This window comes from Streptomyces sp. NPDC030296, from assembly GCF_055572815.1.
Window position 1 is genome coordinate 1 of record NZ_JBVICQ010000002.1, and the last position, 53752, is coordinate 53752.

At 71.4% G+C, this 53752-nt stretch carries 55 protein-coding genes, 1 rRNA gene and 1 pseudogene (1 of these 57 cut by a window edge); 30 read left to right on the plus strand and 27 right to left on the minus strand.

Annotated elements, in window-relative coordinates; all coding sequences use genetic code 11:
• Together ACZ4Z3_RS03895 and ACZ4Z3_RS03900 are read right to left on the minus strand one after the other, a co-directional pair.
• Positions 1-83: ribosomal RNA gene (locus ACZ4Z3_RS03895) — 16S ribosomal RNA — on the minus strand; the annotation flags it as partial.
• A gap of 537 nt (positions 84-620) precedes the next feature.
• Entirely contained in the window at positions 621-1262 is a 642-nt protein-coding gene (locus ACZ4Z3_RS03900) for a DNA-3-methyladenine glycosylase (protein ID WP_468499542.1), read from the minus strand.
• Between the two features lie 199 nt (positions 1263-1461).
• Between ACZ4Z3_RS03900 and ACZ4Z3_RS03905 the strand changes: the two genes are divergently transcribed.
• The 3 genes from ACZ4Z3_RS03905 to ACZ4Z3_RS03915 all read left to right on the plus strand — a co-directional run bounded on the left by ACZ4Z3_RS03905 (position 1462) and on the right by ACZ4Z3_RS03915 (position 3484).
• Complete coding sequence (locus tag ACZ4Z3_RS03905; protein ID WP_055517937.1) at positions 1462-2244, plus strand: sporulation protein; 783 nt, start codon at positions 1462-1464, stop codon at positions 2242-2244.
• A 40-nt stretch (positions 2245-2284) separates the two neighbouring features.
• A complete protein-coding gene (locus tag ACZ4Z3_RS03910) occupies positions 2285-2824 on the plus strand; it encodes a YbhB/YbcL family Raf kinase inhibitor-like protein (protein ID WP_468499543.1) in 540 nt (179 codons plus the stop codon).
• Between the two features lie 153 nt (positions 2825-2977).
• Positions 2978-3484 carry an HNH endonuclease gene (locus ACZ4Z3_RS03915; protein ID WP_468499544.1) on the plus strand — a complete coding sequence of 169 codons (507 nt, stop codon included), beginning with the start codon at positions 2978-2980 and terminating at the stop codon, positions 3482-3484.
• 78 nt (positions 3485-3562) lie between these two features.
• On the opposite strand, the gene ACZ4Z3_RS03920 is transcribed toward ACZ4Z3_RS03915, so the two are convergent.
• From ACZ4Z3_RS03920 to ACZ4Z3_RS03930, 3 genes are all read right to left on the minus strand, one after another.
• Entirely contained in the window at positions 3563-4510 is a 948-nt protein-coding gene (locus tag ACZ4Z3_RS03920; protein WP_055538597.1) for an SPFH domain-containing protein, read from the minus strand.
• Between the two features lie 158 nt (positions 4511-4668).
• Entirely contained in the window at positions 4669-5100 is a 432-nt protein-coding gene (locus ACZ4Z3_RS03925) for an NfeD family protein (protein ID WP_468499545.1), read from the minus strand.
• Positions 5101-5245: 145 nt separating this feature from the next.
• The gene (locus tag ACZ4Z3_RS03930; protein ID WP_055538595.1) at positions 5246-6037 is read right to left on the minus strand and encodes an ABC transporter ATP-binding protein; all 792 of its coding nucleotides are present in this window, start codon (positions 6035-6037) and stop codon (positions 5246-5248) included.
• 150 nt (positions 6038-6187) lie between these two features.
• On the opposite strand from ACZ4Z3_RS03930, the gene ACZ4Z3_RS03935 reads away from it, so the two are divergent.
• Positions 6188-6970 (plus strand): hypothetical protein, encoded by a 783-nt coding sequence (locus ACZ4Z3_RS03935; protein WP_099968635.1) that lies wholly within the window; start codon positions 6188-6190, stop codon positions 6968-6970.
• Positions 6971-7086: 116 nt separating this feature from the next.
• Here ACZ4Z3_RS03935 and ACZ4Z3_RS03940 read toward each other — a convergent pair whose 3' ends face one another.
• A complete protein-coding gene (locus ACZ4Z3_RS03940) occupies positions 7087-7446 on the minus strand; it encodes a hypothetical protein (RefSeq protein ID WP_468499546.1) in 360 nt (119 codons plus the stop codon).
• Positions 7447-7507: 61 nt separating this feature from the next.
• On the opposite strand from ACZ4Z3_RS03940, the pseudogene ACZ4Z3_RS03945 reads away from it, so the two are divergent.
• Positions 7508-7812: pseudogene (locus ACZ4Z3_RS03945) on the plus strand (transposase family protein); the annotation flags it as partial.
• Positions 7813-7921: 109 nt separating this feature from the next.
• Here the strand turns inward: ACZ4Z3_RS03945 and chpE are convergent.
• From chpE to ACZ4Z3_RS03960, 3 genes are all read right to left on the minus strand, one after another.
• The gene (gene chpE / locus ACZ4Z3_RS03950) at positions 7922-8170 is read right to left on the minus strand and encodes a chaplin ChpE (protein WP_468499547.1); all 249 of its coding nucleotides are present in this window, start codon (positions 8168-8170) and stop codon (positions 7922-7924) included.
• A gap of 158 nt (positions 8171-8328) precedes the next feature.
• Positions 8329-8970: a response regulator gene (locus tag ACZ4Z3_RS03955; RefSeq protein WP_468499548.1), complete on the minus strand. Its 642-nt coding sequence runs from the start codon at positions 8968-8970 to the stop codon at positions 8329-8331.
• A complete protein-coding gene (locus tag ACZ4Z3_RS03960) occupies positions 8963-10108 on the minus strand; it encodes a GAF domain-containing sensor histidine kinase (protein WP_468499549.1) in 1146 nt (381 codons plus the stop codon). Before ACZ4Z3_RS03960 ends, ACZ4Z3_RS03955 begins: the two co-directional genes overlap by 8 nt.
• 252 nt (positions 10109-10360) lie before the next feature.
• On the opposite strand from ACZ4Z3_RS03960, the gene ACZ4Z3_RS03965 reads away from it, so the two are divergent.
• The 3 genes from ACZ4Z3_RS03965 (at position 10361) to ACZ4Z3_RS03975 (ending at position 13102) form a co-directional block, all read left to right on the plus strand.
• Complete coding sequence (locus ACZ4Z3_RS03965) at positions 10361-11053, plus strand: SDR family NAD(P)-dependent oxidoreductase (protein ID WP_468499550.1); 693 nt, start codon at positions 10361-10363, stop codon at positions 11051-11053.
• Positions 11053-12138 carry an S-adenosylmethionine:tRNA ribosyltransferase-isomerase gene (locus ACZ4Z3_RS03970; RefSeq protein WP_468499551.1) on the plus strand — a complete coding sequence of 362 codons (1086 nt, stop codon included), beginning with the start codon at positions 11053-11055 and terminating at the stop codon, positions 12136-12138. The genes ACZ4Z3_RS03965 and ACZ4Z3_RS03970 overlap by 1 nt, the downstream gene beginning before the upstream one ends.
• A gap of 298 nt (positions 12139-12436) precedes the next feature.
• Positions 12437-13102, plus strand: a complete 666-nt coding sequence (locus ACZ4Z3_RS03975) for a transglycosylase SLT domain-containing protein (RefSeq protein WP_468499552.1) — start codon at positions 12437-12439, stop codon at positions 13100-13102.
• 84 nt (positions 13103-13186) lie between these two features.
• Here ACZ4Z3_RS03975 and ACZ4Z3_RS03980 read toward each other — a convergent pair whose 3' ends face one another.
• The gene (locus tag ACZ4Z3_RS03980) at positions 13187-15691 is read right to left on the minus strand and encodes an ABC transporter ATP-binding protein/permease (RefSeq protein WP_468499553.1); all 2505 of its coding nucleotides are present in this window, start codon (positions 15689-15691) and stop codon (positions 13187-13189) included.
• 241 nt (positions 15692-15932) lie between these two features.
• Here ACZ4Z3_RS03980 and ACZ4Z3_RS03985 point away from each other — a divergent pair, with 241 nt between their 5' ends.
• Both ACZ4Z3_RS03985 and serB read left to right on the plus strand, forming a co-directional pair.
• Positions 15933-17999, plus strand: coding sequence for a streptophobe family protein (locus tag ACZ4Z3_RS03985; RefSeq protein ID WP_468499554.1), 2067 nt, complete (start codon positions 15933-15935; stop codon positions 17997-17999).
• A 218-nt stretch (positions 18000-18217) separates the two neighbouring features.
• Positions 18218-19429, plus strand: coding sequence for a phosphoserine phosphatase SerB (gene serB / locus ACZ4Z3_RS03990; protein ID WP_055524299.1), 1212 nt, complete (start codon positions 18218-18220; stop codon positions 19427-19429).
• A 74-nt stretch (positions 19430-19503) separates the two neighbouring features.
• Here the strand turns inward: serB and ACZ4Z3_RS03995 are convergent, their stop codons facing one another.
• From ACZ4Z3_RS03995 to ACZ4Z3_RS04010, 4 genes are all read right to left on the minus strand, one after another.
• Positions 19504-20022 (minus strand): SixA phosphatase family protein, encoded by a 519-nt coding sequence (locus ACZ4Z3_RS03995; protein ID WP_468499555.1) that lies wholly within the window; start codon positions 20020-20022, stop codon positions 19504-19506.
• A gap of 97 nt (positions 20023-20119) precedes the next feature.
• A complete protein-coding gene (locus ACZ4Z3_RS04000; RefSeq protein ID WP_468499556.1) occupies positions 20120-20344 on the minus strand; it encodes a hypothetical protein in 225 nt (74 codons plus the stop codon).
• A gap of 224 nt (positions 20345-20568) precedes the next feature.
• Positions 20569-20685, minus strand: a complete 117-nt coding sequence (locus tag ACZ4Z3_RS04005; protein ID WP_099968646.1) for an SGM_5486 family transporter-associated protein — start codon at positions 20683-20685, stop codon at positions 20569-20571.
• 261 nt (positions 20686-20946) lie between these two features.
• On the minus strand, positions 20947-22245 hold the full coding sequence (locus ACZ4Z3_RS04010; RefSeq protein WP_468500191.1) for a CynX/NimT family MFS transporter: 1299 nt from the start codon (positions 22243-22245) through the stop codon (positions 20947-20949).
• 235 nt (positions 22246-22480) lie between these two features.
• Between ACZ4Z3_RS04010 and ACZ4Z3_RS04015 the strand changes: the two genes are divergently transcribed.
• A complete protein-coding gene (locus ACZ4Z3_RS04015) occupies positions 22481-23146 on the plus strand; it encodes a FadR/GntR family transcriptional regulator (RefSeq protein ID WP_468499557.1) in 666 nt (221 codons plus the stop codon).
• Between the two features lie 62 nt (positions 23147-23208).
• Here the strand turns inward: ACZ4Z3_RS04015 and ACZ4Z3_RS04020 are convergent, their stop codons facing one another.
• The 3 genes from ACZ4Z3_RS04020 to fabG form a co-directional block, all read right to left on the minus strand.
• Positions 23209-23592, minus strand: a complete 384-nt coding sequence (locus ACZ4Z3_RS04020) for a hypothetical protein (RefSeq protein ID WP_468499558.1) — start codon at positions 23590-23592, stop codon at positions 23209-23211.
• A gap of 159 nt (positions 23593-23751) precedes the next feature.
• Positions 23752-24519 carry an enoyl-ACP reductase FabI gene (gene fabI / locus ACZ4Z3_RS04025; protein WP_159766574.1) on the minus strand — a complete coding sequence of 256 codons (768 nt, stop codon included), beginning with the start codon at positions 24517-24519 and terminating at the stop codon, positions 23752-23754.
• A 5-nt stretch (positions 24520-24524) separates the two neighbouring features.
• Positions 24525-25244, minus strand: coding sequence for a 3-oxoacyl-[acyl-carrier-protein] reductase (fabG, locus tag ACZ4Z3_RS04030; protein WP_055515528.1), 720 nt, complete (start codon positions 25242-25244; stop codon positions 24525-24527).
• Between the two features lie 240 nt (positions 25245-25484).
• Between fabG and ACZ4Z3_RS04035 the strand changes: the two genes are divergently transcribed.
• The 3 genes from ACZ4Z3_RS04035 to tyrS all read left to right on the plus strand — a co-directional run bounded on the left by ACZ4Z3_RS04035 (position 25485) and on the right by tyrS (position 29753).
• The gene (locus ACZ4Z3_RS04035; protein WP_468499559.1) at positions 25485-27008 is read left to right on the plus strand and encodes a TldD/PmbA family protein; all 1524 of its coding nucleotides are present in this window, start codon (positions 25485-25487) and stop codon (positions 27006-27008) included.
• Positions 27005-28408, plus strand: a complete 1404-nt coding sequence (locus ACZ4Z3_RS04040; protein WP_468499560.1) for a metallopeptidase TldD-related protein — start codon at positions 27005-27007, stop codon at positions 28406-28408. Before ACZ4Z3_RS04035 ends, ACZ4Z3_RS04040 begins: the two co-directional genes overlap by 4 nt.
• Positions 28409-28484: 76 nt before the next feature.
• Positions 28485-29753 (plus strand): tyrosine--tRNA ligase, encoded by a 1269-nt coding sequence (gene tyrS / locus ACZ4Z3_RS04045; protein ID WP_468499561.1) that lies wholly within the window; start codon positions 28485-28487, stop codon positions 29751-29753.
• Between the two features lie 92 nt (positions 29754-29845).
• Here the strand turns inward: tyrS and ACZ4Z3_RS04050 are convergent, their stop codons facing one another.
• Positions 29846-30124 (minus strand): GlsB/YeaQ/YmgE family stress response membrane protein, encoded by a 279-nt coding sequence (locus ACZ4Z3_RS04050; protein WP_468499562.1) that lies wholly within the window; start codon positions 30122-30124, stop codon positions 29846-29848.
• Between the two features lie 246 nt (positions 30125-30370).
• On the opposite strand from ACZ4Z3_RS04050, the gene ACZ4Z3_RS04055 reads away from it, so the two are divergent.
• Together ACZ4Z3_RS04055 and ACZ4Z3_RS04060 are read left to right on the plus strand one after the other, a co-directional pair.
• The gene (locus tag ACZ4Z3_RS04055; protein WP_468499563.1) at positions 30371-30757 is read left to right on the plus strand and encodes a DUF3099 domain-containing protein; all 387 of its coding nucleotides are present in this window, start codon (positions 30371-30373) and stop codon (positions 30755-30757) included.
• 209 nt (positions 30758-30966) lie between these two features.
• Entirely contained in the window at positions 30967-31215 is a 249-nt protein-coding gene (locus tag ACZ4Z3_RS04060; protein WP_468499564.1) for a hypothetical protein, read from the plus strand.
• Between the two features lie 11 nt (positions 31216-31226).
• Here ACZ4Z3_RS04060 and moaA read toward each other — a convergent pair whose 3' ends face one another.
• From moaA to ACZ4Z3_RS04075, 3 genes are all read right to left on the minus strand, one after another.
• Positions 31227-32216 carry a GTP 3',8-cyclase MoaA gene (gene moaA / locus ACZ4Z3_RS04065; protein ID WP_468499565.1) on the minus strand — a complete coding sequence of 330 codons (990 nt, stop codon included), beginning with the start codon at positions 32214-32216 and terminating at the stop codon, positions 31227-31229.
• A 144-nt stretch (positions 32217-32360) separates the two neighbouring features.
• Positions 32361-33986 carry a solute symporter family protein gene (locus ACZ4Z3_RS04070; protein WP_055515512.1) on the minus strand — a complete coding sequence of 542 codons (1626 nt, stop codon included), beginning with the start codon at positions 33984-33986 and terminating at the stop codon, positions 32361-32363.
• Positions 33983-34339 carry a DUF485 domain-containing protein gene (locus ACZ4Z3_RS04075; RefSeq protein WP_355403893.1) on the minus strand — a complete coding sequence of 119 codons (357 nt, stop codon included), beginning with the start codon at positions 34337-34339 and terminating at the stop codon, positions 33983-33985. The genes ACZ4Z3_RS04070 and ACZ4Z3_RS04075 overlap by 4 nt, the downstream gene beginning before the upstream one ends.
• 388 nt (positions 34340-34727) lie before the next feature.
• Between ACZ4Z3_RS04075 and ACZ4Z3_RS04080 the strand changes: the two genes are divergently transcribed.
• From ACZ4Z3_RS04080 to ACZ4Z3_RS04095, 4 genes are all read left to right on the plus strand, one after another.
• Complete coding sequence (locus ACZ4Z3_RS04080; protein WP_468499566.1) at positions 34728-36263, plus strand: S8 family serine peptidase; 1536 nt, start codon at positions 34728-34730, stop codon at positions 36261-36263.
• A gap of 87 nt (positions 36264-36350) precedes the next feature.
• Entirely contained in the window at positions 36351-37868 is a 1518-nt protein-coding gene (locus ACZ4Z3_RS04085) for a S8 family peptidase (RefSeq protein WP_468499567.1), read from the plus strand.
• A 215-nt stretch (positions 37869-38083) separates the two neighbouring features.
• Positions 38084-39562, plus strand: a complete 1479-nt coding sequence (locus tag ACZ4Z3_RS04090; protein ID WP_468500192.1) for a CoA transferase — start codon at positions 38084-38086, stop codon at positions 39560-39562.
• 201 nt (positions 39563-39763) lie between these two features.
• Positions 39764-40852 (plus strand): CopD family protein, encoded by a 1089-nt coding sequence (locus ACZ4Z3_RS04095; RefSeq protein WP_468499568.1) that lies wholly within the window; start codon positions 39764-39766, stop codon positions 40850-40852.
• Between the two features lie 80 nt (positions 40853-40932).
• Here ACZ4Z3_RS04095 and ACZ4Z3_RS04100 read toward each other — a convergent pair whose 3' ends face one another.
• Positions 40933-41667 (minus strand): lysoplasmalogenase, encoded by a 735-nt coding sequence (locus ACZ4Z3_RS04100; protein WP_468499569.1) that lies wholly within the window; start codon positions 41665-41667, stop codon positions 40933-40935.
• The gene (locus tag ACZ4Z3_RS04105) at positions 41664-42545 is read right to left on the minus strand and encodes a sterol desaturase family protein (protein WP_468499570.1); all 882 of its coding nucleotides are present in this window, start codon (positions 42543-42545) and stop codon (positions 41664-41666) included. The genes ACZ4Z3_RS04100 and ACZ4Z3_RS04105 overlap by 4 nt, the downstream gene beginning before the upstream one ends.
• A gap of 170 nt (positions 42546-42715) precedes the next feature.
• On the opposite strand from ACZ4Z3_RS04105, the gene ACZ4Z3_RS04110 reads away from it, so the two are divergent.
• The 6 genes from ACZ4Z3_RS04110 to ACZ4Z3_RS04135 all read left to right on the plus strand — a co-directional run bounded on the left by ACZ4Z3_RS04110 (position 42716) and on the right by ACZ4Z3_RS04135 (position 46371).
• Positions 42716-43147 (plus strand): NACHT N-terminal Helical domain 1-containing protein, encoded by a 432-nt coding sequence (locus tag ACZ4Z3_RS04110; RefSeq protein WP_468499571.1) that lies wholly within the window; start codon positions 42716-42718, stop codon positions 43145-43147.
• Entirely contained in the window at positions 43144-43698 is a 555-nt protein-coding gene (locus ACZ4Z3_RS04115; RefSeq protein ID WP_468499572.1) for an NACHT domain-containing protein, read from the plus strand. The genes ACZ4Z3_RS04110 and ACZ4Z3_RS04115 overlap by 4 nt, the downstream gene beginning before the upstream one ends.
• Positions 43698-44054, plus strand: a complete 357-nt coding sequence (locus tag ACZ4Z3_RS04120) for a hypothetical protein (RefSeq protein WP_468499573.1) — start codon at positions 43698-43700, stop codon at positions 44052-44054. Before ACZ4Z3_RS04115 ends, ACZ4Z3_RS04120 begins: the two co-directional genes overlap by 1 nt.
• A gap of 93 nt (positions 44055-44147) precedes the next feature.
• Complete coding sequence (locus ACZ4Z3_RS04125) at positions 44148-45140, plus strand: DEDDh family exonuclease (protein WP_468499574.1); 993 nt, start codon at positions 44148-44150, stop codon at positions 45138-45140.
• Between the two features lie 82 nt (positions 45141-45222).
• Positions 45223-45456, plus strand: a complete 234-nt coding sequence (locus ACZ4Z3_RS04130; RefSeq protein WP_079049939.1) for a hypothetical protein — start codon at positions 45223-45225, stop codon at positions 45454-45456.
• A 105-nt stretch (positions 45457-45561) separates the two neighbouring features.
• Positions 45562-46371, plus strand: a complete 810-nt coding sequence (locus ACZ4Z3_RS04135) for an SURF1 family cytochrome oxidase biogenesis protein (RefSeq protein WP_468499575.1) — start codon at positions 45562-45564, stop codon at positions 46369-46371.
• A 75-nt stretch (positions 46372-46446) separates the two neighbouring features.
• On the opposite strand, the gene ACZ4Z3_RS04140 is transcribed toward ACZ4Z3_RS04135, so the two are convergent.
• The 4 genes from ACZ4Z3_RS04140 to ACZ4Z3_RS04155 form a co-directional block, all read right to left on the minus strand.
• A complete protein-coding gene (locus ACZ4Z3_RS04140) occupies positions 46447-47391 on the minus strand; it encodes a hypothetical protein (protein ID WP_468499576.1) in 945 nt (314 codons plus the stop codon).
• 265 nt (positions 47392-47656) lie between these two features.
• Positions 47657-47854 carry a CstA-like transporter-associated (seleno)protein gene (locus ACZ4Z3_RS04145; RefSeq protein WP_468499577.1) on the minus strand — a complete coding sequence of 66 codons (198 nt, stop codon included), beginning with the start codon at positions 47852-47854 and terminating at the stop codon, positions 47657-47659.
• The gene (locus ACZ4Z3_RS04150) at positions 47851-50007 is read right to left on the minus strand and encodes a carbon starvation CstA family protein (protein WP_468499578.1); all 2157 of its coding nucleotides are present in this window, start codon (positions 50005-50007) and stop codon (positions 47851-47853) included. Before ACZ4Z3_RS04150 ends, ACZ4Z3_RS04145 begins: the two co-directional genes overlap by 4 nt.
• A gap of 70 nt (positions 50008-50077) precedes the next feature.
• Positions 50078-50326 carry a DUF3311 domain-containing protein gene (locus ACZ4Z3_RS04155; protein WP_468499579.1) on the minus strand — a complete coding sequence of 83 codons (249 nt, stop codon included), beginning with the start codon at positions 50324-50326 and terminating at the stop codon, positions 50078-50080.
• Between the two features lie 223 nt (positions 50327-50549).
• Between ACZ4Z3_RS04155 and ACZ4Z3_RS04160 the strand changes: the two genes are divergently transcribed.
• From ACZ4Z3_RS04160 to ACZ4Z3_RS04175, 4 genes are all read left to right on the plus strand, one after another.
• Positions 50550-52091 carry a sodium:solute symporter family protein gene (locus ACZ4Z3_RS04160; RefSeq protein WP_468499580.1) on the plus strand — a complete coding sequence of 514 codons (1542 nt, stop codon included), beginning with the start codon at positions 50550-50552 and terminating at the stop codon, positions 52089-52091.
• Positions 52088-52741: a SigE family RNA polymerase sigma factor gene (locus ACZ4Z3_RS04165; RefSeq protein ID WP_468499581.1), complete on the plus strand. Its 654-nt coding sequence runs from the start codon at positions 52088-52090 to the stop codon at positions 52739-52741. The genes ACZ4Z3_RS04160 and ACZ4Z3_RS04165 overlap by 4 nt, the downstream gene beginning before the upstream one ends.
• Positions 52738-53031 carry a hypothetical protein gene (locus ACZ4Z3_RS04170; RefSeq protein ID WP_055712401.1) on the plus strand — a complete coding sequence of 98 codons (294 nt, stop codon included), beginning with the start codon at positions 52738-52740 and terminating at the stop codon, positions 53029-53031. Before ACZ4Z3_RS04165 ends, ACZ4Z3_RS04170 begins: the two co-directional genes overlap by 4 nt.
• Positions 53032-53114: 83 nt before the next feature.
• On the plus strand, positions 53115-53752 hold the beginning of the coding sequence (locus ACZ4Z3_RS04175; RefSeq protein WP_468499582.1) for a glycoside hydrolase family 15 protein. 1159 nt of this gene lie beyond the right edge of the window; 638 of the gene's 1797 nt are visible here — the first part of the coding sequence; the start codon lies at positions 53115-53117; the stop codon falls past the right edge of the window.

Genomic DNA, 53752 nt, shown 5'->3' on the forward strand with positions numbered 1-53752 from the left:
CCCGAAGGGCTTCATCGTTCGACTTGCATGTGTTAAGCACGCCGCCAGCGTTCGTCCTGAGCCAGGATCAAACTCTCCGTGAATGTTTACCCGTAATCGGGTCGACACCACGAGAGCGGAACCACCGGAGGAATGATCCGATGGTTCACAGCGTCCTCGCTGTGTTTTGTTTCAAAGGAACCTCGCCCCAGCCGAACCGGCCGGAGACGGGGTATCAACATATCTGGCGTTGATTTTTGGCACGCTGTTGAGTTCTCAAGGAACGGACGCTTCCTTTGTACTCACCCGAGTATCTTCTCGGGCTTTCCTCCGGGCGCTTCCCTTCGGTCTTGCGTTTCCGACTCTATCAGACCGTTTCCGATCCGATTCCCTGTCGGCGGGCTTTGCCTTTCGGCTGCCTTTGGGCCTCTCGGTTTCCCTCGCGGCCTTTCGGCATTCACTACGTTAGCCGATTCCCCCGGCAACTCATAATTGAGTTCTGCGGACTCGAATCAGGGCATGCCTAATTCGCCCCCGCCGAGGGGATGTCGTAGGTAGTGGGTGGCCGCTTCCGGCTGCTGGCTGACTGCCGTACCCGGTTCAAGCGGCTCGGGCTACGTTACGGACCGCCCGGAGGCGAGTCAAGTTCGGCGGCGGCGGGGGACATGGGCCCGATAGGGGCTCACGGTGGGGTCGTCGGCGATCCAGAAGCGCCAGGGGTGGACGCCTCCGTCACCCGCGACGCCCGTACGGGGACCGTTGCGTACCTGGTCGGAGTGGACAGGTGTGCCGGTCAGGACGGTAAGAGGGGGATCGTCGGGGGAACAGGCGTCCGTGCCGTCGAGGGCGCGGTCGACGTCCAGGGCCGTGGCCAGGCGGGCGGGCCCTTTGGCCAGTTCCTTGTCATTTCGGGCCGAGATTCGACGTTTGCGAGCCAACTCCGCGCCCTCGATCACCTCGCCGGCGCGCAGCAGGACCGCGCTCGCCCAGCCCTCCGGACCGCACACCAGGTTCATGCAGTGCCACATGCCGTACGTGAAGTACACGTACACATGGCCGGGTGGACCGAACATCACGGCGTTGCGGGCGGTGCGGCCGCGAAACGCGTGCGAACCGGGGTCGTTCTGACCGTCGTAGGCCTCGACCTCGGTGATGCGGAGCGCGATCGGACCGTCCGGGGTGGTGCGCACGAGGACGCGTCCCAGGAGGTCTGGGGCGACGTCCAGGACGGGGCGGTCGAAGAACTCTCGGGCCAGGGGCGTACGGTCGGGGGTCGCGATCATGGCGTACGAGCGTAGTCCAGAGGGATGCGGCCGATGGGTGGCGAGGAAGCGTCCTCCTTGGAAGTGTGGGGACCCGGAACCGGTCACCGTCGGTTCGCGTTTGTAGGGATCAAGGATCCACGCCACACAGAGCGATCCACCCACACAGAACTACAGAGCCACACAGATACACAGGCGTTGCCTGACGGGAGGAACAGACATGGGGTTCAAGCGACTGCTCGCGAGCCTGGGGGCCGGTGGCGCTTCGGTCGAGACGGTGCTGACCGAGGTCAATGTGGTACCGGGCGGTGTCGTCCAGGGTGAGGTGCGGATCCAGGGCGGTTCCGTGGACCAGCAGATCGAGGCGCTGTCGGTCGGGCTCCAGGCCCGGGTCGAGGTCGAGGGTCAGGACGCCGAGTACAAGCAGGACATCGAGTTCCTGAAGCAGCGTCTCGGGGGTGCCTTCGAGCTGAAGGCGCAGGCGGTGCACGTGGTGCCGTTCGGGCTGGAGATCCCCTGGGAGACGCCGGTCACGACCATCCAGGGCCAGACGCTGCCGGGGATGCACATCGGTGTGACGACGGAGCTGGAGATCGCGCGTGCGGTCGACTCCGGTGACCTGGACCCGATCAACGTGCACCCGCTGCCGGCGCAGCAGGCGATCCTGGACGCGTTCATCCAGCTGGGCTTCCGCTTCAAGAACGCGGACATGGAGCGCGGCCACATCCGGGGCACGCGGCAGAAGCTGCCCTTCTACCAGGAGATCGAGTTCTTCCCGCCGCAGCAGTACCACGGGCTGAACCAGGTCGAGCTGAGCTTCGTCGCCGACGAGCGCGAGATGGACGTCGTGCTGGAGATGGACAAGAAGCCGGGACTGTTCAGCGAGGGCAGCGACTCGTTCCGTTCGTTCCGGGTGGGGCTGCAGGACTACGGGAACACGGACTGGGCCGCCTACCTGAACCAGTGGCTGTCGGAGGTCGGCAGCAAGCGCAGCTGGTTCTAGGCTCTGAACCAACCCACAGATCCCACCAGGAGGTACCGAGGTGACCGAGCCGAAGAGGCCGCCGCTCCCCCACGATTTCCATCCGGTCGTGCCGTCCTTCACGGTCACGAGTGAGGACGTCGAGCCGGGGGCGACGCTCAAGGACGCTCAGGTCTACTCGGGCGGGAACACCTCTCCGCAGCTGCGCTGGGAGGGTTTCCCGCCGGAGACCAAGAGCTTCGCCGTGACCTGCTACGACCCGGACGCCCCCACGGGCAGCGGGTTCTGGCACTGGGTCGTGTTCGACATCCCGGTGTCCGTGACCGAATTGCCGGCCGGTGCGGGGTCGGGGAAGTTCGAGGGACTGCCCGAGGGCGCGGTGCACGCGCGCAACGACTACGGGACGCGTGACTTCGGTGGGGCCGCCCCGCCGCCCGGCGACCCGGCACACCGTTATGTGTTCACGGTGTACGCCGTGGATCAGGAGGAGCTCGGTCCGGATTCCGACGCTTCGCCCGCCGTGGTGGGATTCAACCTCCGTTTCCACACGCTGGCGCGCGCCCAGCTCATCGGGGAGTACGCCGCTGTAGCGGAAAAGTAACGAAGCCGGACGTTCATTGAACGTTTGCCCGCCTCTGGTCTTGGAAGTGATCAGAGGCGGGCATTTTTTATTGCGTTGTCCATCTCGGCGTGCCCGGCCACAGTTGATCCAAGCCTGCCGGGGGGTGGGCTGGTGCACAGGAGGTGGGCTGGGATGCGGGACACGCTGGTACTGAACGCGAGCTTCGAGCCGCTGTCGACGGTGACGCTCAACCGAGCCGTCGTTCTGGTGCTGCAGGACAAGGCCGTCGTCGAGCAGACCCACCCCGAACTGCGCATGCGCGGAGCCGCGGTCGACATACCGGCGCCCCGGGTGATCAGGCTCTGCCGGTACGTGAGGGTGCCGTTCCGAAGACAAGCGCCATGGTCCAGGCGGGGTGTGCTGGTACGGGACAGGCACAGGTGCGCGTACTGCGGCAGGCGGGCGACGACCGTGGACCATGTGGTGCCGCGGTCCAAGGGTGGCTCCGACAGCTGGCTGAACACGGTCGCGTCGTGCGCGGAGGACAACCACCGCAAGGCGAACCGGACTCCGGACGAGGCGGGGATGCCGCTGCTGCGGCAGCCGTTCGAGCCGACTCCGGCGGACGCGATGCTGCTGTCCCTGGGACATGACGACTTCGACGCGCTGCCGGACTGGCTGTCGAAGAGCGCCGCGTAACCGGCGTCGTCACCAACTGCTGTCGTACGGCGAACGGGCCCGCTCCTCCTGGTGGAAGGGCGGGCCCGTTCGCCGTGTTCAGTCGATGGCCGGCTTCTCGCGGCGGTCGGCGTTGCCGTCGGCCGGCTTGGGAACGGTGGGGCCGCCGCCCAGGTTGCCGAAGTTGCCCATGGCGCCGGAGAGGCCCTTCAGGGCGTCGCCGATCTCGCTGGGGACGATCCAGAGCTTGTTGGCGTCGCCCTCGGCGATCTTCGGGAGCATCTGGAGGTACTGGTAGGAGAGGAGCTTCTGGTCCGGGTCACCGGCGTGGATGGCCTCGAAGACCGTACGAACGGCCTGGGCCTCGCCCTCGGCGCGCAGGGCGGCGGCCTTGGCCTCACCCTCGGCGCGCAGGATCTGGGACTGCTTCTCACCCTCGGCGGTCAGGATCGCCGCCTGGCGCGTACCTTCGGCGGTGAGGATCGCGGCGCGCTTGTCACGGTCGGCGCGCATCTGCTTCTCCATCGAGTCCTGGATGGAGGTGGGCGGCTCGATCGCCTTCAACTCGACGCGGTTGACGCGAATGCCCCACTTGCCGGTCGCCTCGTCGAGGACGCCGCGCAGGGCCGCGTTGATCTCCTCGCGGGAGGTCAGGGTCCGCTCCAGGTCCATGCCACCGATGATGTTGCGGAGCGTGGTGACGGTGAGCTGCTCGATCGCCTGGATGTAGCTGGCGACCTCGTAGGTGGCGGCGCGGGCGTCGGTCACCTGGTAGTAGATGACCGTGTCGATGTTCACGACCAGGTTGTCCTGGGTGATCACCGGCTGGGGCGGGAACGGCACGACCTGTTCGCGGAGGTCGATGCGGTTGCGGATGGAGTCGATGAACGGGACCACGATGTTGAGGCCCGCGTTGAGCGTGCGCGTGTAGCGGCCGAAGCGCTCCACGATGGCGGCGCTCGCCTGTGGGATGACCTGGATGGTCTTGATCAGGGCGATGAAGACCAACACCACCAGAATGATCAGGACGATGATGATCGGTTCCATCGTTCGCTCCCCGTGCCCTTCTCCGCCGCGGCGCCTGTGGAAGATCTTATGCCTGTTTGCCTGTTGAGGATCTTGCTCGTCGAGTCTGGCAGAACAGCGCCTGCCAGGTGGGACGTTCGGTGCATTGCGTGATCGCGTCGTGACCGCCTCGTGCGAGGTCACATGACGATCGCGGTGGCTCCTTCGATCTCCACGACGTCGACTTCCTGGCCCACCTCGAAGGTGAGTCCGGAGTCGAGGGAGCGGGCGGACCAGATCTCGCCGCCGAGCTTGATGCGGCCGCCGGAACCGTCGACCCGTTCCAGGACGACGGCCTGCTTGCCCTTCAGGGCGTCGATCCCCGTGGCCAGTTCGGGCCGTCCGGTTCTGTGGCGGGCGGCCACCGGCCGTACGACGGCGATGAGCGCCACGGACACGGCGGCGAACACGACCACTTGGAGGACGACACCGCCGCCCAGTCCCGCGGTCACGGCGCCGGCGACGGCGCCCAGGGCGAGCATGCCCAGTTCCGGCATCGCGGTCATGACGAGGGCGATCCCGAGCCCGGCCGCGCCTATCAGCCACCACACCCATGCGTCGATGCTGTCCACATCGTCCATGGTAGGACCGGGATCGCCCCGCCGACAGAGCGCACGGCCAAAGATCGCTTACAGCGGATCCGCCAAGTCGGTTGCGTCCGGCCCGGGTTGTGGAGCGGTGCCGCCCGACTGGCGGGTCGGCGGGGGAAGTCGGAGGTCAGGTGAGGGGCAGGCCCTGGGCCGTCCAGCGCTCGCCGACCTGCTCGACGACGAGCGGGAGACCGAAGCAGAGGGAGAGGTTGCGGGAGGTCAGCTCCAGCTCCAGGGGGCCCGCGGCGAGGACCTTGCCCTGACGGATCATCAGGACGTGGGTGAAACCCGGGGGGATCTCCTCGACATGGTGCGTGACCATGATCATGGAGGGGGCGATGGGGTCGCGGGCGAGGCGGCCGAGCCGGCGGACGAGGTCCTCGCGGCCGCCGAGGTCGAGGCCGGCGGCGGGCTCGTCGAGGAGGAGCAGCTCGGGGTCGGCCATCAGGGCGCGGGCGATGAGGGTGCGCTTGCGCTCGCCCTCGGAGAGGGTGCCGAACTTGCGGTCGACGTACTCGGTCATGCCGAGGCGGTCGAGGAAGGCGCGGGCGCGGAGCTCGTCGATCTCCTCGTAGTCCTCGTTCCAGGTGGCCGTCATGCCGTACGCGGCGGTCAGCACGGTCTGCAGGACGGTCTGGCGCTTGGGGAGCTTCTCCGCCATGGCGATGCCGGCCATGCCGATGCGGGGGCGCAGTTCGAAGACGTCGACCCGGCCGAGGGTCTCGCCGAGGATCGTGGCGGTGCCCTTGCTGGGGTAGAGGTAGCTGGACGCGACGTTGAGGAGGGTGGTCTTGCCGGCGCCGTTCGGGCCGAGGATGGCCCAGCGCTCGCCCTCCTTGACCGACCAGGAGACCTGGTCCACCAGAGCCCGGCCCTCGCGGACCACGGATACGTCCTCCAGCTCCAGAACATCGCTCATGAGCGCGCTGTCTCCCCTTGCAGTGTCGGCCTGTCTCGGCTGTCGCGTACGCCTGTGGTTGGAGCCACCGCCGGGTGGGCGCAGCCCTCAGGGAAATCTACGCCACCGGTCGGGCCGTCCATTCCATCGGTCGGTCCTTAGGGTGGAGGCATGCTCTCGGAACCACGCTCAGGACGCCTTGCCGCATGGGGAAATGCCCTTCTTGCCGGACTTGTCTCGCCGGATGACGCGGTGCTCGCGATCGTCGGGGAGGACGCGGTGCATCGGGTGGAGGGGCTGCCCGGCGAGTCGGGGCCCGTCGGGCTGACGCTCGCGCTCGGGCGGCTGAGGGCGCTGGGGGTGACGGGGTTGCGGGTGGCCCTGCCCGCGCCGGGGCATCCGTTGGGACTCAGCGGGCCGCCGGAGTTCAACAAGCGGGCGCTGGAGGCGGAGGAGGCCGTGGTGTGCCACGGGGGTGCGCTGGGGCTGGTGCCGGAGGTGTACACGGCGGGGCCTTCGGGCGACGAGCACGTCGAGGTGGTCTGGCACTGTCTGGAGGTGCGGGAGGCGCCGCCCGCCGATGTGCCGTCCCTCGGGGAGGCCGAGCGGGAGCTGGCGGAGGCGCTGCGGGACGCGACGGCCGTGCTGTCCCGGTTGGACGTGGCGGCGTCGGGGCCGGTCGCGGAGGCGGCGATCGACGCCTACCGGGCGCGGGCCGAGCGGGGGCGTGAGGTGCTCGCGCCCGGGTATCCGCCGCGGGCCGTGCGGGTGCTGGAGCTGGCGCAGCGGGTGGGGTTGTTGATCTCGCTGGCGTACGAGAACGGGCACGGGGGTGCGGTGAGCGCGTCCGAGATGGGCTCCCGGGTGGCCGCGTTGCGACCGGTGGAGCGGACGGCTCGGCGGGCGCAGGTGGCGGCGTACAACGCGTTCGTGGAGGAGCGGGAGCGGGGGTAGTGCGCCCCGTCGCCCCGGCGTCCCGGCCCGTTCGACAGAGTGAGCATTTTCAGCGTGACCACCTATCAGGTGACAGCTCCGGCGCCTCTGGCGTCGAGCACCTGCCGGGCAGGCAGTCAGTTGAAAGCGTCGGTCATGCAGTCCGCCCGGCAGTCGGCAGCCTCATAGCGCTGGCGGAGGGCGGCAGCTGCTTCTTCGCGCTCCACGAAGAGGTACCCGTAGTGCTGGCGCGCCACCCTGGTCACGTCTCCGACCGTGACGATGGCCGGTTCGCCGTCTGCGGCCCGTCGACGCGCTCCGGCGATAGCCATGTCCGCAGAGCGCAGCAGGTTTCTGGAACGATCCCGGATCACGGCTGCCTGGGCGCGTTTCGCCGAGAGGGGACGCAGGGTACGTCCTCTCCAGACATAGCCGGCGGCGACAAGGATGAGACCGAGCGCTACGAACAGGAGTCCGCCTGGGGCGTGAGGTCGCATCTATCCAGTCTTCACCACTCGCGTGGTCATCGTCATGCCCGCATCGGCGGCCGATTGTCGACGTCTCACTGCGGCCCGCGCCCACCGGATCATCCGGATCTGTGAACGCAAGGACGTCCCAATCCTCGCCGCCACGCCTACATGGGAGCCGGCCCATGGGTGACAACACCCCTCGGACGCCCGCCGGGCCGTGACCTCACCCCCACCCAGCAGACCATCAGCCGAGCAATGGCCACGGCACGGGCACCGGTCGAACGCGGCGTCGCACGACTGAAGTCCTGGCGGATCTTCCGCAAGTCCCGGTGCAGTCCGAATCGAATGTCGTCAATCTCCGCGGCCGTGCTCACTCTGGAGCGGCAACGCTGAAAGACCTCAGTCACCGGGGGGGGGGACGGCCGGGGACCGTGGACATGGCTGACCGGCCTTCCGGAGGGGTCCGGAAGGCCGGTGGTCACTGTGCTCCCGGGGTGGAACGTCAGTGGTTGACACCCAGGTTGCCGAAGGCCGGGTTCAGGACGCCCACGACGCTGACACTGTTGCCGACCGCGTTGACCGGGATGTCGATGGGGGCCTGGATGACGTTCCCCGAGATGACGCCCGGCGAGCCGACGGCCTTGCCGCCCGCGTGCGCCCCGCCGTCGGTGGCGGAGGCCATGCCCGCACCGGCGGCGACGAGGCCCCCGGCCACCATCGTGACAGCGGCGGCCTTCTTCAGGTTCTTCACTTCTGAGCCCTTCCTCGCGATCACTGCGGCGGTCGCACGCAGCACGCACTGAAGAACGGCGGGGCCCTGCCGAGGATGCGCCATTCGGAGGACATACACCCGACGGTATGAATCTCAGATCGGAGGGGAACCTTCCGGGTTTCCGGACAATCGACACATCATCCGGTCACACCGTGACGCACCGCCCACAGCGCGGCCTGGGTCCGGTCCGCCAGGTCGAGCTTCATGAGGATGTTGGAGACGTGGGTCTTGACCGTCTTCTCGGACAGGACCAGGGCGCGGGCGATCTCCCGGTTGGAGCGGCCGTCGGCGATCAGGCCGAGCACCTCCCGCTCCCGCTCGGTGAGCGAACCTCCCCTCCCCTGACCGGAGTTGGCCTCCTCCTGGGAGAGGAGCACCCCGGCGACCTCCGGCTGGAGCAGGATGTGTCCGGCGTGCACGGAGCGGATGGCGCCGGCGAGGGCGTCGGGGTCCACGTCCTTGTAGACGTACCCGGCGGCACCGGCGCGCAGGGCCGGGACGACGGTGCGCTGCTCGGTGAAGCTGGTGACGATGAGCACGCGCGCGGGGTTGTCGAGTTCGCGGAGTCTGCGGAGCGCGTCGATGCCGTCCAGGCCCGGCATCTTGACGTCCATGAGGACGACGTCGGGCCGGAGTTCCTCGGCGCGGGCGACGCCCTCGGCGCCGTCGGCGGCCTCCCCCACGACCTCTATGTCGTCCTGCACCTCGAGGAAGGTGCGCAGGCCCCGGCGGACCACCTGGTGGTCGTCGACGAGCAGCACCTTGATTGCGTCAGCCACCGGGGACCTCCATCTCGATCGTGGTGCCCTTGCCGGGCGCCGATTCCACGGTCAGCGTGCCGCCGACCCCGCTCGCCCGGTCGCGCATGGAGACGAGGCCGAGGTGGCGTCCCGCGCGGCGTATGGCCTGCGGGTCGAAGCCGGTGCCGTCGTCGGTGATCCGCAGCACCGCGCCGGTGCCCCGGCGCTCCAGGGCGACGTCGACGTGCTCGGCCCCCGAGTGGCGCAGGGCGTTGTGCAGGGCCTCCTGCGCGACGCGGAGCATGGCCTCCTCCTGAGCCGACGGCAGCGCGCGGGCGCCGCGTGCGGAGAAGGTGACGCGGGCGCTGTGCGCACGGTCGAGGACGTGGACCTGGGTACGCAGGGTGGCGGCCAGGCCGTCCTCGTCGAGTCCGGCGGGGCGCAGTTCGACGACGGCGGCGCGCAGCTCGTCCGCGGCCTCGGCGGCGAGGGCGGCCACCTGCTGGAGCTCGCCCTTGGCGCGTGAGGGGTCGCGGTCGACCAGGGCGGCCGCCGCCTGGGCGGTCAGCCGCAGGGAGAAGAGCTTCTGGCTGACGGCGTCGTGCAGCTCGTGGGCGAGGCGGGAGCGTTCCTCGGCGATGGTCAGCTCGCGGCTGCGCTCGTAGAGGCGGGCGTTGGTCAGGGCGATCGCGGCGTGCTGGGCGAGGATCGACAGCAGTTCCTCGTCGTCCTCGGTGAAGCCGCAGCCGCCCTCCGGGCGGGGGCAGCGCTTGTTGGCGAGGAAGAGGGCGCCGATGACCTCGTCGCCGTCGCGGATGGGCAGGCCGAGGAAGTCGACCAGGTCGGGGTGGGCGGTGGGCCAGCCCTCGAAGCGCGGGTCCTCGCGGACGTCGGCGAGGCGCTCCGGGGTGGCCTCGTGGAGCATCGCGGCGAGGATGCCGTGCTGGCGCGGGAGGGGGCCGATGGCCTTCCACTGCGCGTCGGTGACGCCGTCGACGACGAACTGGGCGAATCCGCCGTGGTCGTCGGGGACGCCCAGGGCGGCGTACTCGGCGTCGAGCAGCTCTCGGGCGGAGGCGACGATCGTCTTCAGGACGTCGCGCACCTCCAGATGTCTGCTCATGGCCAGCAGCGCCGAACTCACCGCCGCGAGGCCCGACCGGGGACCTTGACTCATGAGCTCACCGTACCGGCGGGGTCCGACAGCGCGGATCGGACCGCCGACCGCGCCGCCCCGGCCGTCGGACCTAGGTTCCGGGGGTTCCGGGCCTACGACCGGACCTAGGTCCCGGGGCCCCGACCGGTGGCCTAGGGCGAAGGGCCTTGGCGTACTGGGGCCCGGGTACGAGGCGGTGGGGAGGGCCGGGTTCCTACGTTGGGATCACCGCCGACCGGAGCGGGAGGCGGCGGACGACGAGGGGACGATGTCATGCCGGTGGCGATCATCACGGGGGCTTCCAAGGGCCTGGGACGGGCGCTGGGGGAAGCGCTGGCCGAGCGGGGATGGGACCTGGTGCTCGACGCGCGGACCGAGGAGGCGCTGCGGGGCACGGCGAAGGAGCTGGCGGCGCACGGGACGCGGGTCGAGGCACTGCCGGGGGATGTGACGGACGCGGCGCACAGGGCCGCGCTCGTCGCGGCGGCCCGTGCGCTGGGCGGGCTGGACCTGCTGGTGAACAACGCGAGCGCGCTGGGCGCCGAGCCGCTCGTCCGGCTGGAGGAACTGGCCCTGGACGGGCTGCGGCGGGCCCTGGAGGTCAATGTGGTCGCGGCGCTGGGGCTGGTCCAGAAGGCGCTGCCGCTGTTGCGGGCGTCCGACGCGGGCGCGGTGATCGACGTCAGCTCGGACGCGGCGGCGGAGGCGTACGAGACGTGGGGAGGGTACGGGGCGTCGAAGGCGGCGCTGGACCATCTGTCGGCGGTGCTGGCCGTGGAGGAGCCGGGGCTGCGGGTGTGGGCGGTGGATCCCGGCGACATGGGCACCGATCTGTACGCGGCGGCGGTGCCGGACGACGACGATCCGCGGCCGCGTCCGGAGAGTGTGGTGCCGGCGTTCCTGCGGCTGATCGAGGGGAGGCCGGCCAGCGGCCGGTACGGGGCGCCGTCCCTGCTGGGGGCGTGATGAGGACGGCGCTGAAGGTGCCCGGGGACCGGTCGGCGCGGGTGCCGGTCGAGCAGCGCGGGCCGGGGCTCGACCGGGATTCCGTACGGCTGCTGGTGTCGCGCGGTACGGGGGTGTCGCACCACGCGTTCGTGGAGCTGCCCCGGCTGCTGCGGGCCGGGGACCTGCTGGTGGTGAACACGTCGTCGACGCTGGCGGCGGCCGTCGACGGGGTGATCGGGCACGCGCGCGTGGTGGTGCACTTCTCCACGCGGGGCGATGACGGGCGGTGGGCCGTCGAGCTGCGGGATCCGGACGGCAGGGGCACCACGCGCGCGCGTGCGGGTGGTCCCGCGGGGGCGGCGGTGCGGCTTCCCGGGGGTGCGGGGCTGGTTCTGGAGGAGCCGCTGAGCAGGCGGGGCGGGCGGCTGTGGTGGGCGCGGGTGTCGTCGCCGGACGTCCTCGGGCTGCTGCGGGAGCACGGGCGGCCCATTCGGTACTCCTATACGGATCGGGACCAGCCGCTGTCGGTGTACCAGACGGTGTTCGCGCTGCCCTCCGAGGACGGGGCGGGCAGTGCGGAGATGCCGAGTGCGGCGCGGCCCTTCACCCCGCGGCTGGTGGCGGAGCTGGTGAGCCGGGGGGTGCAGTTCGCGCCCGTCACCCTGCACACGGGGGTCGCGTCGGCGGAGGCGCACGAGCCGCCGTACCCGGAGCGGTTCGCGGTGCCGGAGGCGTCGGCGCGACTGATCGACGCGGTCAGGGCGGGCGACGGGCGGGTGGTAGCGGTGGGAACGACGGCGGTGCGGGCGGTGGAGTCCGCGGCCGGGGCCGACGGTGTCGTACGGGCCGGTGAGGGGTGGACGGATCTGGTGGTCACTCCGGAGCGGGGGGTGCGGGTGGTCGACGGGCTGGTGACCGGGCTGCACGAGCCGGAGGCGTCGCATCTGCTGATGCTGGAGGCGGTCGCGGGGCGGGCGGCGGTGGAGCGGGCGTACGAGGAGGCGCTGGCGGGGGACTACTTGTGGCACGAGTTCGGCGACGTGCATCTCATCCTTCCTCCGGAGACACCTCACCGTGTGCATTGCGCCAGCAACTGCACGTGAAGACACGGCGCTGCCGATGTGAGGCCGGGCATAGGACCCACATCACGTACGAAGCTGCCTAGGAGATAGATACGCCCGGTTTGAACGGGACAGACGTGCTGTTCTGTCCCGTTTTGCCGCTTCCGCGTCCACTAAGCGGCATCGTACGTCACACCTTTGCCACCGGATTTTGCGGCCGCTAAGAATTGCTTCCGTCGCTCGGCGCCGTGGGTTTCCGCCCACGGCGCTTGTGCTGGAAAGCAATGTCCCCACCCGGCCGAGAGCGACCTCCGCGCCAACTCGAAGAGGTCCATCACTCATGTCGCTGTACGCCAAGAACCCCGGTCACCGTCCCGTGCTGTCCAAGGCCCACAAGCTCTCGTTCGCCGGAGTGGCCGCCGTCGGCGCCGCCGCTGTCGCGTTCTCGCTGGTGCCGGCCGAGGCACAGACCGCCACGAAGACGGTTTCCGCGGCGCCGGTGGCGTTCAGCCAGAGCCCGGCCCAGACGGTCAAGGCGAGCGTCGTCGACCAGGCGTCCGACGCCCAGAAGAAGGCGGCCCTGGTCGCCGCGCAGAAGAAGGCCGCGCAGGAGCGCGCGAAGAAGGAGGCCGCGAGCCGGGCCGCCAAGCGCGCCGCCCAGGCCAAGGCCGCCCCGAAGACGTACCCGAACAACCTCGACGGCTGGATCCGCGAGGCGCTCGACATCATGAAGAAGCACAAGATCCCGGGCACGTACCACGGCCTGCACAAGAACATCATGCGGGAGTCCTCGGGCAACCCGAGGGCCATCAACAACTGGGACATCAACGCCCAGAACGGCGTTCCGTCGATCGGTCTGCTCCAGGTCATCAAGCCGACCTTCGACGCCTACCACGTCCCCGGCACCGCGTGGAGCCAGTACGACCCGGTCGCCAACCTGACGGCCGCCGCGAACTACGCGGCCCACCGGTACGGGTCGATCGACAACGTCAACAGCGCTTACTGAGGTCGGCGCGGACCCCGGTGAAGCGTCGAAGGGCGGCACCCCTGGTGGGGTGCCGCCCTTCGGCGTGTGTGCCGGTGCCCTCGGTTACTTCCGCATGACCTCGGGCTCGTGGCGGCGCAGGAAGCGGGCCACGAGGATGCCGCAGACGACGCCGATCAGGACCAGGGCGACCATGTCGAAGGCGTAGACGCCGGCCGTGTGGTCCCACAGCGGGTCCGTGTCGCCGGCCTCCTTGGGCGGGCTGATGTTGTTGAAGTCCAGCGTGGCGCCGGCGGCGGCGACCGCCCAGCGCGACGGCATCAGGTACGAGAACTCGTTGACGCCGGGGCTGCCGTGCAGGGCGAAGAGGCAGCCGGTGAAGACGACCTGGACGATCGCGAACATGACCAGCAGCGGCATGGTCTTCTCGGCGGTCTTCACCAGCGAGGAGATGACCAGGCCGAACATCATCGACGTGAAGCCGAGGCCCATGATCGGGATGGAGAGTTCGAGCATCACGGCGACCTTGCCCTCGCCGAGGATCAGGGCCTCGTCGGGGATGGTCCGGCTGGCGAAGCCGATCGCGCCGACCATGGCGCCCTGGAGCACGGTGACCGTACCGAGGACGATGACCTTCGACATCAGGTACGCCGAGCGGGACAGACCGGTCGCCCGCTCCCGCTCGTAGATCACCCGTTCCTTGATCAGCTCACGGACGGAGTTGGCGGCGCCCGCGAAGCACGCGCCGACCGCGAGGATCAGCAGCACCGTGGTGGCGGTGCCGTTCGGGATGGGCAGGTTGGTCGCCGGGTTCACCCTCCTGACCAGCAGGTCCTTGTCCGGGTCGATGAGCAGGCTCACCGCGCCGAGGACGGCGGGCAGGATCACCGTCAGCGCCAGGAAGCCCTTGTCCGACACGATCACCGCGAGGTAGCGGCGGACGAGGGTGCCGAGCTGGGAGAACCAGCTCTGCGGCTTCGGCGGGCGCATCGACTGCGGCGGCGGCATGTGCACCGACTGCGGGGCGACGGCGTCGATGTCCGCGGCGTACATCTGGTAGTGCTGCGAGCCCTTCCAGCGGCCCGCCCAGTCGTAGTCGCGGTAGTTCTCGAAGGCGGAGAAGACGTCGGCCCAGGTCTCGTAGCCGAAGAAGTTCAGGGCCTCCTCGGGAGGGCCGAAGTACGCCACCGAGCCGCCCGGCGCCATCACCAGCAGCTTGTCGCAGATCGCGAGCTCGGCCACCGAGTGGGTGACCACGAGGACCGTGCGGCCGTCGTCGGCGAGGCCGCGCAGCAGCTGCATGACGTCGCGGTCCATACCCGGGTCGAGGCCGGAGGTCGGCTCGTCCAGGAAGATCAGCGACGGCTTGGTCAGCAGCTCCAGGGCGACCGAGACGCGCTTGCGCTGACCGCCGGAGAGGGACGTGACCTTCTTGTCCTTGTGGATGTCGAGCTTCAGCTCGCGCAGCACCTCGTCGATGCGGGCCTCGCGCTCGGCGGCCGTGGTGTCGGCGGGGAAGCGGAGCTTGGCCGCGTACTTGAGGGCCTTCTTGACGCTCAGCTCCTTGTGCAGGATGTCGTCCTGCGGGACCAGACCGATGCGCTGACGCAGCTCGGCGAACTGCTTGTACAGGTTCCGGTTGTCGTAGAGGACGTCGCCCTGGTTGGCGGGGCGGTAGCCCGTGAGCGCCTTGAGCAGGGTGGACTTGCCGGAGCCGGAGGGGCCGATGACCGCGATGAGCGACTTCTCCGGGACGCCGAAGGAGACGTCCTTGAGGATCTGCTTGCCTCCGTCGACGGTGACCGTCAGGTGGCGCGCGGAGAAGGAGACCTCACCGGTGTCGACGAACTCCTCGAGACGGTCCCCGACGATGCGGAACGTCGAGTGGCCGACGCCGACGATGTCGTTCGGCCCGAGGAGTGCCGTGCCGCCCTTGGCGATCGGCATACCGTTGACGAACGTGCCGTTGTGGGACCCGAGGTCACGGATCTCGAAGCGGCCGTCGGGCGTCGCGTGGAACTCGGCGTGGTTCCTGGAGACCTGGAGGTCGGAGACGACCAGGTCGTTCTCCAGGGCACGACCGATGCGCATCACCCGGCCGAGGGCCAGCTGGTGGAACGTGGTCGGGCTGCGGTCGCCGTACACCGGCGGCGCCCCCGCGCCACCACCGGGGCCCTGCTGCGCATGGCCCTGCTGATGCGGGACCTGGGGCTGCTGCGGCTGCTGCCAGCCCGCCTGCGGTGCCTGCTGGGCGGCGTATCCGGCGCTCGCGCCCTGCGCGGCGTACGGCTGCTGCTGCGGCTGCGACACCGCCGCGGCCGTGCCGGAGAGGCTGACTCTCGGGCCGTCGGTCGCGTTGCCCAGGTGCACGGCCGAGCCGGGGCCGATCTCCAACTGGTGGATCCGCTGGCCCTGCACGAATGTGCCGTTGGTGCTGCCGTGGTCCTCGATCACCCAACTACGGCCGCTGAAGCTGATCGTGGCGTGACGCCAGGAGACCCTGGCGTCGTCGAACACGATATCCCCCTGCGGATCACGTCCGAGGGTGTATGCCCTGGACGGATCGAGCGTCCAGGTTTGTCCGTTCAATTCCAGTACGAGTTCCGGCACTCCATGCCCCACTGAGTTGTCCCCCGAATTACCCCCATCACAGGGAGTCTAGGGATGTCGAACATCGGGGGGAACTATTTCAGGCTCAACCCCTTGACCGAAAGTCGGGCCTTGTGAAGAGAACGTACGGGGGCGTCGCCCCGTCCCGTTGACGGGGTTGAAACCGGGCCGGAGAGTGGTAATCCCACGCGAGGGGGACATCAGCGGTGCAACACCGCGATGCGGATCGGGGGGTCCGACCATGAGCAACCGGAGTGCCGGCCAGGGCGGGAGCGTGCGCTGGGGGGACGTCGTGTTCTCCGCGATCGCCGCGGCGAGCTGGTCGTTGATCGGGATGGCGAGCACGGCGGCGCTCGGTCTGCATCTGCTGGAGGCCGACTCCGCGGGCGAACTCGGGCCCATGACCGCGGCGCTCGTGGCCCTCGGTGCGGGTGGGTCGGTGACCCCGTCCGGCGATGTGTCCGTCTTCGGCCTGGAAGGGGCCCAGGCCACGACCGCCATCGAGATCACGCCACTGGGTGTCGGCCTCGTGGGGGCGCTCCTGCTGGCCTGGTTCTTCCTGCGCTCGTTGCGCGGCGCGGGAGTTGTCGTCACCGCGGCCGAACTCCTCGCGCGGGTGGGCGCGGTGGTCGTCCTCTTCGCTGCGCTGATGGGCGCTCTGGCCTACGCCGGCCAGGCCGTGATCACTCTGGACGGCGGCGATCTGGGCCTCGACGAGCTGCCCGGCGGCGGTGACCTCGGCGGCGTCGAGATCCCCGGCCTCGGGGACATCGGGGACATCGGCGGCGGGCTGCTTCCGGACCGGCTCGGCGACCTCGCCGGTGCCGACGCGCAGGTGGGGTTCACCGTCGACGCGGCGCCCACGGTGCTGGGTGGCCTTCTGTGGTGCCTCGGGGTGCTGCTGGTCGCCCTGCTGGCCTCGCGCCGCACTCCCCTGCCGCGCGGCCTGGACGCCGTGCACCGGGTGGTACGGCCCGCCGTGTCCGCGGTGGTGACCGTGCTGCTGGTGGCGGTCGCGGCGGGGCTCGCGGCGGCGGCGTACGCGGCGGCCGGGGACCCCCACCCGAAGCGGATCGTGGGCGCGGCCCTGCTCGGAGCGCCCAACGGTGTCTGGCTCGGCGTCCCCCTCGGCCTGTTCGTCCCCTGGGACGGAAGGGCCACGGGAGCGCTCGCGAACCTGCTGCCCGACCCGCTCGACGCACTGCTGCGCGTCGACGCGAACGAACCCGTCACCCTCGGCCGCCTGGCCGAACTGGACTCCCGGGTGTGGCTGTTGGGCGTGGCGGCCGCCCTGATGATGCTGTACGCGGGGGCGTTGACCGCCGTGCGTACGCCTTTCGCCGGGCAGGTGTCTCCCCCGACCGCCGGGGGTGCGGATGGTGCGGGTGCACGGGGCGGGGGCGCGCTCGGGTTCGCGGGGCGCTGCGCACTTCGGTTGGGTATCGCGACGGCGGTGGCACTCCCCCTCCTTGTCCTGCTGACGGAGGTGTCGGTGGACGCCTCGCTGGCCGTGCTCGGCATCGACGCGTTCGACGCGGGCATCGAGCTGCACGGGCGGGCGGCGGCGGCCCTCGTGCTGGGCGCGGTGTGGGGTGCGGGCGCGGGCGCCGCCGGGGCGCTGCTGGCGTGCGCCACGGGGGCGGCGGGGCGGCGGGCGGCTTGGCCGGCCCTCAGCGCCTCGGGTCCGGCCCCGACCCCCGGGTCCTCCCCCTCGCCGGCCTCCCCGTCGGGCCCGTACACGCCGGGTACGCCGTACCGGCCGCCGAACCCGGACACCAACCCCTATCTGAGGGTGCCGGAGGGTCTGCTGCGGCCGGGGCAGGGTGGGGGGCGAGGGGAGCAAGGTGGGGGGCGAGGAGACGGGCGGGGGTCTCCGGAGGAGCCGGGGCCGGGCGGGAGCGGGCGGAGTGCTGCCGGGCGGGGCGGGGAGGACCGGGGTGCGGGGAGCGGTCGGGGGGCGGTCGAGCAGGGCCGGGAGAACCGGGGTGCGGGGGGCGGGCGAGGGGCGCCGGGGGCGGACCAGGGTGCGGGGAGCGGCGGTCCGGGGCCCGAGGGGCGACGGCCGCCCGATGTGTACGGCGCGCCCACAGTGGCGAGGCGGTTCACACCGCCGCCTCGTCGGCCGGGGCAGCGACCGGGCACGGGGCCGGGGACAGGGTCGGGGGCCGGGGCCGGTAGCGGGTCGGGGTCGCGTGGCGGTTCGGGGGCCGGGCGGTGGCCGACGCCGCCGCCCCCACCGGACGACGGGCCGCCGCCTCCGCCTCCACCGCCTCCTCCAGCGCCGGGGGCAGGGCCACGGGGCCGTTGAGAGGCTCTGCGCGGAGGGCCTCGGGGGCAGGGCCGCAGGGCCGTCGGGAGGCTCTGCACGGAGGGTGTCCGCGCCGGTGGAAGGGGGCGTTCCGGTGTCGCCCCGGCGCTTCGTACACGATCCGGGTCCCCTTCAGTCATTGGTAACCCAGAGTTCTCCGTCCGCTGGGCGGACCTCGGGGGCGCGAGGCGCGGGGTGCCGGATACGGTTGGACCATCATGAGCGCTTCGCAGACCTCCTCTGACGTCCCCACTCTCCTCGTCAAGATCTTCGGCAAGGACAGGCCGGGCATCACCGCCGGGCTGTTCGACACCCTTGCCGCGTACTCCGTCGACGTGGTCGACATCGAGCAGGTCGTCACCCGTGGCCGGATCGTGCTGTGCGCCCTGGTGACCGTGCCGCCGGCCGGTCAGGAGGGTGATCTGCGGGCCACCGTCCACGGCTGGGCGGAGTCCATGAAGATGCAGGCGGAGATCATCTCCGGCCTGGGCGACAACCGGCCCCGCGGTCTCGGCCGCTCGCACGTCACCGTGCTGGGACACCCGCTGACCGCCGAGTCCACCGCCCGGATCGCCGCGCGGATCACCGCGACCGGCGGCAACATCGACCGTATCTTCCGGCTCGCCAAGTACCCGGTGACGGCGGTGGAGTTCGCCGTGTCGGGCACTGAGCCGGAGACACTGCGCACGGCGCTGGTCACCGAGTCGGTGGCGCTCGGCGTGGATGTGGCCGTGGTCGCGGCGGGGCTGCACCGGCGGGCCCAGCGGCTGGTGGTCATGGACGTGGACTCCACGCTCATCCAGGACGAGGTGATCGAGCTCTTCGCGGCGCACGCCGGGTGCGAGAAGGAGGTCGCCGAGGTGACGGCGGCCGCGATGCGCGGCGAGCTGGACTTCGAGCAGTCGCTGCACGCGCGTGTGGCGCTGCTGGAGGGGCTCGACGCCTCGGTGGTGGACAAGGTGCGCAGCGAGGTGCGGCTCACGCCGGGGGCGCGCACACTGATCCGCACGCTGAAGCGGCTCGGTTTCCAGGTCGGTGTCGTCTCGGGCGGCTTCACCCAGGTCACGGACGATCTGAAGGACCGGCTGGGGCTGGACTTCGCGCAGGCCAACACCTTGGAGATCGTCGACGGCAAGCTGACCGGCAGAGTCGTCGGGGAGATCGTGGACCGCGCGGGCAAGGCGCGGCTGCTGCGCCGGTTCGCCGCCGAGGCGGGGGTGCCGCTGGCGCAGACCGTGGCGATCGGCGACGGGGCGAACGACCTCGACATGCTCAACGCGGCCGGTCTCGGCGTCGCCTTCAACGCCAAGCCGGTCGTACGGGAGGCCGCGCACACCGCGGTGAACTTCCCGTTCCTCGACACCGTGCTCTACCTCCTCGGCGTCACGCGGGAAGAGGTCGAGGCGGCGGACACGCACGACGAGCAGTGAGCGCCGGCGACGGCGTGTGACGAGACGGGAAGGCCCGGCAGCGCTGCGCTGCCGGGCCTTCGTCGCCTGGGCGGTTACTCGGTGGGCGCCCAGTAGTCGACGAGGGTGCCGACGCCCGGTTCCAGGCTCTTCCAGGAGCCCTCGAAGGTGATGACGGCGTAGCCGGCGGCCGGGAAGTCTCGACGGCTCATGCGCTCGCGGGCGTCGCCCTCGGCCTGGCCTGCGAGGATCTCGGCGAGCGCCTGGACGCCAGGGTTGTGGCCGACCAGGAGGACGGTCTGTGCGTCGTCCGGGGTCTCGTTGAGCAGGGCGATCAGGTCGCCGGGAGAGGCCTCGTAGATCCGCTCCTCGTAGACGGTTTTCGGTCGCTCGGGCAGCTCGTGGACGGCCAGCTTCCAGGTCTCGCGGGTCCGGACGGCGGTGGAGCAGAGGGCAAGGTCGAAGGAGATGCCGCTGTCGGCGAGCTTGCGTCCGGCGACGGCGGCGTCCATTCGGCCCCGGTCGGCGAGGGGCCGCTCATGGTCGGACACCTGTGGCCAGTCGGCTTTCGCATGCCGGAAGAGGACAATCCTGCGGGGTTCTGCGACGCTCATGGGTCCCAGCTTCGCACGAAACAGGCCACGGGGCGCAGGGAGTTGAAGTGCGGATATCCGCGACCTGTGTCCGCGCCGCCGTGGGCTCGGCCGAGCGTCACGGGACGAGGGCCGTCAGGAGCCGCTGTATGCGCTCGAAGACATGGGCGACCAGGGGGTCGCCGCTCGCGGCGTGTGCGTCCGCGGGGTTGAGGATCAGCAGCAGGAGGGTGACGAAGCCGAGGGCGGGCAGGGCGAGGGCCCACCAGGGGAGGCGGATGTCCATGCCGCCCGTGGGTGCCGGGGCCGCCGGGTGGGGTCGCGTGTGCGTACGGGCCGACATGCCGCCTCCGAGGTCTTCGCGTCGTCGGTGGCCGCTCCTCCGTAGGGTTCTCGCGAGTCCCCCGCGGCCACACCTCGAAGCTACGGAATCCGGGCGGCACGGCCTATCCGGTGATCCACCCACTTCACCCTGAGACTCACCCCCTAGGGGATGGGGGGTCAGCCCCACCATGGGGGTGGGGCGCGGTGACGTTCACGGGCCCTCGGCGCCCGAGGCCCCGAGGGTCACGGGGAGGCGATCGCCGCGATGATGCCGATGACGATGAAGATGGCGAGGAACGAGCCGAAGACCACGAGCATCTTCTTCTGGCCGTTCTGGGGGTTCGGGTCGAGCACGGGCATGCGCCCAGTCTCGCACCCCGCCCCTCCGCGCGGCACCAGGGGGTGGGCCTGGACGCCCTCCCCGCACTCTCGCCCCGGCACCCGGCACCCGGCACCCGGCAACCCGGCCCTCGCCCCCGGCCCTCGCCCCCGGCCCTCGCCCCCGGCCCTCGCCCCCGGCCCTCGCCCCCGGCCCTCGCCCCCGGCCCTCGCCCCCGGCCCTCGCCTCCGGCTCCCGCCACTCGGCCTACGGCCCGCCGCCTCAGTCGGCCGTCGTGGTCGTCAGTCGGCCGTCGCGGTCGTCTCGTCCTCGATCATGCGGTCGCGGCCCGCCAGGGCGCCCACCGCGATCTGCGGGACCATCAGGGCCGCCATGAGGGCCAGGGGCAGGCCCCAGCCGCCGCTGTGCTGGTAGAGGACGCCGACGAGGAGCGGGCCGGGGATCGAGATCAGGTAGCCCGTGCTCTGCGCGAACGCGGACAGCTTGGCGACGCCTTCTCCGGTCCGGGCCCGCATGCCGACGAGGGTGAGCGCCAGCGGGAAGGAGCAGTTGGAGACGCCGAGCAGCAGCGCCCACACCCAGGCGCCGCCGGCCGGGGCGAGGTACAGACCGGCGTACGAGAGGAGCCCGCAGAGGCCCAGGGCGACCGCGATGGGCCCCTGGTGGGGCAGCCGGGTGGCGAGCCGGGGGATCACGAAGGCCAGCGGTACGCCCATCACCATCGTCACGGCGAGCAGTACACCGGCCGTGTCCGCGGGGACCCCGGCGTCCCGGAAGATCTGCGGCATCCAGCCCATCGTGATGTAGGCGGCGGTCGCCTGGAGCCCGAAGAACACGGCGAGCGCCCACGCGGTACGGCTCCGCGTGACACGCGGCGCGGCGCCGTGCTCCGGCCCGGGCGCCGCTCCGCCCCGGCCCACGGCCCCGGGTACCTCCCGGCGAGCGGAGCCTGAGCCGACCACCGCGTCCTGACAACCGGACCGTGAGCCGACACCCGCGTCCCGGCCAGCACCCCCGGCCACACGCCCCGTGCCCCGCGCACCCCCGGTCCGTACGAACGGCAGCCACGGCAGTACCGCCACCGCCGCGAGGGTCGCCCAGGCGGTGAGACCGGTCTGCCAGGTGCCGCCGAGCGCCTCGGTCAGGGGGACGGTGACGGCCGCCGCGGCGGAGGTGCCGAGGGCGAGGGCCATGGAGTACAGGCCGGTCATGGAGCCCACCCGGTCGGGGAACCAGCTCTTGACGATGACCGGCATGAGGACGTTGCTGACGGCGATGCCCATCAGGGCGAGGGCGCTCGCGGCCACGAAGCCGGCGGTGGTGCCGGTGTAGGGCCGGACGACCAGCCCGGTGGCGATCGCGGCCATGCCGGCGCAGACCACGGCGGCGGGGCCGAAGCGGCGCGCCAGCCGCGGGGCGAGGCTCCCGAACACGGCGAAGCAGAGGGGTGGTACGGAGGTGAGGAGTCCGGCGACGCTGCCGCTCATGCCGAGTCCGTCGCGCACCTCTTCGAGGAGGGCGCCGAGGCTGGTGATGGCGGGCCGGAGGTTGAGGGCGGTCAGGACGATGCCCAGGACCATCAGGCGGGTCGTCCACGCGCGCGTACCCGGTCGCAGGGTCGTCCACGCGCGCGTGCCCCGTCGCTCGCGCTCGCCGGGCGACTCGATCCGGTCGGGGACGCGGGTGGATATGGACGTCGTCCTCGGGGATTCCTCACTCGCCATGCCTTCCATCATAGAATCATAGGATGATTGGTTGTCGAGCCTCTCGCCGAGGCGGCTACACCCTTCGCCCCGGACCGTGCGAAGGTGTGCCATGCCCCTGAGTCATCCCCGCCGTTCGGCACTGTCCGAGCAGGTCATCGCGGCGCTGCGGAACCAGATCACCTCGGGCGAGTGGCCGGTCGGCTCCCGCATCCCGACCGAGCCCGAGCTGGTCGAGCAGCTGGGCGTCGCCCGGAACACGGTCCGCGAAGCCGTCCGCGCCCTCGCGCACAACGGTCTGTTGGACATCCGCCAGGGCTCCGGCACCTTCGTCGTGGCGACGAGCGAGCTGGCGGGGGTCATGCACCGCCGCTTCGCGGACGCCGACCCCCGGCACATCGCCGAGCTGCGTTCCGCCCTCGAGTCGAGCGCCGCCAAGCTGGCCGCCGAGCGGCGCACCGAGAAGGACCTGAAGCAGCTGGACACGCTCCTCGCCCGGCGTGAGGAGGCATGGGCCTCCGGCGATGCGGAGACCTTCGTGTCGGCCGACGCGACCTTCCACCTGGCGGTCGTCGCCGCGTCCCACAACGACGTCGTCACGGCCGTCTACGCGGACCTGGGCGAGGTCCTGCGGGACTGGCTGCGCGACGACGTCGGCGCGGAGCTGACGCCGGAGGCGTACATGGACCACGCCCGGCTCGTGGACGCCATCCGGGCGGGCGACGCGGAGTCGGCGGCGGCGGAGGCGGCCGGCTATCCGTTCCACTGCCGCCCCTGAGGGGTCAGTCGTCCGGCCTGCCGCCCCTGAGGGTCAGTCGTCCGGCCTGCCGCCCCTGAGGGTCAGTCGTCCGGCCGCTGGTGGCTGAACCACACGGCGCGGACCTCCTTCCAGCAGCGCCCGGTGAACCGCACCGTCTGCGCGGGACCCGTCTCGACGGGGGCGCCGTCGCTGTCGATGTCCCACCAGCGCGCGCACTCGATGTGCAGGCGGACCCGGTCGGGATCCGGGTAGGGGTTGAAGCAGTACCCGACCACGCGGGAGCCGACGACCGTGTAATTGCAGGCCGCCCCGAAGGGGTCGGGACGGTCGGCCGTCACACGCGCGTGCCGTGGTCCGGTCGGCTTCCGGGTCTCCCCGCGCGCGTTCGGGATCGCTTCGTACGGAAGGGACAGTACGAGAGCCAGGGCGACGGCCACGGGGGCGAAGCTGCGGGACAGACGCACAAGGGAGACCTCCTCGGCCGAGCGGCTGGGCGGTGTACGTCCAGCGTGCGCGCCACCCGGCCGGGGCGGCCCGTCGGATGGGCCGAACGGGGGATGCGCGAAGGGCCCGTGTCCGGGTGGACACGGGCCCTCGACCCGACCGTCAGGCCGCGGGTGGCGTCACGCGCCGATCGCGTGCAGCCCGCCGTCGACGTGGATGATCTCGCCGGTGGTCTTCGGGAACCAGTCGCTGAGCAGGGCGACGACACCGCGGCCGGCCGGCTCCGGGTCCTTGAGGTCCCACTCCAGGGGCGAACGGTGGTCCCACACGGAGGCCAGCTCGCCGAAGCCCGGGATGGACTTGGCGGCCATGGAGCCGATGGGGCCGGCGGAGATGAGGTTGCAGCGGATGTTCTGCTTGCCCAGGTCGCGGGCCATGTAGCGGCTGGTGGCCTCCAGTGCGGCCTTGGCCGGGCCCATCCAGTCGTACTGCGGCCAGGCGTACTGCGCGTCGAAGGTGAGGCCGACGACGGAGCCGCCGTTCTGCATCAGCGGCAGGCAGGCCATGGTCAGCGACTTCAGGGAGTACGCCGAGACGTGCATGGCGGTCGCGACGGACTCGAACGGCGTGTTGAGGAAGTTGCCGCCGAGCGCGTCCTGCGGGGCGAAGCCGATGGAGTGCACGACGCCGTCGAGGCCGCCGAGCTCCTCGCCGACGACGTCGGCCAGGCGCCCGAGGTGCTCCTCGTTGGTGACGTCGAGCTCGATGACCTTGGTGGGCTTCGGGAGCTTCTTGGCGATGCGCTCGGTCAGCGTGGGCCGGGGGAAGGCGGTGAGAATGATCTCCGCGCCCTGCTCCTGGGCCAGCTTGGCGGTGTGGAAGGCGATGGAGGACTCCATCAGCACACCGGTGATCAGGACGCGCTTGCCCTCGAGGATTCCGCTCATGGTGATCAGTGACCCATTCCCAGTCCGCCGTCTACGGGGATGACGGCTCCAGTGATGTACGAGGCGTCGTCCGAGGCGAGGAACCGCACCGTCGCGGCGATCTCCTCGGGCTGCGCGTACCGGCCGAGCGGCACCTGCGAGACGATGCCCGCGCGCTGCTCGTCGGTGAGGATCTTGGTCATGTCGGTGTCGACGAAACCGGGCGCGACGACGTTGAAGGTGATGTCGCGCGAGCCCAGTTCACGGGCGAGGGACCGCGCGAAACCGACCAGGGCGGCCTTGGAGGCGGCGTAGTTGGCCTGGCCGGGCGAGCCGTAGAGGCCCACGACCGACGAGATCAGCACGACGCGGCCCTTCTTGGCACGCAGCATGCCGCGGTTGGCGCGCTTGACGACACGGAAGGTGCCGGTGAGGTTGGTGTCGATGACCGAGGTGAAGTCCTCCTCGGACATCCGCATCAGGAGCTGGTCCTTGGTGACGCCGGCGTTGGCGACGAGGACCTGGACCGGACCGTGCTCGGCCTCGATCTCCTTGTAGGCCTGCTCCACCTGCTCGGAGTCGGTGATGTCGCATTTGACCGCGAGGCAGCCCAACTCCGCGAGGGCGGCCGGCGGCTCGCCCGAGCGGTATGTGTAGGCGACCTTGTCGCCGTTCTCGGCGAACGCGCGGGCGATGGCGAGGCCGATGCCCCGGTTGCCTCCGGTGACGAGAACCGAGCGGCTCAACGGATCACCCTTTCCATAGCGGTCTGCACACCTGCCCGATTGCCTGGACGGCAGGCGCCTTCCTCGAAAACCTATCGGTCGGGCCCGGCGCGCGGGCATTCGGGCACTGACAGTGGCGTGGGGGACTCACTGTGGGGTCCCTACAGAAAGGCATCGTGGTCGGCGCGCAAAGATGTGGTCCGGGTGCCCGCGGGCGCGACATGATCGGACCCGACAGGCCACGACAGCAGGGAGACCTCGGTGCCTCATTCCATCGACGAAGCCTTCACGGCACTGCCGCTAAGGGCCCTGGCCGACGCCGCGCTCGCCCGCGCCCGTGCGCTCGGGGCCGAGCACGCGGACTTCCGGTTCGAGCGGGTGCGCAGCGCGTCCTGGCGGCTGCGGGACGCCAAGCCCGCCGGGTCGTCGGACACGACCGACCTCGGGTACGCGGTGCGCGTGGTGCACGGCGGGACCTGGGGGTTCGCCTCCGGTGTGGATCTGACGATGGACGCCGCCGCGAAGGTCGCCTCGCAGGCGGTGGCGATGGCGAAGCTGTCGGCGAAGGTCATCGAGGCGGCCGGGTCCGACGAACGGGTCGAGCTGGCGGACGAGCCCGTGCACGCGGAGAAGACGTGGATCTCCTCGTACGAGATCGACCCGTTCACCGTCCCCGACGAGGAGAAGACCGCGCTGCTCACGGACTGGAGCGCGCGGCTGCTGGCGGCCCCCGGGGTCAACCACGTGGACGCCTCGCTGCTCACCGTGCACGAGAACAAGTTCTACGCGGACACCGCGGGCACCGTGACCACGCAGCAGCGGGTCAGGCTGCATCCGTCGCTGACCGCCGTGTCCGTCGACGAGTCCAGCGGTGAGTTCGACTCGATGCGGACCCTGGCGCCGCCGGTCGGCCGGGGCTGGGAGTATCTGACGGGCACCGGCTGGGACTGGGACGACGAGCTGGCGCGGATCCCCGAGCTGCTCGCGGAGAAGATGCGGGCCCCGAGCGTCGAGGCGGGCCTCTACGACCTCGTCGTCGACCCGTCCAACCTGTGGCTGACCATCCATGAGTCCATCGGCCACGCCACCGAGCTGGACCGCGCGCTCGGCTACGAGGCCGCCTACGCCGGCACGTCCTTCGCCACCTTCGACAAGCTCGGCAAACTCCGTTACGGCTCCGAGCTGATGAACGTCACCGGTGACCGCACCGCCGAGCACGGCCTCGCGACCATCGGGTACGACGACGAGGGCGTCGCGGGCCAGTCCTGGGACCTCGTGAAGGACGGCACCCTCGTCGGCTACCAACTGGACCGCCGTATCGCCCGGCTGACGAAGCTCGGCCGTTCCAACGGCTGCGCGTACGCCGACTCCCCCCGGCACGTGCCCGTGCAGCGCATGGCCAACGTGTCGCTCCAGCCGGATCCGGCCGGGCTGTCCACGGAGGATCTGATCGGCGGTGTCGACCGCGGCATCTACGTCGTCGGGGACCGGTCGTGGTCCATCGACATGCAGCGGTACAACTTCCAGTTCACCGGTCAGCGGTTCTTCAGGATCGAGAACGGGCGGATCACCGGGCAGCTGCGGGACGTCGCCTACCAGGCGACGACGACCGACTTCTGGGGTTCCATGGCGGCCGTGGGCGGGCCGCAGACGTACGTCCTCGGCGGTGCCTTCAACTGCGGCAAGGCCCAGCCGGGCCAGGTCGCCGCGGTCTCGCACGGCTGCCCCTCCGCCCTGTTCAAGGGCGTCAACATTCTGAACACCACGCAGGAGGCAGGTCGATGAGCGCGCCCGTCAACAAGGCACACAAGCCGCACGAGATCGTCGAGCGTGCTCTCGAACTGTCCCGGGCCGACGGGTGCGTGGTCATCGCCGACGAGTACTCGACGGCCAACCTGCGCTGGGCGGGCAACGCGCTGACCACGAACGGGGTCACGCGGGGACGGTCGGTGACCGTCGTCGCCACGGTCGACGGCAAGGAGGGCACCGCCTCCGGTGTCGTGTCCCGCTCGGCCGTCACCGCCGAGGAACTGGAGCCGCTGGTCCGGGCCGCCGAGGAGGCCGCGCGCGGGGCCGGGCCCGCCGAGGACGCCCAGCCGCTGGTCACGGGCGTGCCGCCGTCCCCCGACTTCACGGAGCCGCCCGCGGAGACCTCCTCCGCGGTGTTCGCCGACTTCGCCCCGGCGCTCGGCGAGTCCTTCGCACGCGCGCGTGCGGGCGGCCGAGAGCTGTACGGCTTCGCCAACCACGAGCTGGTCACCAGCTATCTGGGCACGTCGACGGGGCTGCGCCTGCGGCACGACCAGCCGAACGGCACGCTGGAGCTCAACGCCAAGTCCCCGGACCGTACGCGCTCGGCGTGGGCGGGCCGCTCCACGCGGGACTTCAAGGACGTCGACCCGGCGGCCCTGGACGCGGAGCTGGCCGTACGGCTCGGGTGGGCCGAGCGTCGGATCGAGCTGCCCGCCGGACGGTACGAGACGCTGCTGCCGCCGACGGCGGTGGCCGACCTGCTGATCTACCAGATGTGGTCGGCGTCGGCGCGGGACGCCGCCGAGGGCCGGACCGTGTTCAGCAAGCCCGGTGGCGGCACCCGGATCGGCGAGCGGCTCACCGACCTGCCGCTGTCGCTGCGCAGCGACCCCTTCGAGCCGGGGCTGGAGTCGGCGCCCTTCGTGCTCGCCCACTCCTCGGGCGGCGACAGCTCGGTGTTCGACAACGGGCTGCCGCTGAAGGCGACCGACTGGATCCGCGAGGGCGAGATCGCACATCTGCCCACCACCCGGCACAGCGCGGGCCTGACCGGTCTGCCGGTGGTGCCCGCCATCTCCAACCTCATCCTCGACGGCGGCGAGGACCGCTCACTGGAGGAGATGGTCGCGAACACCGAACGCGGGCTGCTGCTGACCTGCCTGTGGTACATCCGCGAGGTCGACCCGGCGACGCTGCTGCTGACCGGGCTGACCCGCGACGGCGTCTACCTCGTGGAGAACGGCGAGGTGACGGGCGAGGTCAACAACTTCCGGTTCAACGAGTCGCCGGTGGACCTGCTCGGGCGGGCCACCGAGGCGGGGCGCACGGAGAAGACCCTGCCGAGGGAGTGGAGCGACTACTTCACCAGGGCGGCCACCCCCGCGCTGCGGGTGCCGGATTTCAATATGAGCTCTGTCAGCCAGGGCGTATAACCTCGTAGTCGTTCGTGGTCGGCCGCCTCCCGGCTGCCGGCCACCATCCGAAGATCATCGAGGAGACACGAGAACCGTGACGGACATCGTCGACGAGCTGAAGTGGCGGGGGCTGTTCTCCCTGTCCACCGACGAGGACGCTTTGCGCAAGGCTCTCGCGGACGGTCCCGTCACGTTCTATTGCGGTTTCGACCCGACCGCGCCGTCCCTGCACGTCGGGCACCTGGTGCAGGTGCTCACCGTGCGCCGGCTCCAGCAGGCCGGCCACCGGCCGCTGGCGCTGGTGGGCGGTGCGACGGGTCTGATCGGCGACCCCCGCCCCACGGCGGAGCGCACGCTCAACGACCCGGAGACGGTGGCCGGCTGGGTGGGCAGGCTGCGCGCCCAGATCGAGCCGTTCCTGTCCTTCGAGGGTGAGAACGCGGCCGTCATGGTCAACAACCTCGACTGGACCGAGGGTCTGTCCGCGATCGAGTTCCTGCGGGACATCGGCAAGCACTTCCGCGTCAACAAGATGCTGACGAAGGACTCCGTGGCCCGCCGTCTGGAGTCCGACCAGGGCATCAGCTACACCGAGTTCAGCTACCAGATCCTCCAGGGCATGGACTTCCTCCAGCTCTACCGGAGGTACGGCTGCACGCTCCAGCAGGGTGGCAGCGACCAGTGGGGCAACCTCACGGCCGGCCTGGACCTGATCCACCGGCTGGAGCCGGGCGCCGAGGTGCACGCGCTGGCGACCCCGCTGATGACCAAGGCGGACGGCACCAAGTTCGGCAAGACCGAGGGCGGCGCCGTCTGGCTCGACCCGGAGATGACGACGCCGTACGCGTTCTACCAGTTCTGGCTGAACGTGGACGACCGGGACATCAGCCGGTACATGCGCATCCTGTCCTTCAGGTCCCGTGCGGAGCTGGAGGAGCTGGAGCGGCAGACGGAGGAGCGGCCGCAGGCCCGTGCCGCGCAGCGCGCGCTGGCCGAGGAGCTGACGACGCTGGTGCACGGGGCCGACCAGACGGCCGCGGTGATCGCCGCGTCGAAGGCGCTGTTCGGCCAGGGCGAGCTGGCGGAGCTGGACGAGCGGACGTTGGCCGCGGCCCTGTCCGAGGTGCCGCACGCCAAGGTGGCCGAGCTGGCGCCGGTCGTGGACCTCTTCGCCGAGGTCGGGCTGGTGCCGAGCAAGTCCGCGGGGCGGCGCACGGTGAAGGAGGGCGGGGCGTACGTGAACAACGTGAAGATCACCGCCGAGGACGCCGTACCGGCGGCGGAGGACCTCATCCACGGGCGGTGGCTGGTGCTGCGGCGAGGGAAGAAGAACCTGGCCGCCGTCGAGGTGACGGGGGCCTAAGCCGAGGGGCGTGGGGCGGAGCGGCCGCGGGGTCGCTCGGCCCTGACGCCCCTTTGCGCGGCAGGCGTCTCCCGGCCCCGGTCGGGCGGCCCTCAGGCTCGGTGTTTTCTCTTGCCCACCGTCGACATGTAGAGGCTGTCGCCCAGATACACGATGGCCACCGCGGCGACCACCTGGAAGATGTGGCGGCTCCAGTCGATGCCCTTGGTCTCGTCGACACCGAAGCCCCGCGCGATGGCGTTGCCGACGACAGCGCCCAGCATGCCGAAGATCGTCGTCAGCCAGAGCGGGCTGTGCTGCTTGCCCGGAATGATCGCCTTGGCCAGCAGGCCCAGCACGAGTCCCACGATGATCGCCCACAACCAGCCCATGGCTGCCTCCTCGTACGGCTCGACGTGAGCTGTACGGCCAGTGTCGGCCCGCCTCCTCTACGCCGCATGTCGGGCGGTCCCCTACGCGGGGCGGCGCATTTCGTCCCGTCCCGGCGGGAGGAGACCCGGTCTCCCAGGCGACGCAGACGCGGCGTAACGTGGACAGGGACCGGCCCCCGTTCACCGTGCGGGACCGGCAGGGGAACGGGCCGGGCAGCGTCCGATACAGGCGGGTGGTGGAACGCGATGCGGAAGCAGAGCAATGCCGAGGTCTTCCGGATCACCGGCGCCCGGCAGGGGCTCGCCGACGACGTCCGGGGCAGGCAGCGACGCTATGTCATCTCGATGTCGGTCCGCACGCTCTCGGTGATCGCCGCGGCGGTCCTCTGGAACGTCGAACGGCACGTCGCGGTCGTCGCACTGGTGCTCGGCATGGTTCTGCCGTACATCGCCGTGGTGATCGCCAACGCGGGCCGGGAGAACGCGCCCTCGCTGCCGTCGACGTTCATCGCCCCGCCCGTGCGGCCGATGATCACGCCGCCCCCCGCCGAGGGGTCCGCGGAATCCTTCTCGGAGGGCGACCCGGCGGACTCCGCGGGCCGTCACCGCAGTGAGCCGCGCGAGCGCGCCTGAGCCGCCGGTGGTCCGCTCGAAGCGGAATCCCTCCGACCACGAACCTCAAGAAAAGCTCAGATCAATCATGTAGTTCCTGTGCCGGGCAGAGGCTTACCCGTGACATACTGCGTACGCGCTCCGCATCCCCCGTCGGAGCGACAGACCGACGCCGGGCAGCTCCCCCCGTGGCTGCTCGGCGTCGCCTTTTGTGCGGCTAGGGTCGACGGGTGAACATTCTCGACGTCCCCGGTTCCGATCCCGGCTCCCCCGCCTCCCCCGTCTGCTCCGCCAAGGGCTGTCGTGCCGACGCGGTCTGGGTGCTCGCCTGGAACAACCCCAAGCTGCACACGCCGGAGCGGCGGAAGACCTGGCTGGCGTGCGAGGAGCACCGGGAGCATCTGTCCCAGTTCCTCGGTGTGCGCGGGTTCCTCAAGGACGTCGTCACGCTGAAGGAGTGGGAGGACCGCGCCTCGTAGGCGCGGAGCGCTCACCCTCCGATCGCGGACATCGGTCGGTCGGGCTGGACGAACGACGGGTCGTCCAGGCCGGCGCCCGCCTTCTTGCCCCACGTCGCCAGACGCCAGACGCGGGCGATCTCCTCGTCGGGAGCGCCCGAGCGCAGGGCCGCTCTGAGGTCGGTCTCCTCGCGGGCGAACAGACAGGTGCGGACCTGGCCGTCCGCGGTGAGGCGGGTGCGGTCGCAGGCGGAGCAGAACGGTCGGGTGACGGAGGCGATGACGCCCACCCGGTGCGGGCCGCCGTCGACGAGCCAGCGCTCCGCCGGGGCCGAGCCGCGCTCCTCCTGGCCCTCGGGGGTCAGGTCGAAGCGGGTGCGCAGGGAGGTGAGGATGTCGCCGGCGGTGACCATGCCGTCGCGCTTCCAGCCGTGCTGCGCGTCCAGCGGCATCTGCTCGATGAAGCGCAGCTCGTAGTCGTGCTCGACGGCCCAGGCGAGGAGGTCCGGGGCCTCGTCGTCGTTGAGGCCGGGCATCAGGACCGAGTTGACCTTGACGGGGGTCAGACCGGCCTCGCGGGCCGCTTCGAGGCCCTCCAGGACGTCCTTGTGGCGGTCCCGTCGGGTGAGGGTCTTGAAGACGTCGGGGCGCAGGGTGTCCAGGGAGACGTTCACCCGGTCCAGGCCCGCCGCCTTCAGGGCCGTCGCCGTGCGCTTCAGGCCGATGCCGTTGGTGGTGAGGGACATCTGGGGACGGGGCTCCAGCGCCGCCACGCGCTCCACGATGCCGACCAGGCCGGGGCGCAGCAGTGGCTCACCGCCGGTGAAGCGGACCTCGGTGATGCCGAGGGTGGTGACGGCGATGTCGATGAGGCGGACGATCTCGTCGTCCGTGAGCAGGTCGGGCTTGGCCAGCCACTGCAGGCCCTCCTCGGGCATGCAGTAGGTGCAGCGCAGATTGCACCGGTCGGTCAGCGAGACCCTGAGGTCGGTGGCCACTCGGCCATAGGTGTCGATGAGCACGTGGGCCCCCTCCCGCGCCGGATCAGTCGTTCCCTGACACCTGCGAGCCTACGTGACACCGGTGACGACATCACAGGCCCGATCCCACGAGACACGGCGAGGGGCCGCCGTAGATCCCTACGACGACCCCTTCGCAACACGCCCCTAGTGCGCGCCGGTGCCGGTGAGGGAGCGGACCTCCAGCTCGGCGTACTTGGCCTCGTCGGGCTTCTCCTTGGACAGGACGGTGCCGAGGAAGCCCATGAGGAAGCCGAACGGGATGGAGATGATGCCCGGGTTCTTCAGCGGGAACCAGTGGAAGTCGACGTCGGGGAACATCGCCTTCGGGTCGCCGGAGACCACGGGGGAGAACAGCACCAGGCCGACGGCGACGATCAGACCGCCGTAGATCGACCACAGCGCGCCCTGGGTGGTGAACCGCTTCCAGAAGAGGCTGTAGAGGATGGTCGGCAGGTTGGCGGAGGCGGCGACCGCGAAGGCGAGCGCGACCAGGCCGGCCACGTTGAGGTCGCGGGCGAGGGCGCCGAGGCCGATGGAGACGATGCCGATGAAGACGGTCGCCCAGCGGGCCGCGCGGACCTCCTCGGCGCCGGACGCCTTCCCCTTGCGGATGACGTTGGCGTAGATGTCGTGCGCGAAGGACGACGACGAGGCGAGGGTGAGGCCGGCGACCACGGCGAGGATGGTCGCGAACGCCACCGCAGAGATCGTGGCGAGCAGGATCGCGCCCCAGGCCGAGTCGACGCCGCCCAGGTGCAGGGCGAGCAGCGGGGCCGCCGTGTTGCCGGACGGGTTGGAGGCGATGATCTCCTTCTGGTCGATCAGCGCGGCGGCGCCGAAGCCGAGGGCGATGGTCATCAGGTAGAAGCCGCCGATGATGCCGATGGCCCAGTTGACGGACTTCCGGGCGGCCTTGGCGTTGGGCACCGTGTAGAAGCGGATCAGGATGTGCGGCAGGCCGGCGGTGCCGAGGACCAGGGCGATGCCGAGGGAGATGAAGTCCAGCTTGGAGGTGCCGGTCGCGCCGTACTGGAGGCCGGGCTCCAGGAAGGCGGCGCCCTTGCCGCTGTTCTCGGCGGCGGTGCCGAGCAGATCGGAGATGTTGAAGTTGAACTTCAGCAGCACCAGGAACGTAATGAGGAGCGTGCCGCCGATCAGCAGCACGGCCTTCACCATCTGGACCCAGGTGGTGCCCTTCATTCCGCCGATGGAGACGTAGACGATCATCAGGACGCCGACGAGGGCGACGATCAGGATCTTGCCGGCGTCGGAGGTGATGCCGAGGAGCAGGGAGACGAGGACGCCCGCGCCCGCCATCTGGGCCAGCAGGTAGAAGATCGACACGACGATCGTGGACGTGCCGGCGGCGGTGCGCACGGGGCGCTGGCGCATGCGGTACGCGAGGACGTCGCCCATGGTGTAGCGGCCGGAGTTCCGCAGCGGCTCGGCGACCAGGAGCAGGGCGACCAGCCAGGCGACCAGGAAGCCGATGGAGTAGAGGAAGCCGTCGTAGCCGAAGAGGGCGATGGCGCCCGCGATGCCGAGGAACGACGCGGCGGACATGTAGTCGCCGGAGACGGCGAGGCCGTTCTGGAAGGCGCTGAACTGGCGGCCGCCCGCGTAGAAGTCGGCGGCGTCCTTGGTCTGGCGGCCGGCCCAGACGGTGATGGCGAGCGTCGCGAGGACGAACAGCCCGAACAGGGTGATGATGAGCGGCCGGTGCTCGCTGGCCTCGTTGGCCGCGAGGACTGTCTGCTGAACGGGGCTCATGCGCCGCCCTCCATCCGGGACTTGATCGCCTCGGCCTTGGGGTCGAGCTTCGCGGCGGCGTGCCGCGAGTACCACCAGGCGATGAGGAACGTGGTGACGAACTGGGCGATGCCGAGGACGAAGGCGATGTTGACGTTGCCGAGGAGCTTGGTCCCCATGAAGTCGCCGGCGTAGTTGGAGAGCAGGACGTACAGCAGGTACCAGGCGATGAAGGCGACGGTCAGCGGGAAGGCGAACGACCGGTAGGAGCGGCGCAGTTCACCGAACTCGGCGCTCTCCTGGACCGTGGTGAACTCCTCGGCCGAGGGGAGATGGTGTTCTGCCTTCGCGGGGGGCGGTGCGTCGGTTGCCACGGAGTCTCCTCGCTTATCCGCCGCGGTCGCGACGGTGGATGGGGACGATTTCGCCGTCGGATCGGGGGACGGGTCGATTTCGGACATCTGATCGGCTCTGTTCCTAGCGGTGATGGGGCGCACGATCGCGCTCGGGCTCCCTGCTCAACGTCACGGCGGCACGCGAGGACCGGTTCAACCGTCTGTCGTTCTTTCGAGAATCGATTCGGCGACGGATCGACACAGGCGTGGCGGTAAGGGATACCCCTCTACTTCGCCCGGGGTCCTCTCAAGTCATTGCTGGCCAGGGACGGCGGGGGATAGCTTCGGGGCGCACCACCCAGTCATGCACCTGCCCAGGCACTGATGTGCCCTGAGCCGGTTTCTTTGAGGATGATGTGGAGATCCCATGGCTCATCTGCGCTCCAGCCGGCGGCTCGCGCTCGCGGTACCGGTGGCTCTTTCGCTGACCGCCTCACTCGGTTTCCTGCCGGGTGTCGCCTCGGCGGCGCCGCTCGCCGCACCCACCGCCGCGACCGCCACCGCGGAGGGCCCGAACCTCTCGTACGTCGTGAACACCCGGACCGACCGGCACACCATCGCCTCGGTGCAGAAGGCGATCGCCGCGGCGGGCGGCAAGGTCGTCATCACGTACGACCGGATCGGTGTGATCGTCGTCCACTCGACCAACCCCGAGTTCGGCGCGACGATGCGTGCCACGCGCGGTGTGCAGTCGGCCGGTCTCACCCGTACCGCGCCGCTGGCGCCCGCGGGGACGACGGACGAGGGCGCCGTCGACTTCCTGACGGACGCGGAGGCCGCGAAGGTGAAGGCCGCCTCCGCCGACATCCCCGACGCCGAGCCGCTCGAGGCCGACCAGTGGGACCTGCGCTCGATCGGCGCCGACAAGGCCGCCAAGATCAACGACGGCAGCAGCAGGGTCACGGTCGCCGTCATCGACACCGGCGTCGACGACACCCACCCGGACCTCGCGCCGAACTTCTCCAAGTCCCAGTCGGCGAACTGCGACGGCGGGGTCGCGGACACCAGCGAGGGCGCCTGGCGGCCGTACACCGTGGACGACTACCACGGCACGCACGTCGCCGGTGAGATCGCCGCGGCCCGCAACGGCATAGGCGTCGCAGGTGTGGCTCCCGGCGTCAAGGTCTCCAGCATCAACGTGACCGACAAGAAGAGCGGCCTGTTCTACGCGGAGAGCGTCGTCTGCGCGTTCGTGTTCGCCGCCGACCACGGCGTGGAGATCACGAACAACAGCTACTACGTGGACCCGTGGCTCTACAACTGCATGGAGGACCCGGACCAGAAGGCCATCGTCGACGCGGTCAACCGGGCCCAGCTGTACGCCCAGAAGAAGGGCACGCTGAACCTGGCGTCGGCGGGCAACTCCAACCACGACCTCGCCTCCGACGCGATCGCGGACGCCACCAGCCCCAACGACACCACTCCGGTGACGCGCACCATCGACCCGAGCGAGTGCTTCGACGTGCCCACCCAGCTGCCGGGTGTCGTCACGGTGAGCGCGACGGGCGTGAAGAACGAGAAGTCGTACTACTCGACGTACGGCAACGGCGTCGTCGACATCGCGGCGCCGGGCGGCGACCGCCGTTACCAGCTGCCGGACACCCCGTCGAAGGACGGCCGCATCCTGTCCACGATGCCGGAGGGCAAGTACGGCTTCCTCCAGGGCACGTCGATGGCGGCGCCGCACGCCTCCGCCGTGGCCGCGCTGCTGAAGTCCACGCACCCGTGGGCGTCCCCGAAGCAGCTGCAGTGGCTGATGAAGGCCCAGGCCGACAAGCAGGCCTGCCCGACGACGTACGACCAGAACGGCGACGGCACGCCGGACGCCGTCTGCGAGGGCGGTCCCCGCGCCAACGGCTTCTACGGGCACGGCATCGTCAACGCCCTGAAGGCCGTCAAGTAACCCACCACCGGGGCGGACCGGCACCCCGGGGGGAACGGTTCCCGCACAGCTCGTACCGCTCATCACGCGAAACGAACTGGAGACAGCATGACAGCGCTCAGCAAGCGCTCGCGTCGCCTGGCGGCGATCCCCCTGGGGATGGTCCTGGCGACGGCAGTGGTCGTCATACCCGGCGCCACGGCCTCGGCGGCAGAGGTGACCGCCGGGGCCGCGGCCGACGCGACACAGCTCAGCTACGTGGTCAACGTCCGCCCCGGTCACGGTCCGTCCGCCAAGGTGAAGAAGGCCATCACCGAGGCGGGCGGCACCATCGTGACGTCGTACGACAGGATCGGCGTCATCGTCGTCCACTCGGCGAACGCCGACTTCGCGCCCGCGATCCGCCGGGTGCGGGGCGTGGAGTCGGCCGGTGCCACGCGCACCGCGCCGCTGCCCGCGCAGTCCACCACCGATGTCGGCACCCCCAAGGTGCTGACCGCCGAGGAGATCGCGGCCGCCGACGCCGCGGCGGGCCAGGACCCGCTGGAGTCGTTGCAGTGGGACCTGCCGGCCATCAAGGCGGACAAGGCCCACGAGGTGTCCCTGGGCAGCCCGGACGTCACGGTCGCCGTCATCGACACCGGTGTCGACGACACCCACCCCGACATCGCGCCGAACTTCGACCGGAAGGCGTCGGTCAACTGTGTCTCGGGCAAGCCCGACACGACCGACGGCGCCTGGCGGCCGGGACCCACGGAGAGCCCCCACGGCACACATGTGGCCGGGGAGATCGCCGCCGCCAAGAACGGCGTCGGCGTCACCGGTGTGGCACCGGGCGTGAAGGTGTCCGGCATCAAGGTGTCCACGACGGCCGGCTTCTTCTACACGGAGGCCGTGGTCTGCGGCTTCATGTGGGCCGCCGAGCACGGCGTGGACGTCACCAACAACAGCTATTACACCGACCCCTGGTACTTCAACTGCAAGAACGACCCGGACCAGAAGGCGCTCGTCGAGGCCATCACCCGGGCGTCCCGGTACGCGGAGAAGAAGGGCACGGTCAACGTCGCGGCGGCCGGCAACGAGAACTACGACCTCGCGGCCGACGAGATCACCGACCCGACGTCCCCGAACGACACGACGCCGTCGGACCGGGTGATCGACCCGTCGAAGTGCCTGGACATCCCGACCCAGCTGCCCGGTGTCGTCACGGTCGCCGCGACCGGCGCGAAGGGCGTCAAGTCGTCCTTCTCCAACCACGGTCTGGGCGTCATCGACATCGCCGCGCCCGGCGGCGACTCGACCCGTCTGCAGACCCCGACGCCGCCCGCCACCAGCGGCCTCATCCTGGGCCCGCTGCCCGGCGGCCGGTGGGGGTACATGGCGGGCACGTCGATGGCGTCCCCGCACGTCGCGGGTGTCGCCGCCCTCATCAAGTCGACGCACCCGTACGCGCCGGCACCGCTCGTGAAGGCCCTGCTGTACGCGCAGGCCGACGCGACACCGTGCACGGACCCGTACGACCTCGACGGTGACGGCAAGGTCGACGCGGTGTGCGAGGGGCCGAAGAACTACAACGGCTTCTACGGCTTCGGCACGGCGGACGCGCTGGACGCGGTCACCAAGTAGCAGCTCACCAACGAGAAGGTCATCAAGGAGAAGCTCTCCTCCGGGGAGCGTCGAGGCCGGGCGGTCGGGTACCGTCCGGCCCTTCCGCTGCCCCGGCACCCGTGTTGATCCCGTCCACACCGCACAGTGGGCGCATGACCGACATGGGCGCGGACACGGGCGCGGGCAAGAACGCGAACAAGGGTGCGGGCGTGAGCGGGGGCAGGGGTGCGGGCATGGATGTGAGCCTGGCGTCGGCGTGGGCGGCGCTGGGCGGCGACCCCGGCCTGCTGCCCCGGGTGTCGGCGGTCGTACGGGAGGGGGCGCTGCCCGCTCGCCTCCCGGTACGAGAGCTGGCGCGGGCCTGTGTGGGCGTGTGCGCGCTGGCCGCCGCCGAGCTGGGCGCGCTGCGGGCCGGGCTCACGGAGGTGCCCCGCGTAAGGGTGGACGACAGGGCGGTGGCCACGGCCTTCGTGAGCGAGCGGCACCTCCTGATCGACGGGCGGGCGCCGGTCGCCTTCGCCCCGTTGTCGCATTTCTGGCGCACGGCGGACGGCTGGGTGCGGACGCACGCCAACTACCCGCACCACCGGGCGCGCCTGCTGTCCGCGCTGGGGCTGCCCGAGGGTGACGCGACCGCCGTCGGGGCGGCGCTCGCCGAACGGTCGTCGCTGGAGATCGAGGAGACGGTGTACGCGGCCGGGGGTCTCGCGGTCGCGCTGCGGACGCCGGAGCAGTGGGCGGCGCACGACCAGGCCGCGGCGGTGGCGGCCGGGCCGCTCGTCGAGCACGACCGGACGGACACCGCGCACGCGCGCGTGAGGCCACCTTCGGACGCGCCGAAGGCTGCGGCGGTGGCCGCGGCTGCGGTCTTGTCGGGTGGGACCCCGCTGCTGCCCGCCGCCGGAGTCCGAGTCCTCGACCTGACCCGGGTGATCGCGGGCCCGGTGGCCACCCGCACGCTCGCCCTGCTGGGCGCGGACGTGCTGCGCGTCGACCCGCCGGGGACGCCCGAACTCCCCGACCAGCACATCGACACCGGCTTCGGGAAGCGGTCGACGGCACTGGATCTGACTCGCGCCGCCGACCGGCGTGTCTTCGAGGAGCTGCTGGCCGACGCGGACGTCGTCGTCACCGGGTACCGGCCGGGCGCGCTGGACCGGTTCGGCCTCTCCCCGCAGGCGCTGCTCGCCCGGCGGCCCGGCCTCGTCGTGGCGCAGCTGTCGGCGTGGGGCCCGTACGGGCCGTGGGCGGGACGGCGGGGCTTCGACAGCCTCGTCCAGGTGGCGACCGGGATCGCCGTGGCCGAGGGTTCGGCGGAGCGGCCGGGCGCGCTGCCCGCGCAGGCCCTCGACCACGGAACGGGGTATCTGCTGGCGGCGGCCGTGCTGCGGTCGCTCACCGAGGGGTCGGCGGACGGTCACGGACGGGTCGTACGGCTGTCGTTGGCGCGGACGGCGGCGTGGCTCCTGGAGAGTGCGGCGCGGGGAGGGGAAGGGCTGCGCGGGGAGGGGCGGCGCGGGGAGGCGCCGCGCGCCGGTGGCGGTGGGGGCGGGGGCGGGGCGTTCGACGGGGCGGAGGGCCGGCTCGCCGAGCGGGACAGTCCCGTCGGACGGCTGCGGTACGCGCTGCCGCCGGTGTCCTTCGAGGGCGGACCGGGTGACTGGGCTCGGCCGCCGGGGCCCTGGGGAGCGGACGAGGCCAGGTGGGGGTGAGGCGCCCGGTGCGGACAGCGGTGGCGCGAGGGCGTGAGGAGACGGCGCGCGTCTGAGACATGCGCCTCCCTGGTGCTTCTCTGCGCGTGTGCCGTCCTGAGAGAGCGGCCGCCTCGGGTCGTACGGATGGGTGGAATGTCGAACTGCCGGAGATTTTCCGGTACTTGCCCAGTTCTGGTGCGACCGGGGGACTTTTCGGGGGTGAGCCTGACGAGACGGAGGGCGGAGGAGAGCGGGGCGCGGGAGACCGGGGCTCGGGAGGCCGGGCGGCCGCCCTCCATCGGCGCCGGGGAACGGCCTTCCGGACCGCGGCACGTGGGGTGGGTGCCGACGGGCGCCGGTCGGGCGGTCGGGCTGCTTCTGCTGCTGGCGGTGGGCGCGCTGATCCCGCTGTTCGGGCCGCGGGTCGCACTGGACGGCACCGGTGAGGCCGGGGCTCCCGGGGCGGGCGGGGTCGCTCTCCTGCGGACCGTGCTGCTGGCCGCGCTGTGCGTACCGGCGGGCGAGCTGTTCGTCGTGTGGCTGGCCCGGCGGGTGCCCGGCGGCCCCCGACAGACGCCACGCGGCTGGGCGGCGGGGGCGGCGGCCGCCGGTTGCGTGGCCGCGCTGGGGCTGGCCTCGGTGGTGGCGACCGGCAACCTCGTGCCGGACTCCCCCGCCGACATCGACGTCGGCGGCCTCTACGCGACGCGGGACGGCCGGCTCGCCCTGCTGGAGGTCAACGCGTTCGCGGCGGTGGCCCTGTGCGCCCGGTCCCGCCGCCCGCTCACCCAGGTGGTGCCGCTGACGGCGATCGTCGTCGCGGAGGCGTTGCGGGCACACCCCACCGTCGAGGACGGCCCGCTCGTCGGCACGGCCCTGACGTTCGTCCACCTGCTGTGCGCGGCCCTGTGGGCGGGCGGGTTGCTGTCCGTCCTGCGCACCCTCGGCACGCGCGCGTGGCGCGCGACGGCGGGGGCGGGCGCGGCGCTGCTGGGCCTGTACGCGCGTGGGGCCGCGGTTCTGCTGGCCGCCGTGACCGCCACCGGGTCGTGGAGCACGCTCCGACGGATGCCGCCGGGCACGGTCCTCGACCAGCTGCCGGAGACGGCGTACGGGCGGGCCCTGCTCGCCAAGGTGCTCCTCATGGCCGCCGTCGCAGCGCTCGCCCTGCGGGCCCGGCTGCGGCTGCGGCACGTGACCGATCCGCTGGAAGCCTGCGCCCCCGCCCGCGCGGAACTGGTGGTCCTGGGTGTGGTCGTGGCGGTGTCGGGCCTGCTCACCGCGCTGCCGGTACCGATCCGCTGGTGAGTGCCGATACCGGGCGGCAGAGGGTGAGCACCGGCGGTCGGCGACAAAGGGTGCGCACTGGCGGCGGGGCCCGACCTGGCTCAGGGCGTCGCCGGAACCGGTCCGCCGCCGGTGGGCGCCGGCAGCCCGGCCTCCAGGGCCCGCAGGAGGCCCCGGGCCAGCAGGTACTGGGCGGCGATGTACGTGAGCATGATCCACAGATCGGGGCGTGGGAGCTGCGGCCACTCGGCGACCCCGGTCGCGATGAGCATGTCCGACAGCACGAAGAGCGCGCCCCCGGCACCGGCGACGGCACCCAGCCGTGCGGCGGAGCACGCCATAGCGGTCAGCAGCGCGCTGTACCCGGCGACGGGCACGCGCAGGTCCGCCGGCAGCCCGGGCCACAGGCCGGCCACGGCGACGACGAGGGCTAGCGCGTACACGGCGGGCAGCCGGAGGGCACGCGCGCGCGACCCCCGCTCCCCCGCCGCGGGTGAGCCCTTGCCCGCGGCCTCGTGCGAGGCGCTCGCCTGCCGGCCCCGCTTCCCGAAGAGGACGAGGTAGCAGACATGGCCTGCCGCGAAGCAGCCCATCCCGGCGAGGAAGGCAGGCTCGGCGTCGGAGAGGAGGAGGACGTCCCCGCCCCAGCCGCAGAGGAGGGCGGCGATCAGCAGCCGCGGGCCACCGCGTGCGTGGACGTACGCGGCGAGCAACGGCATCAGCAGCGGCTTGGCGACCATGTGCCCGGGGGAGAACCCGGCGGCGAGGGAGCCGAGGTCGACGGCGGCGGCGAGCCCGAAGCCGACGAGGACGACACGTCCGGTGTCACGGCTCACGCGGCGGTCTCCGTGACCGCCGGCCTCTCCTCTGCGGCCGCGCGCCGCGCCGCCGGCCCCCAGCCTGGCCCCCGGAAGACCCGTCCGGCCCGCTCACTCCAACTCTGTGCCGCCCTCAGGTCCTTGGCGATGGCGACGTACTCGTGGGTGGCGACCCGCAGCGGGTTGTAGGTGCCGATGTTCTTGGTCAGGCCGTAGACGGGCCGCTCGGTCTCCGCGACGAAGGAGCCGAACAGCCGGTCCCAGACGATGAGGATGCCGCCGAAGTTGCGGTCGAGGTAGCCGCCCTGGGAGGCGTGGTGGACCCTGTGGTGCGAGGGCGTGTTGAACACGAACTCGAACGCCGGGTGCAGCTTGCCGATCCGCTCCGTGTGGATCCAGAACTGGTACACGAGGTTGGCCGACGAGCAGAACGCGAGCGCCGCCGGGTGCACGCCGAGGGCGATGAGCGGGACGTAGAAGGGCCACACGGTCCAGGTGGTCCAGGGCTGCCGCAGAGCGGTGGTGAGGTTGAACTTGCGGCTGGAGTGGTGCACGACGTGGCAGGCCCACAGGATCCGCACGACGTGGTGGCCACGGTGCGACCAGTAGTAGAAGAAGTCCTGCGCGAGCAGCATCAACGGGACCGTCCACCACAGCACGGGCACACGTAGCGGGGTCAGCTCGTAGATCGCCGTGTAGAGGGCGACGATCGGGATCTTCCACAGGAAGTCGAACACGAGACTCCCGAGTCCCATGCCGACGCTCGTCGCGGCGTCCTTCGCCTCGTACCCGGCGGCATCCTCGTCCGGATGGAGCCGGTAGCTGATCACCTCGATCACGGTGAGCAGCACAAACGCGGGTATCGACCACAGCACGACATCGGGCAGGTTCGGCATGTGGGCACCGTAGAACCGCTGGTGAGCTGGGGCTAGACGTTGTTACTGACAAGTATTACCGGTGGTACGCGCTTGCTTCTTGGCGTCCTCCACCAATCCGGCGGGCAGGGTCAGGACGACGGCTCCCGGCGGCCCCGAAAAGGGAGCCGCCGATCAGCCGCCGATCATTCGTGCGGGGGCGCGACGGGAGGGGCACGATGCAGGGGATCGAGGTGGCACTGGCCCGACTGGCGGCGACGGTGGTGTCGTCCCTGGCCAGATCGGTCGCCGGGTACGGCACCCTGCCCGAGCACGAGCGGCTCGCGGCGGTCGCGGCCGTGCAGGACGCCTTCGCCGCCGCCGACGTCACCGTGGACCGTCTGTTCGCGGCCGACCTGGACCCCGAGCGCCTGCGCACGGAGTTGCGCGCCCCCGTCGCGGGCCTGTCCTCCCGCGCCCTCGACCTCTACGACGACCTGCTCGGGCTGTGCTGCGCGCACCTGGTCGAACAGCTCACCGCCGAGCCGTCGTTCGCGGCCAGGGCGGCGGTGGAGCACACCCGTCGCTCGGGCCGTACGGAGGGCCTGCTGCGCGACCTGACCGCCGCCCGCCCCGGGCCGTGACCCTCGACTTCGAGCAGCGGTACGCGGACTTCGTCGCGGAGACGCAGTCCCGCCTGGAACTCTTCGGCATCACCCTCGGCGACCGCCGCCGCGCCGAGTGGCCGCTCGACACGGCGTGTATCAGCCTCATGGTGAGCGGTGACCGCCCCGGCGACCCCGCCCTCGACGGCCTCGCCCCGCCCGGTGCTGCGCCGGCAGCCCTCAAGGTGGAGCAGGCGCTGGCCGACTGCGACCGGCTCGTGCTGCGCGGCCCCGCCGGATCCGGCAAGTCCACCCTCGTCCAGTGGCTCGCCCTGAACGCGGCCCGGCGCGGCTTCGGCCCGGAGCTGGCGGCGTGGAACCCGTGCGTGCCGTTCGTCCTGCGCCTGCGGTCGTTCGACACACCCGCGGGCCTGCCGACCCCGGAGGACTTCCCGCCGGCCACCGGGGTGCCGCTGCGCCCGCCCGACGGCTGGGTCTCGGAACTCCTCACGTCCGGGCGGGCGTTGGTGCTGGTGGACGGCGTCGACGAAGTACCCGCCCGGTTACGCGGCCGCACCGAGGCTCCCTGATGTGCGCGCTGCTCTTCGGTGGGGCGGCCGTCACCGAACTGTCGGGGCTCGAAGCCCTGACGTCGCTGAGCTGGCTCACGGTGAACGAGGAGCACCAGTGGCGGAGTTTCCTCGCGGCCGGGGTGTTCTCCCCGTTGCGCACCCTTCAGATCCTCGACGTCCCTCGGGTCGACCTGGCCGAACTGACGGGCCGACACGACCTGGCGGAGGTCCACCTCGGCACCGTCAGGCACGTGGACAACCTCGCGGCGCTCACCGAACTGCCCGCCCTGCGCCTGGTCCGACTCCTCCGCTGCGGCCCCGTCGACCTGGCACCCGTGGCCGCCCCTCGCCCACGTTCACGTCAAGCTCCGTGACTGCCCGGAGGTGCTCGGCACCGGCCTCTTCCCCCCGGACCGTCTCACCGTCGAGTAACGAGCTGTCAGTCGTGGCCCGTATCCTCAGGGACCATGCTTGATGACCTTTCGACCGCCGCGTCGCAAGCTCCCTGGCCGGTCGCGTATCCGCAGGGATACGCGGTTGTTGACGTGGAGACGACCGGGCTCGCCCGGGACGACCGGATAATCTCCGCGGCTGTGTACAGACTGGACGCGCGCGGCGAGGTCGAGGACCACTGGTACACGCTGGTCAACCCGGAGCGCGACCCGGGACCGGTGTGGATCCACGGGCTGACGAGCGACGTGCTCGAAGGGGCGCCGCTGTTCCGGGAGATCGCCGAGGAGTTGTCCTCGCGGCTCGCGGACCGCGTACTCGTCGCGCACAACGCGGTGTTCGACTGGTCGATGCTCGCGCGGGAGTACGCGCGCGCCGAGACCGAGGCGCCGGTGCGGCAGCGGCTGTGCACGATCGCACTGTCGAAGGAGCTGGAGCTGCCGCTGCCCAACCACAAGCTGGAGTCGCTCGCGGCGCACTTCGGTGTCGTACAGCAGCGCGCCCACCACGCGTTGGACGACGCGCGGGTGCTGGCGGAGGCGTTCCGGCCCAGTCTGCACGCCGCCGCGAGCCGGGGCGTGCGGTTGCCGCTGCTCGAGTGCCGGCCGCTGACCGAGTGGTCCGCCTCCCCGACGATCGGGCGGCAGGCGTCAGGCGGCTACTCCTCCGGTGGCTACCGGGCGGGCAGTTGGCGGCCCTCGCGCAAGCGGCCCCCGTGCCCGTACCCCAACCCCGGCCGGTACGAAGAGGGCAAACCTCTCAAGCAGGGCATGCGGGTCGCGTTCTCGGGGGACACGTCGGTCGAGCGGGAGCTGCTGGAGGACCGTGCGGTGGAGGCGGGACTGCATGTGGCGACGAGCCTGTCGCGGGTGACGAGTCTGCTCGTCACCAACGACCCGGACTCGGGCACGTCCAAGACCGTCAAGGCACGGCAGTACGGGACGCCCGTGATCGACGAGGCGGCGTTCGGGCAGCTGCTGCGGGACGTGGAGCCCGCCGCCGAGGAGTGAGACGGGCGCGTACGGGTGATTGCCGGGCGACTCGCCCGCCGTCCGCTCGCCCGTACCGCGTCGGCGCCGCACCCTGTGGCGCATGGCACGTTGCGAAGTCTGCGGAAACGACTACGGCATGACCTTCGAGGTGCACGCGCAGGGCGCGGTGCACGTCTTCGACTGTTTCGCCTGCGCGATCCACCGGATGGCCCCGATCTGCGAGCACTGCCGCGTGCAGATCATCGGCCAGGGAGTCGAGGTCGAGGGCCACTGGTACTGCGGCGCCCATTGCGCGCGGGCCGAGGGGAGGGTGGGGATCGTCGACAAGGTCTGATCCGTCCCGCCGGGCTACGGTCGCCCCGACCCCCGAGGCCGTAGCCGGCCGGCCGAGCGTGCACCCGCCCGAACGCGCCCCACGACCGAGTTGTACGGTCGTGGGGTGTACCGCTTCCTGTTGTCCCGGCAGTGGGTGATCCTCACTCTGCTCGCGCTCGTCCTGATCCCGACGATGGTCAGGCTGGGCTTCTGGCAGATGCATCGGTACGAGGAGCGCTCCGCGCGGAACCAGCTCGTCGCCGACGCGCTGGCCGCGAGGCCGGTGCCCGTGGAGCGGCTGACGTCCCCCGGGCACACGGTGACCAGCTCCGAGCGCTACCGGACGGTGACCGCGCAGGGCCGGTTCGACACCGACGACGAGGTCGTCGTCCGCCGCCGCACCAACGCCGACGACGAGGTCGGCTTCCACGTCCTGACGCCGTTCGTCCTCGACGACGGCAAGGTCCTGCTCGTCAACCGCGGCTGGATCCCCTCGGCCGGGCCCAGCCAGACCGTGTTCCCCAAGATCCCCGCGCCGCCCGCCGGTGAGGTCACCGTCACCGGGCGGCTGATGCCCGACGAGACGACCGAGGCCAGCGGGATCAAGGACCTCAAGGGACTGCCCGACCGGCAGATCATGCTGATCAACAGCGGGCAGGAGGCGAAGCGCCTCGACGCCCGGGTGCTCGGCGGGTATGTCGCGCAGACGGCGCCCGAGCCGAAGGGCGACAGCCCGGAACCCCTCGGCAGCCCCGGCGACGAGAACGCCGCGCTGAACTACGCGTACGCCCTCCAGTGGTGGCTTTTCGCCGCGGCCGTCCCCGTCGGCTACGTCATCCTCGCCCGCCGGGAACGCCGCGATCGTGAGGCGGCCGCGGCCACCGCCGAGCAGGCGGACGACGAGGAGAAGACGACGACGCCCTCTCCGGCGTAGCCGCCTCGCCCGGCGTCGCCGCCTCGCCCCATCCGGCCGGCCCGCAAGACCTCGCCCGTGCAGCGGTCCGCCGGGTCAGCGCCCCGTCGCCCTGTCCCGCCAGTAGGTGAAGGTCCGCTCCGGCTCCGGCAGCAGGTTCCAGGGGTGGGGGGTCATGTGCCGGCCCAGGCGGCGAAAGACGGGGGCGGCCTCGTCGGGGCGGTGGGCGCGGGTCAGGGCGAAGGCCAGGACGTTGAGGTCGGTGACGGCTTCCGCGTGGGGCGGGGCAGCGGCGTCGAACCAGTTCCGCAGCGCCAGGTCGATCTCGTGGACCGCCCGCGGTTCGTTCCAGTTGCCGCCCGTTCCCAGCGACTCGATCGGTGTCTCCCCCTGGCGGTGGGCCATGAGTTCCACACGGGCGGCGACGGGGAGCAGGGCGAGAGGTGAGCCGTGCGGGGCGCGGACCGCGGCCTGCCAGGCGAAGTCCATCATGTCGGGGACGGTGCCGTGGCCGCGTGGGGAGAGGTAGCGCAGCAGCCGGTGGTAGGCCGTGCGCAGCCATGGTGCCCGGTTCACCGCCTCCGTCCAGACGGGCACCGCGTCCTTGACCGGTACGGCGCAGGAGTGCATCAGGGACAGCAGGGCCAGCCAGGGGGCGGGGTCCTCGGGGCACGCCTCGGTGGCGCGGAGGCAGAGGTGTTCGGCGCGGCGGACGGCCGCGTGGTCTGCGGCCGGTGCCCGGTCCGCCTCCACGAAGGCCCGCAGGACGAGGGCGTCGCCGTCGGCCGGGCGGTCGGCGATCCAGCGCTGTGAGACGGCGGCGGGCAGACGCCGGGCCAGTACGGCGATCCGGTGTGTCCGGCGGTCCCAGTCCCGGCCGGTGGTGTGCAGCAGCGTGGCGACCGGTTCCCAGACGGGCCGGGTGCGGCCGGCGCCGAGGCCGTGCAGCTGCTGGGTGGGCCGGAGTTCGGTGAGGGTGGCGTGCAGGAGGTCGTCGTCCAGTGCGGGACGGATCAGCGGGGTGGGGCGGCGTCTCAGCATCGCGGGGCCGGCTCCGGTCGGGGGCGGAAAGGGCAGGTAAGGGGGCGCGCGGGTTCGGAGCCGGGTGCGGGTGGGTGGGGGTGGTTCGCGCAGTGCCCCGCGCCCCCTGAAAAGCGACCGGGGCTCCGCCCCTTGCTTTTCGCAGAAGGCTGGGCCGCGGGCCCATGCCTTCAGGGGCGCGGGGCGGTGACACATACGGCTCCGCCGCGTGGGCGCGACCACCCATCCACCCGCACCCGCCGACGAACCCGCGCCCGGCGGTGCGTCAGCAGCAGCGCCCCTCCGGTCGCTCCTCCCGGCGGCGGGTCCGCAGGACGTCGTACTCCCTGCGTGTCGGGACCGGCGCGCCCGCGTGCCGGCGGCGGTGGCGCTCGCAGTAGCGGTCGTACTCGGCCTCCCCCATCAGTTCCCGGAGGTACCAGCGCACGGTCCGTGCCCAGTGGCGGACGTTCGGGGCCGTCATCGGCGGGCCTCCACCAGGTCGTCGTCGGACCGCTCGGGCAGGTCGTCGATGCGGGACTCGACGTAGGGCGCCTCGGTCGTCGGGAGCGGGGACGGGGAGCGTACGGCGCGGACGCAGACCACCGCGCAGTTGACGAGGACCGTGAGGACGAGGAGGAGGAAGATCGCCATGATCACACCGTCGACCGTGTTGTTGAGGACGATGGTGTGCATGTCGTCCATGGTCGTGGCGCCGGGCAGCAACTCGCCCCTGTCGATGGCGGCCGCGTACTTGTCGCGCAGGGCGAAGAAGCCGATCGCCGGGTTGTCGGAGAAGATCTTCTGCCAGCCGGCGGTGAAGGTGACCGCCACGTCCCAGGCCAGCGGTATGCCGGTGACCCAGGCCCAGCGGAGCTTCCCCGACTTGATCAGGACGGTCGTGGTGACGGCGAGGGCGACCGCGGCGAGCAGCTGGTTGGCGATGCCGAACAGCGGGAACAGCTGCTTGATGCCGCCGAGGGGGTCGGTGACACCGGCGTGGAGGAAGTAGCCCCAGGCGCCGACGACGAGGGCGCTGGTGATCCAGATGCCCGGCTTCCAGGTGACCCGGCCGATCGGCTTCCAGACGTTGCCGAGCATGTCCTGGAGCATGAAGCGGCCCACGCGGGTGCCGGCGTCCACGGTGGTGAGGATGAACAGCGCCTCGAACATGATCGCGAAGTGGTACCAGAAGGCCTTCATCCCGGCGCCGCCGAAGACCCCGGCGAAGATCTCCGACATACCGACGGCCAGGGTGGGCGCGCCGCCGGAGCGGCCGACGAGGGTCTCCTCCTCGACGGCCTTGGCCGCCGCGGTGAGCTGTTCGGGGGTGATGGTGAAGCCGAGGTTCCTGACCGCCTCGGCGGCGGTGTCGACGCTCGGGCCGAGCAGCGCGGCCGGGGAGTTCATGGCGTAGAAGAGGCCGGGCTCCAGGACGCACGCGGCGATCAGGGCCATCACGGCGACGAAGGACTCCGTGAGCATCGAGCCGTAGCCGATGAGCCGGACCTGGGACTCCTTGCGGATCAGCTTCGGGGTGGTGCCGGAGGAGACCAGGGCGTGGAAGCCGGAGAGGGCGCCGCAGGCGATGGTGATGAAGAGGAAGGGGAACAGGGAGCCGGCGAAGACCGGTCCGGCGCCGGTGTGGGCGAACTCGGTGACCGATTCCGCCCGGAGGTTCGGGGCGGCGATGACCACGCCGACGGCCATCAGGGCGATGGTGCCGACCTTCATGAAGGTGGAGAGGTAGTCGCGGGGGGCGAGCAGCATCCACACGGGGAGCACGGAGGCGACGAAGCCGTAGCCGACCAGGCAGAACACCAGGGTCTCGGGGCTCCAGACGAAGTACTCGGCGAGCGAGGAGCCCTGGATCCAGCCGCCGCCGAGGATGGCGAGCAGGAGGAGGGCCACGCCGATGAAGCTGGTCTCGACGACCCGGCCGGGGCGCAGATAACGCAGGTAGAAGCCCATGAAGAGGGCGATGGGAATGGTCATGGTGACCGAGAAGGTGCCCCACGCGGACTCGGCGAGGGCGTTGACGACGACCATCGCGAGCACGGCGAGCAGGATGATCATGATGGCGAAGACGCCGATCAGCGCGGCGGCTCCGCCCACCTTGCCGATCTCGTCACGGGCCATCTGGCCGAGGCTCTTGCCGTCCCGGCGCATGGAGAGGAACAGGACGATCATGTCCTGGACGGCGCCCGCGAAGATGACGCCCGCGATGATCCAGATGGTGCCCGGCAGATAGCCCATCTGCGCGGCGAGGACCGGGCCGACCAGCGGACCGGCACCCGCGATGGCCGCGAAGTGGTGGCCGAACAGCACCCGCTTGTCGGTGGGGTGGTAGTCGACGCCGTCCTCCAGCCGTTCGGCGGGGGTGGCGCGGGTGTCGTCGACCTGGAGGACCCGGCGGGCGATGAACCGGGAGTAGAAGCGGTAGGCGATCGCGTACGAGCCGAGGGCCGCCACGACCAGCCAGACGGCGGAGATCTCCTCGTCCCGGGACAGGGCGAGCACGGCCCAGCCGAGGGCGCCGACGAGGGCGACGGTGATCCATATCGCGAGGGATTTCGGTGACATCCGGGGCTTTTCCGGCGCGGTACGGCCGGCTTCGGGCATGGCTGATGTGGGCATGGCGGCTCCTGACCTCAACGGGTGTGCGGCAAGACAGGCGGAGAGAAGGAAGGGAGAAGGAGGGTGCGGCTCAGCGAGGGCGGTATCGGCGCCGTTCTGGGCGCCGGTCTCGCTGTCGTTCCGTCAGCGCGTACGCGGCGAGCAGGCAGAGGCCGCACCCCGGCACCCAGGCGAGCTGGTACCAGTAGAAGAACGGCGTCCCGGCCAGTCGCGGTTCGGCACCGGCGTACCAGGGGACCCACAGCAGGCCCGCTGCGGGCGCGAGGAGCAGTACGGCGATCGCGACGCGCCGTAGCCGGTGATGACCGGTCCGTGGCATGACCTGCGCTCCTCTCCCGCTTCCTGTGGGTCTGTGCAAGAGTTGCCCACCCGCTCGGATCGGTTGACAGCGAATTTCCACGAGATTCCGCGAAATTTCCTCCGGTCACCGGTCAACCGAAGCGGCGGTCCACGCAACTACCGCGTGAAGGCCCCCCGGCGCGCCAAAGGCGGCGCGGCACCTCGGGACGGTGCGGGGCCAGGCACACCAAGGACGGTGAACCATGGCGGACGCTGCCATGACCGCGACGTTCCTCGCCGTGATCGGCGGAGCGTCGCTGCTCGCCGTCACCGCGCGCCGGCTGCGCCCCACCGACCGGCTGCCGTCCCTGGAGGGCTGGGCGCTGGCCGACCGCTCCCTCGGCCCCGTGTGGACCTGGCTGCTGCTCGGCGGCACCATCTTCACGGCGTACACGTTCACCGCCGTGCCCGGCCTGGCCTACGGCAACGGGGCGCCCGCGTTCTTCGCGGTGCCGTACACGGTGATCGTCTGCCCGCTGGCCTTCGTGCTGCTGACCCGGCTGTGGGAGGTGGCCCGGCGCCACGGCTATGTGACGGCCGGGGACTTCGTGCGCGGCCGGTACGGTTCGGCGCCGCTCGCGCTGGTGGTGGCGCTGACCGGGATCCTCGCGACGATGCCGTATCTGGCGCTGCAGCTGCTCGGCATCCGCGCGGTGCTGACGGCCGGGGGCGTCTACCCGAAGGGCGCGGCCGGTGATCTGGTGATGGTGGCGCTGTTCGCGGGGCTCGCCGTGGCGACGTACCGGCACGGGCTGCGGGCGCCCGCCGTGATCTCGGCGCTGAAGGCGGTGGCCGTCTTCGTGTCGCTGACCGCCGTGTGCTGGCTGGTCCTGCGCCGGTTCGGCGGTCCGGGCCCGGTGTTCGACGGGGCGGCGGAGCGGCTCGGCGGACCGGCCCTGCTCCTCTCCCCCGAGCAGCAGCCCGCCTACGCCACGCTCGCGCTGGGCTCGGCGCTCGCCCTGCTGATGTACCCGCACGTCCTGACCGCCGGGTTCGCCGCCGACGGCCCGCGCACCGTCCGCAAGGTCACGGTGGCCCTGCCCGCCTGGACCGGGCTGCTCGCCCTCTTCGGTTTCCTCGGCGTCGCGGCGCTCGCGACCGGGGTGCGGGCACCGGAGGGCGGCGCCGAGGCGGCCGTCCCGATGCTGGTGGACCGGCTGATGCCGGGGCCGCTGGCCGGGCTGGTGTTCGGGGCGATCACCGTGGGCGCGCTGGTCCCGGCGGCGGTGATGTCGATCGCGGCCGCCACCGGCTTCGTCCGCAATGTGTACGTGGAGTACTTCCAGCCCACCGCCACACCGAAGCGGCAGGTGCGGATCGCCAAGGCGGTGTCGCTGACCGCGAAGCTGGGAGCGGTGGCGTTCGTGTTCGGGCTGCGCGACCAGGACGCCATCAACCTCCAGCTGCTGGGCGGGGTGTGGATCCTGCAGATCTTCCCGGCGGTGGCGGTCGGCCTCTTCACCGGGCGGCTGCATCCCCGGGCGCTGCTCACCGGGTGGGCCGTCGGCATGGTGACCGGCACGTTCCTGGTGGTGCGGGAGGGGTTCTCCTCGATCGTACTGCTGGGCGGCGGCTCGCTGGAGGTCTACGCCGGCCTGCTCGCCCTCCTGGTGAACCTGACCGTGGCGGTGGCCGCCACCGCGATCCTCGAACGGCTCGGTGTCCCGCGCGGCGCCGACGTGACCGACCTACCGTCCCGCCTGATGGTCAGGCGGCGCCCCGAGACGGGAGCGAGCAACCCGTGAGACGCAGACACCACATGAGCGTGCCGGTGCCACCGCCGACGGCCCCCGCCGACGGTCCGCAGGGAGGCGGCGTACGGCCCCCGGCGGCCGTCGAACCGCTGGTGCCGCGGCCGACGCGGCCGGGCGAGCCCCTCGCCCCCGCCGCGAGCGACCCGGTCGACGTGGAGCGCGAAGCCGGTGTCGCCCGGCTGTTCGAGCTGCACTACTCCTCGATGCTGCGGCTCGCGGTCCTGCTGGGCGCCGACGACCCCGAGAACGTGGTGGCCGAGGCGTACTACCAGATCTACCGCAAGTGGCGGCGCCTGAAGGACGCCGAGGCGGCCGAGGCGTATCTGCGCTCCACGGTCTGCAACCTCACCCGGATGCGGATACGGCACCTCCAGGTCGTCCGCAGGCACACGGAGACCCCGCCGGACGAGGCGGTCGCCTCCGCCGAGAGCACGGCCCTGCTCCACGACGACCAGCGGGTGCTGATCGGCGCGCTCCAGCAGCTGCCCGCCCGGCAGCGGGAGGCGCTCGTGCTGCGCCACTGGCTGGGGCTGAAGGAGAGCGAGATCGCCGCCGCGATGGGGATCTCCTGCGGCTCGGTCAAGACCCACACCGCACGCGGCCTCGCCGCCCTGACCCAGGCGATGGAGGCCCGGCGATGAACGACACCACCGGCAACGACACCGGCCGGGACCGCACCGAGCGGGAACTGGAGGAGGCGCTCGCCGCGCTCGCGGGCGGCGTCCACGCGGCCCCCGACGCCTACCGCACGGCCCGCGGCGACTGGCTCCGCCGCGAACGCCGCCGCCGGCTCGTCCTCGCGGTGCTGATCATGGTCGTGTTCGCGCTGGCCACCCTGATCGGCCTCTGGGTCCTCAACCAGACCCCGTCGAGCCCCGGCGTGATCTTCTCGGGGGTGGGCGGCACGACGGCGGGCACCGGGCCGGGCTGAGCGCGAGGGCCGGCGACGACCGTGCGCCCCGCGTGCCGCATTCCGTGGGACTGATCATCCCCTGCTCAGGGAACCCGGCTTCCGTGCACCCCCGAATAGAGGACTACGCGCTGATCGGTGACCACCAGACGGCCGCCCTGGTGAGCAACCGGGGCTCGATCGACTGGCTGTGCCTGCCCCGGTTCGACTCGGCGGCCTGCTTCGCCGCGCTGCTCGGCACCGAGGAGAACGGGCACTGGCGGATCGCGCCGACCGGCGCCGGGACCTGTACGCGGCGCGCGTACCGCAAGGACACGCTGGTCCTGGACACCGAGTGGGAGACGAACGACGGCGCGGTCCGCGTGACCGACTTCATGCCCCAGCGCGACCGCGCCCCCGACGTCGTCCGGGTCGTCGAGGGCCTGGCGGGCCGGGTGACCGTCCGCTCCACGATCCGCCTCCGCTTCGACTACGGCTCCGCCGTCCCCTGGATGCGCCGGTCCGACGGCCACCGGGTGGCGGTCGCGGGCCCGGACTCGGTCTGGCTGCGCAGCGAGCCCGAGGTGCGCACCTGGAGCGAGGACCGCGCCACCTACGCCGAGTTCACCGTGGAACCGGGCGAGAAGATCGCGTTCGTCCTCACCTGGCACCCCTCGCACGAGCCGCGCCCCCGCCTGGTCGACCCGTACGAGTCGCTGCGCACGAGCGTGCACGACTGGCGGGCCTGGGCGGCGCACTGCCG

What these genes read in the sequence shown, in the direction of transcription:
- ACZ4Z3_RS03900 (WP_468499542.1), bottom strand. Translation starts at nt 1,262, where the DNA reads ATGATCGCGACCCCCGACCGTACGCCCCTGGCCCGAGAGTTCTTCGAC.
- ACZ4Z3_RS03905 (WP_055517937.1), top strand. Translation starts at nt 1,462, where the DNA reads ATGGGGTTCAAGCGACTGCTCGCGAGCCTGGGGGCCGGTGGCGCTTCG.
- ACZ4Z3_RS03915 (WP_468499544.1), top strand. Translation starts at nt 2,978, where the DNA reads ATGCGGGACACGCTGGTACTGAACGCGAGCTTCGAGCCGCTGTCGACG.
- ACZ4Z3_RS03920 (WP_055538597.1), bottom strand. Translation starts at nt 4,510, where the DNA reads ATGGAACCGATCATCATCGTCCTGATCATTCTGGTGGTGTTGGTCTTC.
- ACZ4Z3_RS03930 (WP_055538595.1), bottom strand. Translation starts at nt 6,037, where the DNA reads ATGAGCGATGTTCTGGAGCTGGAGGACGTATCCGTGGTCCGCGAGGGC.
- ACZ4Z3_RS03935 (WP_099968635.1), top strand. Translation starts at nt 6,188, where the DNA reads ATGCTCTCGGAACCACGCTCAGGACGCCTTGCCGCATGGGGAAATGCC.
- ACZ4Z3_RS03940 (WP_468499546.1), bottom strand. Translation starts at nt 7,446, where the DNA reads ATGCGACCTCACGCCCCAGGCGGACTCCTGTTCGTAGCGCTCGGTCTC.
- ACZ4Z3_RS03960 (WP_468499549.1), bottom strand. Translation starts at nt 10,108, where the DNA reads ATGAGTCAAGGTCCCCGGTCGGGCCTCGCGGCGGTGAGTTCGGCGCTG.
- ACZ4Z3_RS03965 (WP_468499550.1), top strand. Translation starts at nt 10,361, where the DNA reads ATGCCGGTGGCGATCATCACGGGGGCTTCCAAGGGCCTGGGACGGGCG.
- ACZ4Z3_RS03970 (WP_468499551.1), top strand. Translation starts at nt 11,053, where the DNA reads ATGAGGACGGCGCTGAAGGTGCCCGGGGACCGGTCGGCGCGGGTGCCG.
- ACZ4Z3_RS03975 (WP_468499552.1), top strand. Translation starts at nt 12,437, where the DNA reads ATGTCGCTGTACGCCAAGAACCCCGGTCACCGTCCCGTGCTGTCCAAG.
- ACZ4Z3_RS03985 (WP_468499554.1), top strand. Translation starts at nt 15,933, where the DNA reads ATGAGCAACCGGAGTGCCGGCCAGGGCGGGAGCGTGCGCTGGGGGGAC.
- serB (WP_055524299.1), top strand. Translation starts at nt 18,218, where the DNA reads ATGAGCGCTTCGCAGACCTCCTCTGACGTCCCCACTCTCCTCGTCAAG.
- ACZ4Z3_RS03995 (WP_468499555.1), bottom strand. Translation starts at nt 20,022, where the DNA reads ATGAGCGTCGCAGAACCCCGCAGGATTGTCCTCTTCCGGCATGCGAAA.
- ACZ4Z3_RS04000 (WP_468499556.1), bottom strand. Translation starts at nt 20,344, where the DNA reads ATGTCGGCCCGTACGCACACGCGACCCCACCCGGCGGCCCCGGCACCC.
- ACZ4Z3_RS04005 (WP_099968646.1), bottom strand. Translation starts at nt 20,685, where the DNA reads ATGCCCGTGCTCGACCCGAACCCCCAGAACGGCCAGAAGAAGATGCTC.
- ACZ4Z3_RS04010 (WP_468500191.1), bottom strand. Translation starts at nt 22,245, where the DNA reads ATGGTCCTGGGCATCGTCCTGACCGCCCTCAACCTCCGGCCCGCCATC.
- ACZ4Z3_RS04015 (WP_468499557.1), top strand. Translation starts at nt 22,481, where the DNA reads ATGCCCCTGAGTCATCCCCGCCGTTCGGCACTGTCCGAGCAGGTCATC.
- fabI (WP_159766574.1), bottom strand. Translation starts at nt 24,519, where the DNA reads ATGAGCGGAATCCTCGAGGGCAAGCGCGTCCTGATCACCGGTGTGCTG.
- ACZ4Z3_RS04040 (WP_468499560.1), top strand. Translation starts at nt 27,005, where the DNA reads ATGAGCGCGCCCGTCAACAAGGCACACAAGCCGCACGAGATCGTCGAG.
- ACZ4Z3_RS04050 (WP_468499562.1), bottom strand. Translation starts at nt 30,124, where the DNA reads ATGGGCTGGTTGTGGGCGATCATCGTGGGACTCGTGCTGGGCCTGCTG.
- ACZ4Z3_RS04055 (WP_468499563.1), top strand. Translation starts at nt 30,371, where the DNA reads ATGCGGAAGCAGAGCAATGCCGAGGTCTTCCGGATCACCGGCGCCCGG.
- ACZ4Z3_RS04070 (WP_055515512.1), bottom strand. Translation starts at nt 33,986, where the DNA reads ATGAGCCCCGTTCAGCAGACAGTCCTCGCGGCCAACGAGGCCAGCGAG.
- ACZ4Z3_RS04080 (WP_468499566.1), top strand. Translation starts at nt 34,728, where the DNA reads ATGGCTCATCTGCGCTCCAGCCGGCGGCTCGCGCTCGCGGTACCGGTG.
- ACZ4Z3_RS04085 (WP_468499567.1), top strand. Translation starts at nt 36,351, where the DNA reads ATGACAGCGCTCAGCAAGCGCTCGCGTCGCCTGGCGGCGATCCCCCTG.
- ACZ4Z3_RS04090 (WP_468500192.1), top strand. Translation starts at nt 38,084, where the DNA reads ATGGATGTGAGCCTGGCGTCGGCGTGGGCGGCGCTGGGCGGCGACCCC.
- ACZ4Z3_RS04105 (WP_468499570.1), bottom strand. Translation starts at nt 42,545, where the DNA reads ATGCCGAACCTGCCCGATGTCGTGCTGTGGTCGATACCCGCGTTTGTG.
- ACZ4Z3_RS04120 (WP_468499573.1), top strand. Translation starts at nt 43,698, where the DNA reads ATGTGCGCGCTGCTCTTCGGTGGGGCGGCCGTCACCGAACTGTCGGGG.
- ACZ4Z3_RS04125 (WP_468499574.1), top strand. Translation starts at nt 44,148, where the DNA reads ATGCTTGATGACCTTTCGACCGCCGCGTCGCAAGCTCCCTGGCCGGTC.
- ACZ4Z3_RS04130 (WP_079049939.1), top strand. Translation starts at nt 45,223, where the DNA reads ATGGCACGTTGCGAAGTCTGCGGAAACGACTACGGCATGACCTTCGAG.
- ACZ4Z3_RS04140 (WP_468499576.1), bottom strand. Translation starts at nt 47,391, where the DNA reads ATGCTGAGACGCCGCCCCACCCCGCTGATCCGTCCCGCACTGGACGAC.
- ACZ4Z3_RS04145 (WP_468499577.1), bottom strand. Translation starts at nt 47,854, where the DNA reads ATGACGGCCCCGAACGTCCGCCACTGGGCACGGACCGTGCGCTGGTAC.
- ACZ4Z3_RS04150 (WP_468499578.1), bottom strand. Translation starts at nt 50,007, where the DNA reads ATGCCCACATCAGCCATGCCCGAAGCCGGCCGTACCGCGCCGGAAAAG.
- ACZ4Z3_RS04155 (WP_468499579.1), bottom strand. Translation starts at nt 50,326, where the DNA reads ATGCCACGGACCGGTCATCACCGGCTACGGCGCGTCGCGATCGCCGTA.
- ACZ4Z3_RS04160 (WP_468499580.1), top strand. Translation starts at nt 50,550, where the DNA reads ATGGCGGACGCTGCCATGACCGCGACGTTCCTCGCCGTGATCGGCGGA.
- ACZ4Z3_RS04170 (WP_055712401.1), top strand. Translation starts at nt 52,738, where the DNA reads ATGAACGACACCACCGGCAACGACACCGGCCGGGACCGCACCGAGCGG.